This is a genomic window from Kitasatospora sp. NPDC058048, assembly GCF_042885555.1.
GTDB lineage: Bacteria > Actinomycetota > Actinomycetes > Streptomycetales > Streptomycetaceae > Kitasatospora > Kitasatospora lactacystinica.
Genome location: NZ_JBHVRT010000006.1, coordinates 224,299 through 279,634, shown reverse-complemented (window position 1 = coordinate 279,634; position 55,336 = coordinate 224,299). Strand labels below are relative to the sequence as shown.

General features: G+C 73.6%; 51 protein-coding genes and 1 tRNA gene (1 of these 52 cut by a window edge). 22 read left to right on the top strand and 30 right to left on the bottom strand.

The features are described 5' to 3' along the window. The first annotated feature begins 82 nt into the window (after window positions 1–82). The 4 genes from ACFVVA_RS09290 to ACFVVA_RS09275 all read left to right on the top strand — a co-directional run bounded on the left by ACFVVA_RS09290 (window position 83) and on the right by ACFVVA_RS09275 (window position 3,651). Complete coding sequence (locus tag ACFVVA_RS09290) at window positions 83–1,021, top strand: aldo/keto reductase (RefSeq protein WP_387687357.1); 939 nt, start codon at window positions 83–85, stop codon at window positions 1,019–1,021. A gap of 141 nt (window positions 1,022–1,162) precedes the next feature. Next, entirely contained in the window at window positions 1,163–1,792 is a 630-nt protein-coding gene (locus ACFVVA_RS09285) for a histidine phosphatase family protein (protein WP_387687355.1), read from the top strand. A gap of 131 nt (window positions 1,793–1,923) precedes the next feature. Further along, window positions 1,924–2,499 (top strand): TetR/AcrR family transcriptional regulator, encoded by a 576-nt coding sequence (locus ACFVVA_RS09280; protein ID WP_387687353.1) that lies wholly within the window; start codon window positions 1,924–1,926, stop codon window positions 2,497–2,499. Between the two features lie 96 nt (window positions 2,500–2,595). Further along, window positions 2,596–3,651, top strand: coding sequence for an SDR family oxidoreductase (locus ACFVVA_RS09275; protein ID WP_387687350.1), 1,056 nt, complete (start codon window positions 2,596–2,598; stop codon window positions 3,649–3,651). Between the two features lie 307 nt (window positions 3,652–3,958). Here ACFVVA_RS09275 and ACFVVA_RS09270 read toward each other — a convergent pair whose 3' ends face one another. The 5 genes from ACFVVA_RS09270 to ACFVVA_RS09250 all read right to left on the bottom strand — a co-directional run bounded on the left by ACFVVA_RS09270 (window position 3,959) and on the right by ACFVVA_RS09250 (window position 7,465). Next, a complete protein-coding gene (locus tag ACFVVA_RS09270) occupies window positions 3,959–4,600 on the bottom strand; it encodes an HAD family hydrolase (protein ID WP_387687348.1) in 642 nt (213 codons plus the stop codon). A 460-nt stretch (window positions 4,601–5,060) separates the two neighbouring features. Then, window positions 5,061–5,483: a hypothetical protein gene (locus ACFVVA_RS09265; RefSeq protein WP_387687346.1), complete on the bottom strand. Its 423-nt coding sequence runs from the start codon at window positions 5,481–5,483 to the stop codon at window positions 5,061–5,063. A 481-nt stretch (window positions 5,484–5,964) separates the two neighbouring features. Beyond that, window positions 5,965–6,570 (bottom strand): class I SAM-dependent methyltransferase, encoded by a 606-nt coding sequence (locus ACFVVA_RS09260; protein ID WP_387687344.1) that lies wholly within the window; start codon window positions 6,568–6,570, stop codon window positions 5,965–5,967. Further along, on the bottom strand, window positions 6,567–7,076 hold the full coding sequence (locus ACFVVA_RS09255; RefSeq protein WP_387687342.1) for a DUF1877 family protein: 510 nt from the start codon (window positions 7,074–7,076) through the stop codon (window positions 6,567–6,569). The genes ACFVVA_RS09260 and ACFVVA_RS09255 overlap by 4 nt, the downstream gene beginning before the upstream one ends. Before the next feature lie 158 nt (window positions 7,077–7,234). Next, entirely contained in the window at window positions 7,235–7,465 is a 231-nt protein-coding gene (locus ACFVVA_RS09250; protein ID WP_359911059.1) for a hypothetical protein, read from the bottom strand. A 271-nt stretch (window positions 7,466–7,736) separates the two neighbouring features. Between ACFVVA_RS09250 and ACFVVA_RS09245 the strand changes: the two genes are divergently transcribed. After that, entirely contained in the window at window positions 7,737–8,204 is a 468-nt protein-coding gene (locus ACFVVA_RS09245; RefSeq protein ID WP_387687340.1) for a hypothetical protein, read from the top strand. Between the two features lie 89 nt (window positions 8,205–8,293). On the opposite strand, the gene ACFVVA_RS09240 is transcribed toward ACFVVA_RS09245, so the two are convergent. The 3 genes from ACFVVA_RS09240 to ACFVVA_RS09230 form a co-directional block, all read right to left on the bottom strand. Beyond that, window positions 8,294–10,552: an acyltransferase family protein gene (locus ACFVVA_RS09240; RefSeq protein ID WP_387687338.1), complete on the bottom strand. Its 2,259-nt coding sequence runs from the start codon at window positions 10,550–10,552 to the stop codon at window positions 8,294–8,296. Window positions 10,553–10,682: 130 nt separating this feature from the next. Beyond that, window positions 10,683–12,422: a glycosyltransferase gene (locus ACFVVA_RS09235; protein ID WP_387687336.1), complete on the bottom strand. Its 1,740-nt coding sequence runs from the start codon at window positions 12,420–12,422 to the stop codon at window positions 10,683–10,685. A 267-nt stretch (window positions 12,423–12,689) separates the two neighbouring features. Further along, a complete protein-coding gene (locus tag ACFVVA_RS09230; RefSeq protein ID WP_387687333.1) occupies window positions 12,690–13,259 on the bottom strand; it encodes a GNAT family N-acetyltransferase in 570 nt (189 codons plus the stop codon). Window positions 13,260–13,605: 346 nt separating this feature from the next. On the opposite strand from ACFVVA_RS09230, the gene ACFVVA_RS09225 reads away from it, so the two are divergent. Then, on the top strand, window positions 13,606–14,493 hold the full coding sequence (locus ACFVVA_RS09225; RefSeq protein ID WP_387687331.1) for a lysozyme: 888 nt from the start codon (window positions 13,606–13,608) through the stop codon (window positions 14,491–14,493). A gap of 132 nt (window positions 14,494–14,625) precedes the next feature. Here ACFVVA_RS09225 and ACFVVA_RS09220 read toward each other — a convergent pair whose 3' ends face one another. From ACFVVA_RS09220 to ACFVVA_RS09210, 3 genes are all read right to left on the bottom strand, one after another. Next, a complete protein-coding gene (locus ACFVVA_RS09220) occupies window positions 14,626–16,308 on the bottom strand; it encodes a protease pro-enzyme activation domain-containing protein (RefSeq protein WP_387687329.1) in 1,683 nt (560 codons plus the stop codon). A 233-nt stretch (window positions 16,309–16,541) separates the two neighbouring features. Next, entirely contained in the window at window positions 16,542–18,377 is a 1,836-nt protein-coding gene (locus tag ACFVVA_RS09215; RefSeq protein WP_387687327.1) for a M1 family aminopeptidase, read from the bottom strand. 145 nt (window positions 18,378–18,522) lie between these two features. Continuing rightward, window positions 18,523–19,152, bottom strand: a complete 630-nt coding sequence (locus ACFVVA_RS09210; RefSeq protein ID WP_387687325.1) for a maleylpyruvate isomerase N-terminal domain-containing protein — start codon at window positions 19,150–19,152, stop codon at window positions 18,523–18,525. A gap of 200 nt (window positions 19,153–19,352) precedes the next feature. Here ACFVVA_RS09210 and ACFVVA_RS09205 point away from each other — a divergent pair, with 200 nt between their 5' ends. The 4 genes from ACFVVA_RS09205 (at window position 19,353) to ACFVVA_RS09190 (ending at window position 22,710) form a co-directional block, all read left to right on the top strand. Then, window positions 19,353–19,967, top strand: a complete 615-nt coding sequence (locus ACFVVA_RS09205; protein WP_387687323.1) for a LysE family transporter — start codon at window positions 19,353–19,355, stop codon at window positions 19,965–19,967. 501 nt (window positions 19,968–20,468) lie between these two features. After that, complete coding sequence (locus ACFVVA_RS09200; RefSeq protein WP_387687321.1) at window positions 20,469–21,191, top strand: TetR/AcrR family transcriptional regulator; 723 nt, start codon at window positions 20,469–20,471, stop codon at window positions 21,189–21,191. A 100-nt stretch (window positions 21,192–21,291) separates the two neighbouring features. Continuing rightward, the gene (locus tag ACFVVA_RS09195; RefSeq protein ID WP_359909239.1) at window positions 21,292–21,621 is read left to right on the top strand and encodes a hypothetical protein; all 330 of its coding nucleotides are present in this window, start codon (window positions 21,292–21,294) and stop codon (window positions 21,619–21,621) included. Window positions 21,622–21,636: 15 nt separating this feature from the next. Next, the gene (locus ACFVVA_RS09190) at window positions 21,637–22,710 is read left to right on the top strand and encodes a M14 family metallopeptidase (protein WP_387687319.1); all 1,074 of its coding nucleotides are present in this window, start codon (window positions 21,637–21,639) and stop codon (window positions 22,708–22,710) included. Between the two features lie 95 nt (window positions 22,711–22,805). On the opposite strand, the gene ACFVVA_RS09185 is transcribed toward ACFVVA_RS09190, so the two are convergent. The 4 genes from ACFVVA_RS09185 to ACFVVA_RS09170 form a co-directional block, all read right to left on the bottom strand. Next, window positions 22,806–24,206 (bottom strand): hypothetical protein, encoded by a 1,401-nt coding sequence (locus ACFVVA_RS09185; RefSeq protein WP_387687317.1) that lies wholly within the window; start codon window positions 24,204–24,206, stop codon window positions 22,806–22,808. A gap of 6 nt (window positions 24,207–24,212) precedes the next feature. Next, window positions 24,213–24,995: a hypothetical protein gene (locus ACFVVA_RS09180; RefSeq protein ID WP_387687315.1), complete on the bottom strand. Its 783-nt coding sequence runs from the start codon at window positions 24,993–24,995 to the stop codon at window positions 24,213–24,215. An 18-nt stretch (window positions 24,996–25,013) separates the two neighbouring features. After that, on the bottom strand, window positions 25,014–25,277 hold the full coding sequence (locus ACFVVA_RS09175; protein WP_387687313.1) for an ABC transporter permease: 264 nt from the start codon (window positions 25,275–25,277) through the stop codon (window positions 25,014–25,016). Window positions 25,278–25,614: 337 nt separating this feature from the next. Continuing rightward, entirely contained in the window at window positions 25,615–26,241 is a 627-nt protein-coding gene (locus tag ACFVVA_RS09170) for a TetR/AcrR family transcriptional regulator (RefSeq protein WP_387687311.1), read from the bottom strand. Window positions 26,242–26,430: 189 nt separating this feature from the next. Between ACFVVA_RS09170 and ACFVVA_RS09165 the strand changes: the two genes are divergently transcribed. From ACFVVA_RS09165 to ACFVVA_RS09155, 3 genes are all read left to right on the top strand, one after another. Then, window positions 26,431–27,189, top strand: a complete 759-nt coding sequence (locus ACFVVA_RS09165; protein WP_387687309.1) for an SDR family oxidoreductase — start codon at window positions 26,431–26,433, stop codon at window positions 27,187–27,189. Window positions 27,190–27,290: 101 nt separating this feature from the next. Further along, window positions 27,291–28,049: an SDR family oxidoreductase gene (locus tag ACFVVA_RS09160; protein WP_387687405.1), complete on the top strand. Its 759-nt coding sequence runs from the start codon at window positions 27,291–27,293 to the stop codon at window positions 28,047–28,049. After that, window positions 28,046–29,017, top strand: coding sequence for an NADPH:quinone oxidoreductase family protein (locus tag ACFVVA_RS09155; RefSeq protein ID WP_387687307.1), 972 nt, complete (start codon window positions 28,046–28,048; stop codon window positions 29,015–29,017). Before ACFVVA_RS09160 ends, ACFVVA_RS09155 begins: the two co-directional genes overlap by 4 nt. Before the next feature lie 84 nt (window positions 29,018–29,101). Here ACFVVA_RS09155 and ACFVVA_RS09150 read toward each other — a convergent pair whose 3' ends face one another. Beyond that, the gene (locus tag ACFVVA_RS09150; protein WP_387687305.1) at window positions 29,102–29,500 is read right to left on the bottom strand and encodes a chaplin; all 399 of its coding nucleotides are present in this window, start codon (window positions 29,498–29,500) and stop codon (window positions 29,102–29,104) included. Between ACFVVA_RS09150 and ACFVVA_RS09145 the strand changes: the two genes are divergently transcribed. Further along, window positions 29,396–29,830, top strand: coding sequence for an LPXTG cell wall anchor domain-containing protein (locus tag ACFVVA_RS09145; RefSeq protein WP_387687303.1), 435 nt, complete (start codon window positions 29,396–29,398; stop codon window positions 29,828–29,830). The genes ACFVVA_RS09150 and ACFVVA_RS09145 overlap by 105 nt on opposite strands. A gap of 88 nt (window positions 29,831–29,918) precedes the next feature. Here ACFVVA_RS09145 and ACFVVA_RS09140 read toward each other — a convergent pair whose 3' ends face one another. After that, entirely contained in the window at window positions 29,919–30,740 is an 822-nt protein-coding gene (locus tag ACFVVA_RS09140; RefSeq protein WP_387687301.1) for an NAD(P)H-binding protein, read from the bottom strand. Between the two features lie 81 nt (window positions 30,741–30,821). Between ACFVVA_RS09140 and ACFVVA_RS09135 the strand changes: the two genes are divergently transcribed. Then, a complete protein-coding gene (locus tag ACFVVA_RS09135; RefSeq protein ID WP_387687299.1) occupies window positions 30,822–31,235 on the top strand; it encodes a winged helix-turn-helix transcriptional regulator in 414 nt (137 codons plus the stop codon). Window positions 31,236–31,245: 10 nt separating this feature from the next. Here ACFVVA_RS09135 and ACFVVA_RS09130 read toward each other — a convergent pair whose 3' ends face one another. From ACFVVA_RS09130 to ACFVVA_RS09105, 6 genes are all read right to left on the bottom strand, one after another. Beyond that, window positions 31,246–31,743 carry a hypothetical protein gene (locus ACFVVA_RS09130; RefSeq protein ID WP_387687297.1) on the bottom strand — a complete coding sequence of 166 codons (498 nt, stop codon included), beginning with the start codon at window positions 31,741–31,743 and terminating at the stop codon, window positions 31,246–31,248. A 140-nt stretch (window positions 31,744–31,883) separates the two neighbouring features. After that, window positions 31,884–33,782, bottom strand: coding sequence for a putative Ig domain-containing protein (locus ACFVVA_RS09125; RefSeq protein ID WP_387687295.1), 1,899 nt, complete (start codon window positions 33,780–33,782; stop codon window positions 31,884–31,886). A 431-nt stretch (window positions 33,783–34,213) separates the two neighbouring features. After that, window positions 34,214–35,494: an alpha/beta hydrolase family protein gene (locus ACFVVA_RS09120; protein ID WP_387687293.1), complete on the bottom strand. Its 1,281-nt coding sequence runs from the start codon at window positions 35,492–35,494 to the stop codon at window positions 34,214–34,216. A 116-nt stretch (window positions 35,495–35,610) separates the two neighbouring features. After that, entirely contained in the window at window positions 35,611–36,891 is a 1,281-nt protein-coding gene (locus tag ACFVVA_RS09115) for an acyl-CoA dehydrogenase family protein (RefSeq protein WP_387687290.1), read from the bottom strand. Between the two features lie 7 nt (window positions 36,892–36,898). Further along, on the bottom strand, window positions 36,899–37,957 hold the full coding sequence (locus ACFVVA_RS09110) for a phosphotransferase family protein (protein WP_387687288.1): 1,059 nt from the start codon (window positions 37,955–37,957) through the stop codon (window positions 36,899–36,901). A gap of 217 nt (window positions 37,958–38,174) precedes the next feature. Next, the gene (locus ACFVVA_RS09105) at window positions 38,175–38,879 is read right to left on the bottom strand and encodes an NAD(P)-dependent oxidoreductase (RefSeq protein WP_387687285.1); all 705 of its coding nucleotides are present in this window, start codon (window positions 38,877–38,879) and stop codon (window positions 38,175–38,177) included. Window positions 38,880–38,971: 92 nt separating this feature from the next. On the opposite strand from ACFVVA_RS09105, the gene ACFVVA_RS09100 reads away from it, so the two are divergent. The 4 genes from ACFVVA_RS09100 to ACFVVA_RS09085 all read left to right on the top strand — a co-directional run bounded on the left by ACFVVA_RS09100 (window position 38,972) and on the right by ACFVVA_RS09085 (window position 43,241). Beyond that, window positions 38,972–39,655 (top strand): TetR/AcrR family transcriptional regulator, encoded by a 684-nt coding sequence (locus ACFVVA_RS09100; RefSeq protein ID WP_387687283.1) that lies wholly within the window; start codon window positions 38,972–38,974, stop codon window positions 39,653–39,655. 147 nt (window positions 39,656–39,802) lie between these two features. Next, window positions 39,803–40,612 carry a hypothetical protein gene (locus ACFVVA_RS09095; protein ID WP_387687281.1) on the top strand — a complete coding sequence of 270 codons (810 nt, stop codon included), beginning with the start codon at window positions 39,803–39,805 and terminating at the stop codon, window positions 40,610–40,612. A 196-nt stretch (window positions 40,613–40,808) separates the two neighbouring features. Then, window positions 40,809–42,074, top strand: coding sequence for a hypothetical protein (locus ACFVVA_RS09090; RefSeq protein ID WP_387687278.1), 1,266 nt, complete (start codon window positions 40,809–40,811; stop codon window positions 42,072–42,074). Window positions 42,075–42,167: 93 nt separating this feature from the next. After that, window positions 42,168–43,241, top strand: a complete 1,074-nt coding sequence (locus ACFVVA_RS09085; RefSeq protein ID WP_387687275.1) for a helix-turn-helix transcriptional regulator — start codon at window positions 42,168–42,170, stop codon at window positions 43,239–43,241. 112 nt (window positions 43,242–43,353) lie between these two features. Here ACFVVA_RS09085 and ACFVVA_RS09080 read toward each other — a convergent pair whose 3' ends face one another. The 5 genes from ACFVVA_RS09080 to ACFVVA_RS09060 form a co-directional block, all read right to left on the bottom strand. Next, entirely contained in the window at window positions 43,354–44,595 is a 1,242-nt protein-coding gene (locus ACFVVA_RS09080; protein WP_387687273.1) for a hypothetical protein, read from the bottom strand. Between the two features lie 33 nt (window positions 44,596–44,628). Beyond that, window positions 44,629–44,943 carry a hypothetical protein gene (locus ACFVVA_RS09075; protein ID WP_387687271.1) on the bottom strand — a complete coding sequence of 105 codons (315 nt, stop codon included), beginning with the start codon at window positions 44,941–44,943 and terminating at the stop codon, window positions 44,629–44,631. Between the two features lie 193 nt (window positions 44,944–45,136). Beyond that, on the bottom strand, window positions 45,137–48,178 hold the full coding sequence (locus tag ACFVVA_RS09070) for a hypothetical protein (protein ID WP_387687268.1): 3,042 nt from the start codon (window positions 48,176–48,178) through the stop codon (window positions 45,137–45,139). Between the two features lie 176 nt (window positions 48,179–48,354). Continuing rightward, a complete protein-coding gene (locus ACFVVA_RS09065; protein WP_387687266.1) occupies window positions 48,355–50,784 on the bottom strand; it encodes a hypothetical protein in 2,430 nt (809 codons plus the stop codon). Window positions 50,785–50,787: 3 nt separating this feature from the next. Continuing rightward, a tRNA-Ser gene (locus ACFVVA_RS09060) sits at window positions 50,788–50,859 on the bottom strand. Window positions 50,860–51,072: 213 nt separating this feature from the next. Between ACFVVA_RS09060 and ACFVVA_RS09055 the strand changes: the two genes are divergently transcribed. Both ACFVVA_RS09055 and ACFVVA_RS09050 read left to right on the top strand, forming a co-directional pair. Then, window positions 51,073–51,771: a hypothetical protein gene (locus ACFVVA_RS09055; protein WP_387687263.1), complete on the top strand. Its 699-nt coding sequence runs from the start codon at window positions 51,073–51,075 to the stop codon at window positions 51,769–51,771. A gap of 171 nt (window positions 51,772–51,942) precedes the next feature. Then, window positions 51,943–52,386: a hypothetical protein gene (locus tag ACFVVA_RS09050; RefSeq protein WP_359909300.1), complete on the top strand. Its 444-nt coding sequence runs from the start codon at window positions 51,943–51,945 to the stop codon at window positions 52,384–52,386. Between the two features lie 220 nt (window positions 52,387–52,606). Here ACFVVA_RS09050 and ACFVVA_RS09045 read toward each other — a convergent pair whose 3' ends face one another. Then, window positions 52,607–53,242, bottom strand: coding sequence for a TetR-like C-terminal domain-containing protein (locus ACFVVA_RS09045; protein WP_387687260.1), 636 nt, complete (start codon window positions 53,240–53,242; stop codon window positions 52,607–52,609). Window positions 53,243–53,349: 107 nt separating this feature from the next. Between ACFVVA_RS09045 and ACFVVA_RS09040 the strand changes: the two genes are divergently transcribed. Beyond that, entirely contained in the window at window positions 53,350–54,567 is a 1,218-nt protein-coding gene (locus ACFVVA_RS09040) for an alpha/beta fold hydrolase (protein ID WP_387687258.1), read from the top strand. A gap of 318 nt (window positions 54,568–54,885) precedes the next feature. Here the strand turns inward: ACFVVA_RS09040 and ACFVVA_RS09035 are convergent, their stop codons facing one another. Beyond that, window positions 54,886–55,336, bottom strand: the final stretch of a protein-coding gene (locus ACFVVA_RS09035; protein WP_387687256.1) for an ATP-binding protein. It continues 2,597 nt past the right edge of the window; the window shows 451 of its 3,048 coding nt (coding positions 2,598–3,048); its start codon lies beyond the right edge, outside the window; the stop codon is at window positions 54,886–54,888.

The window sequence follows — 55,336 nt, the reverse complement described above, 5'->3', positions numbered from 1 at the left end:
GGCCGCCGAGCCCCACCCCCGTGGATTCACGCATGGTCGAATCGTTGGCGCTCAGGCCGGTGCAGCAGTGATCATCATGGGCATGACTTCGAGCGCAGTTGCCAACACCCCCGTCACGCCCGTCACCCCCGTCACGGCCGCCGCCTCCGGCACCTGGAAGCTCGGCGACCGCACCGTCCACCGGATCGGCTTCGGCACGATGCGTCTGCCCCAGACCGGCCCGGCACTCGTCCCGCACGCCGTCCCCCGCGACCGCGAGCAGGCGCTGCGGGTGCTGCGCCGCGCGGTCGAGCTGGGCGTCAACCACATCGACACCGCCGCCTTCTACTTCTCGCCGCTGCGCTCCGCCAACGAGCTGATCAACCGGGCGCTCGCGCCGTACGCCGACGACCTGGTGATCGCCACCAAGGTCGGCCCCGGCCGCGGCCTCGACGGCGAGTGGGTCGAGCACGCCCGCACCCCCGAGCGGCTGCGCGCCCAGGTGGAGCAGAACCTGCGTCAGCTCGGCCGTGACCACCTCGACCTGGTGAACCTGCGCGTCCTCGGCACCGACTCGGTCGCCGAACGCTTCGGCGCGCTGGCCGAGTTGTGCCGGGCCGGGCCGATCCGCCGACTGGGCCTGTCCAACGTCCACCCGCACCAGCTCGCCGAGGCGCAGACCATCGCGCCGGTGGTCTGCGTACAGAACCCGTACGGCATCGGAGCCACGCCGGCGCAGGACCAGGTGCTGCGGATCTGCGGGGAGCAGGGCATCGCCTTCGTCCCCTTCTACGCGATCGCCGGGGCCGGACGGGAGGGCGGCGCCGGCGAGGCCGAGCCCGCCCAGGTCCGGGCGGTGGCCGAGGCGCGCGGGGTGAGCACCGCGCAGGTGCGGCTGGCCTGGACCCTGCACCGCGGCCCGCACGTGCTGGCCATCCCGGGCACCGGGGACGTGGCGCACCTGGAGGACAACATCGCCGCCGGGGCACTGCGGCTGTCGGCCGAGGAGCTGGCGCTGCTGGACGAGGCCCACGCGGGCTGAGGCAGAACCTGGCACCGTCCGAGCCGGAACCGCGCACGGCCCGGCCCGGAACGGGCACGACCTGATCCGGAACCGGGCACGGCCCGCGGCGCGTCACTCCGGGGCGAATCGATCTTCGTCCACCGTGAGGAGCCCCCGAGCATGACCGACCTCGCCACCCGCTATCTCTACCTGGCCCGCCACGGCGAGGCCGCCTCCGAAGGCGACGGCACCGGGCTGACCGCCGCCGGACGCCGGCAGGCCGCCCTGCTGGGTCGGCGGCTGGCCGGCCGTCCGGTCTCGGTGCTGCACCACGGCCCGCTGCCCCGGGCCGCCGAGACCGCGCGGCTGGTCGCGGAGCAGCTGACCGGCGTGCGGCCGCAGCAGTGCGAGGAGGCCGGGGACTTCGTGCCGTACGTGCCCGAGCGGGACGAACTTCCCGAGGACAGCGCCGAGTTCCTGCTGAACTTCCTCTCGTCCACCACGGCGCAGGAGCGGGAGCAGGGCGCCGCGCTGGCGCGGCGGGCCGTCGAGCGGTTCACCGGGCCGGTGCCGGGCCGCGAGGAGCGGCACGAGCTGGTCGTCACCCACGCCTTCCTGGTCGGCTGGCTGGTCCGGCACGCCCTGGACGCCCCGGCCTGGCGCTGGCTCGGCGTCAACGCGGCCAACGCGGCGCTGACCGTCCTGCGCTACACCCCCGGCCGGCCGCCCGCTGTGCTGCTGCTGAACGACCAGGGCCACCTGCCGCAGGAGCTGCACTGGACCGGCTACCCTCCCCAACTCCGCTTCTGACAAGGGCCCGAGCGCCTCTCCGAGGGACCCCCGAAGGATCGCCGGAAGGCCGCCGGAGGACCGTCGGAGGACCGTCGGAGCGACCCGACGGCCCGTCGACAAAAATATGCAGACCGGTCTACTATCGCCGCATGGGAGTCAAGGGCGAGGAGACCCGGGCCCGGCTGATCGCCGGCACCAGGGAACTGATCGAGGCGCAGGGCTACTTCGGGACCGGACTCAACCGGATCGTGGCCGCCACCGGCGCCCCGCGCGGCTCGCTCTACTTCCACTTCCCCGGCGGCAAGGACCAGCTGGTGGCCGCCGCACTCACCCAGGCCGGCCAGGAGGTCGAGGCGCTGCTCACGGCCCTGGCCGGCGAGGGCGCCGACACCGCCACCCTCGCCGAGCAGCTGATCGAGGCCTTCGCCGAGCGCCTGGAGCGCTCGGACTACACCAGCGGCTGCCCGATCGCCACCGTCGCCCTGGAGGTGGCCGGCACCAACGAGACCCTGCGGACGGTCTGCGCCGGGCTGTACGCGGGCTGGCAGCAGGTCCTGGCCGACCGCCTGGAGCGCGAGGGCTTCGGCCCGGAGCAGGCCGCGGCCGCCGCCGGGCAGGCGCTCGCCCTGCTGGAGGGGGCCGTCCTGCTCGCCTCCGTCCGGCGCAGCCGCGAGCCACTGGACCACGCCCGGCACGCCGTCCGGCACTTGCTCGGCAGCCGGTAGCCGGAGCGCGGGCGGCGGGCCGTTCCGCGCCGCCGCCCGCCCGCGCCCGAAAAATATGCAGACCGGTCTACTTATTCTGGATCCCTGGAGTTCACCGTGACCCCCGCCCCACCGCCCCGGACCCTCGTCCTCGGCGCCACCGGCTTCCTCGGCCGCTGGCTCGTCCTCGAACTCCTCGGCCGCGGCGAGCCGGTGGCCGCCGCCGTCCGCGACACCACCGGCGCGGACACCCTGCGCCGGTGGCTGCACGACCACGGCGCGGACGGCACCGCACCGACCACCGTCACCGCCGACCTCACCCGCCCCGGCCTCGGGCTCTCCCCCGAGGACGACGCCCGGCTCGGCGAGGTCCGCGACGTCCACAACCTCGCCGCCCGCTACGCCTTCGGCCTCACCCGCGCCCAGGCCGAACCCGCCAACGTCCACGGCGCGCTGCACGCCCTGCACTGGTCCGCCACCCGACCCGGGCTGCGCCGCCTGGTCCACCTCTCCGGCTATCGCGTCGGCCGCGACCCGCGGCCGCGATACCCCCTCGACCCCTCCGCCACCGCCACCCTCTACACCCGCCTCGGCGCGTACGAGGCCTCCAAGCACCTCGGCGACGCCGCCGTCCGGGTCACCGCACCCCGCCTCGGCGTCCCGCTCACCACCGTCAACCCCAGCAGCGTCATCGGCCACTCCCGGACCGGCGAGGCCGGCCAGTACCTGGGCCCGGCCCAGCTAGTCCGGCAACTCCACCGCGGGCGACTGCCCCTGCTGCCCGGCACCCGGCAGACCTTCCTCCCCGTCGTCACCGTCGACCACCTGGCCCGCTTCCTCGCCACCGTGCCCGAGCACGACCGCGACCCGCTCGCGGCCCACACCGTCCTCGACCCCACCACCCCCTGCCTCCCCGAGCTGATCACCCTCCTCGCCCGCCACCTCGGCGTCCGCCCGCCCCGCGCCCTGATCCCCGTCCCCCTCGTCCGCCGCCTCCCCCGCGTCCTCACCGGCGCCGACCCGGAGACCCTCACCTTCCTCTCCGAGGACCGCTACGACACCGGCTCCGCCGATCGCCTCGCCGCCGACGCCGGCCTCACCCACCCGCCCCTCGCCCCGGCCCTGACCCGCTGGGCCACCCGCCTGGTCGAGGAGGGATTCGGCGCACCGTGACGCCGGCGTGGGAAGTCGGCCCGGCCGACTTCCCGCGCGCCACGGCGCCACCCACAACTCCAACAGCCATCGATGCCGCGCCGATGCGCGACCGTCTCAATTAGGGGGAGGGGCAGGCGAGTTCACGGATTTCCTGGCGAATCTCGGCGCACGTCCCGTCCGGTTCCACGCGGGGGCCATGGGCGGTTTTCGGTGTGAGCTTTTCGTTTTGGCCTCGGCTTCGAGCCGGTAGGCACGCCGATCACTCGTCTGCCTACTGTCGGCCCTCACCCGGCGCACCAGCTGCGGGCTCTGCGCCAAAGCGGCGTCAGCTTTCCGGGAGAAGGATTTCCTTCAATTCGCTCAGGCTGTCGATCCGGTAAGTTGCCCGGGAAAAGTCGTCTGCCTTCGTGAACTCGTTGTGGACAACGGCACAGTCGATGCCGGCGGCCACCGCCGAGGCCAGTCCCCTGGCTGAATCCTCCACGACCAGGGTCTCCTGCGGGGAGGCGCCGAAGCGCTTCAGCCCGGCCAGGTACGGTTCCGGGTTCGGCTTGGCGAGTTCGTAGTCCTCGCGCACAAGGACGAAGTCCATGAACTGCCTGATCTGGCGCTTCTCGTGGATGATGTCGAAGTCGGCCCGCTTCGAGGTCGTCACGATGGCCATCCGGGCAAACCCCGACAGTTCGGCGAGAGTGTCGACGACGCGGTCGATCTCGATGGCCTCGGTCCGCAAGTACTCCTGGTAGTAGCCGTTACGGGCCTCGCGAACCCGAGTGAGGGTCAGGTCGTCGATGCCGGCTGCCCTGGCCTGGACCCAGGAGCCCGCCCCCAGGGCCATGTCCCGGAGGTACTGGTCCTTGTCCAGCGTGAAACCGGCCTCCGCCAGGGCGCGTTCCGCGGATCTGAAATACCAGAACTCGGTGTCGACCAGGACACCGTCATGATCGAAGAGTATGAATTTCTTCACGGAATCATTCCTTTCCGGCGGCCGCGGCGGACCGGCACATCCCCGCGGATCGTACCGTCACCAGTCGGCACCGATCAGCTTGAGCCGTTCGTGGAACAGGTGCGTTCCTGCTCCTGCCCGGATGTGCCGGGCCTTCACCCGTGCGTGACGATACGGCCGACTTCGCTGCACTGCCTGGACCGAAGCTGTCGGGCGCTGCCGAGCGTGATGCGGCCCGAGAAGTACCCGAAGTGGCAACGCAAGTGCGGCTACAGCGGCAGCGCGGCGGACGGCATCCCCGGCCAGGCTTCGTGGGACCGGCTAGGCGCACCTGCCGCTTGACCTGAGCCAGAGCTTGAGGGCCGGATGACAAGAACCCTTGTCATCCGGCGTGTTCAAGTGGCGGTTGCTGGTAGAAGTTCAGCACCTGCCACTGAGTGCCGTCGTCGGTGCCCGGGGCGGCGGTGCGTCCCGGGTCCGGTCAGGAAACCGCCAGGGTGACCTTCCAGTTGATGGCCCACGGCGGGCAGATCGTGCCGCGGTCCGGCACGCAGCGGCCGATCGCGGTGATGGCGGCCGTCCCGGCGGCCGTCACCGAGAAGGTGCCGTGGGAGTCGCCGTTGGGCTCGGCGCTGCCCGCCGTCTGGGAGAGCAGGGCGGGCGTCGGGGTGCCCAGGGCGTACCAGTACCAGGTCACCGTGTAGTCGCGCACGGCGAGGATCTCCACCTGGACGGTGTCCCCCACGTGCGCCTGGACAGTCGTTCCGTTGGCCGGACCGGAGATGGTGACGGTGGCGGGCGCGGGGTCGGGAGCCGCCGCTGGTGCGGCGGGTGCGGCGGTCGCGCCGCTCAGCGTCAGGGCGAGGGCTGCGGCGGGCACGGCGAGCAGTCTCAGGGCGTTCACGGCACTCCCGGTACTCGGAGGATCGGCGCTCGGAGGATCGGCGCTCGGAGCCTCCCGTCTACCGGTCGCCCGTGCCGCCTGACAACGGTCTCCGGCCACCGCCGGACGAAGCTGCGTCGATCGGACGCCCCCACCGACCGTCGATCGCCGTAGCGGCCCTCCTCCGCCGCCGGGGAACACGCCCCGGGCCGACCGGCGAACGGTCCGCCGGGCCGGTCGCCACGACGACGGAGAGAGGCTCGGCGAACGCCCGCGACGACCGGGAGCGGATCCAGGGCGTCCGGCCGCCCGACCCCTTGGCGGCAGAGGCGCGCGCGCTCGCGCGGACGGACGGCGCGGTCGCTGCGACGGCGCGGCTGAACCTCCGGCAGGCCAGGGCGTACCTGCCGGCCGTACGGGACGGGCCCGAGCCGCCCGAGGCGTTGGCGCACCTCGCCGTGGAGGGGTCGCCTGCCCGCCGCTACCGCCCCGGGCCGAGCGCCTACGCCTCCCGCTCGAAGAGCAGCAGCGTCCAGCGGACCTCGCCCCGGCCGTGCAGGTCCGCGCGGGTGGCGCGGTGGAGGAGGCGCAGCCCGCAGTCGGCGGCGAGGGTGACGGTGGCCTCGTCCGGGAGGTCAAACATGTGGCGGCCCGGCGGGACGGGGCCGTGGCGGACGGTGAGGGCGAGCCGTCCCGCGGGGGCGAGGAGGCGGGTGAGGGCGGCCATCGCGGGTGGGCGCTCGGCGGGGGCGAGGTGCATCCAGACGGCGGTGAGCAGGACGAGATCGTAGCTCGTGCCCTCGGCGACGAGCGCGGGCAGTTCGGGCAGCGCGTCGGCGACCCAGCGCACGTCCGAGCCGGCGTGCAACCGCTCTCCGACGGCCCGGAGTTCGGGGGTCGGCTCGACCGCGACCACCCGGTGGCCGAGGGCGGCGAGGGCGGCGGCGTCGCGGCCGGTGCCGGCGCCGACGTCCAGGACGGACGCGGGCGGGGCCGGGTACAGGTGGTGCAGCTCGCGGTGCACCTCGGTGAAGCTCACGCTCTCGTACTGGACGGCGAGTTGCTCGGCCGCCGCGCCGTACCCGGCGGTCCCCGCGGGCGTGATCACTGCGCCTCCCGGACGGCTACCGCGTCCCCGGCGGCGGCCGCGCGGGCGAAGAAGTCCCGCAGCTCGCGCAGGTCGTGGACGACGAGCGTCGCCCAGGCCTCGGACCACGGCGTCGGGTAGCCGAGGTGCACGGCCGTACGGGCGAGCACGCTGTTCTGCTGGCGGACGAGTTCGCCGAGTGCCGAGTCGCGCAGGAACGCGGAGGCCGCCGCGACCTGTTCGGGGCGCAGCACGGGCACGGCACCGTCCGGCAGTGCGCCGTCCGGCTGGTGCGGGCCGCCGCCGTAGACGGGCAGTCGGGCGGCCGGGTCGGGATGCAGGCCGTTCTCGGTGAGCGCGAGTTCCATCAGGACGGCGGTGCGCCGCACGCCGAGGGCGAGGCCGGCGGCGGCCAGCCGGTCGTACCGGACGTCGCGGTCGCGGGGCACGAGTTCGCCGAGTTGTTCCGGCGAGCAGGTGCCCACGGCCCGGCCCGGCAGGCGGTGCCAGAAGTGATCCACTCTCACCCGCTCAGCGTAACGAAGGAACGGGTCCGTCACTCCTGCACCGAGCGGTTCGGGTCGCATCGCACCGCGCCACATCCGTTCAGGCCGGGACATACCGGACCGCTCCGGGCCACCCGGACCCGCCCGGAGCGCCCGGCCCGTGCGTTCGGGCGGTGCGTTCAGGCTTCGCCCGGGTGCCAGGCGGGCCACTCCCAGGGGCGGTCGGCCCAGTGGACCCGTTGCGGGTCGCGCGGGTCGAGGTCCGGGAAGAGCTGGTGGACGCGCGGCTCGAACTCCTCCTGTGCGAGCGGTTCCCAGCCGTGGCCCTCGAAGTGGATGAGGCGATAGCGGCTGTCGGTCCGGAACTCGGCCACCTCGACCAGGGGTTTGGACGTGCTGTTGGTCTCCATGTCCCCCAGCATGTGGCGCGGTGGCAATCAACGCCCGTCCAGACCCCTCTTCCGGGTCATGTCCCGGCGTCGGCGCGCTCGTTGAGCACGGAAAGGTTCTGAGGGGGGCCGCTGGAAGGACGAGCACATGACTGGGCAGCCCACCGGAGGGCAGTGGCAGTGGCCGCAGAACGCTTGGCAGCCGCCGCCGGTCCCGACGAATCCGCTACCGCCGTGGTCCACCGCCACGCCGCCGCCGAGGCGTCTGTCACGCAGGGCCTGGACGGCCGCGATGGTCGGGACGGGCGCCGTGCTGGCCTCCGTCCTGGTGATGTGCGGGCCGGGGGCGGGTGACGAGCTGAGCGTGGCGGCGCTGCCGGACGCCTCGCCCTCCGCCTCGGACCCGGCGGCGCAGTTGCTGCCGGTCTCCCCCTCACCGGCCGTACCGGCACCGTCCCCGCTGCCGCCGCCCACCCCGGGCGCGGTGATCCCGGTGGGCGGGCCGGGTACGACGGCGGCCGCGCCCGGTGCCGGGGCCGGTGCGACGACCGACGCCGCGCACGCCTCGGCGAGCGCGCGCCCCAAGCCGGGGCACAGCCCGCACGCCCCGGCTCCGGCCCGCGGCCAGTCGGCCGCGCCCACCCCGGCGGGTGCCGGGGCGGGCGGAGGCCGGAACAGCATCTGCGACCAGGCCGAGCGGGCGGGCCACTGGCCGGCCGGGTCGGAGTCGGCCCGGCTCTGCCACAGCATCTACGGCTGAATCCACGGCTGAGCCGAGGGCGGCCCCGGAGCCATGGACGCGGCCGAACCGGTCGGGCCGGTCGGAATCACCGAACCGGTCAGGCCGGCCTACCCGGTGGGGCCGGTCGGCGCGGTCGATCCGGTCGGCGCGGCAGAACCGGCCGGTGCGCCCGGGGCTCCCGCCGTCCCCAGCAGTCCCTTGTCCAGCCGGGGCGCCAGTACCCGCGCCAGGGTGTCGGTGATGTGCCCGGTGTCCCGGTACAGCACCACGCCCTCCAGCACCGCCGGGCAGGAGGGCCCGGCACCGGGGCAGAGCAGCGGGCCGAGGTCGAGGGTCCGCACCCCATAGCGGGCGGCGAGCCCGCCGTCCAGCACCGGGTCGGGCTCGAAGGCGGTGTCGCGGGGGAAGAAGCAGGCGTCCGAGCGCCCGTCGGAGGCGGCCAGGCAGGTCGGGATGTCCTTGCCGGGCATCGGGGTGTCGCCGAGGTAGGCGAGCGGGGCGCCGAGCGCGGTGAGCCGGTCCAGGGTGCGGGTCCAGCCCTCGGCGCGCTCCTCCTGGCTGCCGTACCGGTTGAGCCCCGCCATCAGGACCAGGCGCGGCTTGGGGCCGGAGGTCAGCCGGGTGAGGGTGTTCTCGCGCCAGCGGTCGCACTCGTCGAAGGTGCGGCCGAGCACATTGTTGCGCACGGTGAGGGTGGCCAGCGGGCAGCCGGGCTTGACCAGGACCTCCAGGGCCCAGTGCCGCTGCTCGGCCAGGGCGAGGCCGGCGGAGATCCACTGCCCGGCGTGGGAGTCGCCGAGCAGCACGATCCGGTCGGGGCTGTCCTCGGCGCCGAAGAGGCAGCGCGGGCTGCTGTCGGCGTTGAGCGGGATCTCGCAGCCCTTGCCGGGCGGGAAGTCCTCCCGGGCCCGGGCCAGCGACGGCGTCAGGGTGAGCACCCGGGCGCCGGGGGCGAGCAGGCTCGGGCCGTCGGGGGCTCCGGCGGGGGCCGCCACGGGCCCGGCGGAGGGGTCGCCGAGAGCGCGCACGGTGCCGCCGCCGAGGGTGAGCGCGGCGATCAGCGGGATGACCAGGGCGCTGGCGCCGACCGCGAGCCCGCGCCGGGGGGCGGGGCTGCTGCCGTAGCGCAGCGGCTGTTCGACCAGCCGCAGGGTGAGCCAGGCGGGCAGCGCGGCGGCGGCGGTGAGCGCGAGCAGGGTGGTCCAGGGCAGCGGGCCGTAGCGGGCCTGGGCGATGGTCAGCACCGGCCAGTGCCAGAGGTACCAGGCGTACGAGAGCCGTCCGGCGGCGCGCAGCGGGCGGGTGGCGAGCAGCCGTCCGGCCTCGGCGGCGCCGGGGGTGCCGTGCCCGGCGAGCAGGACGGCGGCGGTGCCGAGGACGGGCAGCAGCGCGGCGGTGCCGGGGAAGGGGGTGTTGCGGTCGTACAGGAACACCGGCGTGAGCACGGCGGCGAGGCCGAGCCAACCGAGCACCCGCAGCGTCCGCAGCACCGGGCGCCGCTCGGCGCGGGCGGCCAGCGCCGGGCCGGCCAGCGCCGCGCAGGCGCCGGCCGCGAACTCCCAGAGCCGGCTGCCGGTGGAGAAGTAGGCGAGCGGCGCGGAGGTGGCCGTCCAGCGCAGGCAGAGCACGAGCGAGATCCCGCCGACGGCCACCGTGGCGAGGGTGATCGCCAGGGTGCGGCGGCGCCCGTGGAGGTAGCGGGCGAGGCCGAGCAGCAGCACGCCCCAGAGCAGGTAGAACTGGTTCTCCACGCCCAGCGACCAGAAGTGCTGCAGCGGGCTGGGGTCGCGTTCGGCGGCCAGGTAGTCGGTCTGCTCGCCGACGAAGCGCCAGTTGGCGAACTGGCCGGCGGAGGCGATCAGGTCGCGGGCGAGGTCGGTGCCGCGCAGCGGATCGAGCAGGGCGCCGCCTGCGACGGCGGTGGCGACCAGCACGGTGGCGGCGGCGGGCAGGATGCGCCGGGCGCGGCGGGCGGCGAAGTCCCACAGGCCGAGCGGGCGTCCGACGAGCAGGCCGGTGATCAGGAAGCCGGAGACGACGAAGAAGACGTCGACGCCGACGAAGCCGCCGGTCAGGCCCGGGACGGCGGAATGGAAGGCGAGGACGGAGAGCACGGCGACGCCGCGCAGCCCCTCGATGTCGGGGCGGAAGGCGGTGCGCCGGCGGGTCTGCCCGCTCTCGGCGACGGCGGCGCCCTGCGGGGCGGCGGGTTCCCGGCCCACCCGGACGACGCCGGGCAGCAGGTCGGCGGGTGTGTCGGTCGCGGCGGGCGCGGCCGGCGGCGACGAGGCCGAGGAGGACGACGGGGACGGGGCCGAGGCGGATGAGGAGGACGAGGCTGAGGACGATGGTACGGCCGTTGACACGGCGGTGCTCCTTGCAGGGCTGGCAGCGGTTTGTCGGGCCCGCCGGGCCGATGGGGCGGCCGGGCGGTGTCCGCGCCGGTGGGGCGACGCGCAAGGAAACTCGGTGGGACAGAGGTGGTGTGACGGTCCGTCAGACGATCAGCGGGTCGGCCCAGCCGGAGGCCAGCAGCCCGCACAGCAGCAGCACGGCGGTGACGGCGACGGCCTCGGCGCGTCCGAACCCGAGGTCGGAGCGGCCCGGTGCGGGCGCGGCGACCTCGCCGACGGCGGCTCCCTTGCCGCCGCCGGTGCCGTTGAGCAGCGGCCGCAGTTCCCGGATCAGCGGGATCATGGTGTAGGCGGTGAGTGCGAGCAGCCCGGCGAGCGCCCAGTACGGCCGCCAGCCGTGCAGCAGCGCGGCCCGGACCAGTCCGGCGGCGCCCGCGAGGACGACGAAGCCGAGCCAGCCGACCCCGATCCGGGCGACGGCACGGGCGAGCGAGCTGCCGCCGGACACGGCGCCGGTGGGCACCCAGTCGGCGGAGCGGCGGCGCAGCGCGTGCACGATGGCGACCACGTGGCAGAGCCCGCCGAGGAGTTGGACCCGGGTGACCTCGAAGCGCCAGCGGGTGCGGGACATCGCGGGCAGCAGCACCAGGGCGACCCAGATCGGCGGCAGGAACGGCAGCACCTGCCAGGGCTGGATCTCCTCGGGCCGGAAGAACAGCATGATCAGGGCGGGCAGCGGCACGGCGAAGACGTTCACCGCGCTGGTGACGTAGCCGAGGATGCCGTTCCAGAAGCAGAGCCGGGCGGACCGCGGGAGCGGCCCCTTGCGGAAGTCCGGGTCGCGGACCAGGGCCAGGGAGCCGAGGCACCAGCGGTACTGCTGGCTGATGAAGGCGGGCAGGCCGGTGGGCGACATGCCCTTGGCGACCAGCGCGGGGACGTAGCGGGTGGCCCATCCGGCGCGGGCGAGGGCGAGGCCGGTGTAGAGGTCCTCGCTGTGGTCGATCTCGGCGAAGCCGCCGATCCGCTTCAGCGCGGCGCGGCGGTAGAGGGCGTTGGTGCCGCAGCAGACGGTGCCGTCCTGCGCGTCCCGGGAGGGCTGGATCCAGCGGTAGAAGATCTCCTGGGTGGCTCCCGCGGCGCGTTCGAGCCAGGACATGTCGGCGTCCGTGTCGAAGCACTGCGGGCTCTGCACGATGCCGACCTCGGGGTTGTCGAGGTAGGGCACCAGGTGGTGCAGGAAGTCGGGGCGGGGGCAAAAGTCGGCGTCCAGGACGGCGACGATCTCGCCGGTGCCCTCGGCCAGGCCGTGGTTGAGGTTGCCGGCCTTCTTGAACCGGCCCCGGTCGGGCCGGGCGTGGTACCGGAAGCCGTAGGACTCGGCGAGTCGGCGCACCTCGGGGCGGCCGGCGTCGTCGAGGACCAGCACGGTCAGCTCGCCGGGCCACTGGACGGCCGCGGTGTGCCGGTAGGCGTTGTCGAGGACGGCCAGTGGTTCACCGGCGGTCGGCAGCAGCAGGTCGACGCTCGGGGCGCGGTCGGGGTTCCAGGCGCGCAGCAGCAGGTCGTGGGAGTCGCGGGTGAAGCGCCGGGCGCGCTGGCCGTCGGTGAGCGAGAGCAGCCAGGTGGCCGCGTTGAGCACGGTGAGCACCAGGAAGGGCCAGAGCAGCGGCTTGCTGAGGGCGAACAGGCCGAGCGTGGCGGTGGCTCCCGCGTAGGAGAGGGTGGCGCAGAGCAGCACCCAGCGGCGCTGCGGGCCGAAGTACCAGTAGAGCTCCTCGTCGTCGGGCGGGCTGGGCAGGCGGTGGTCGTCCGGGTCCGCGGGTGTCCGGCGCGGACCGGTGTCGAATGCGGGCATGGCGGTGCCATGGAGTACGGGCATGCGGAAATGGCCCCCCTGGGCAGCGGACGGAGCGTGGCCGTTCGCGCTCAGCTTCTCACATTGGCCTAGACCAATAATGAACGAGGTATGACATCTCCGCATCGCCCCAGCTCAGTGACTTGACCGTGCGTCACCTGCGGAGATCCGGTCCAGCGGAACTGAACCGGACCCCGAGCCAGAGCCGTTCCGGGGGTCGTCAACTCCCCGGCCGGTCATGGCTCCAGCACCTCCGCAGCCGTCAACTTCCGTACACGGACGTCCATTCCGTCAGGAATCCGCCTTCAAGTCCTTGACGAGGTGGGCGAACCGGAGGTCCGGCCGGAGCGGGATGCCGAAGCGCTCGTCGCCGTACGGGAACGGGCTGAACTCCCCGGTGCGCCGGTAGCCGCGCCGCTCGTACCAGGCGATCAGTTCGGCGCGCTGCTCGATCACCGTCATCTCCATCGCGCCGACGCCCCACCGCTCGACGGCCAGCCGCTCCGCCTCCGCCAGCACGGCCCGGCCGATCCCGCCGCCCTGGAGACCCGGGCGCACCGAGAACATCCCGAAGTACGCCCGCTCGCCGCGCTGTTCCAGCTGGCAGCAGGCGAGCAGCTCGCCGTCCCGCTCGGCCAGCAGCACCAGGCCCTCGGAGTGGCCCACGGCCTCCGTGACGGCCTCCGGGTTGGTGCGCCGGCCGTCCAGCAGGTCCGCCTCGGTGGTCCACCCGGCCCGGCTGGAGTCGCCCCGGTAGGCGGACTCGACCAGGGCGACCAGCGCCGGGACGTCGGCGGGCGTGGCGGGCCGGAACACGGGCTCCCCGTCGGGCCGGGCGGAATCGGTGGCGGTCTCGGTCATGGCTGGTCCTCTCCTCACGTGCGGGGCCGCCCGTGGTGGCCGGCCCGCGGGCATCGTGCCACAGCGCGCCGGGCGCACCCGGAGCCGCCCCGGAGCCCCTCCGGTGCCGACCGCGGCCCGTCCCCCTCCCCGGTTCCGGTTCCCGCCCCCGGTCGACCGGACCGGCAGAACCGGCAACGCCGGTTGCCGGTCGCGGTGTTCCGGCATATCCGACGTGCGTTCACTATGTGAAAAAAGATGCCTGGTGGCGGTGCCAGGTACATGGCTACTCTGCGGTACGGCCGGTCAGGCCCCGGCCGAACCGGGTCATTTCGACCCTCCCCCTGCTCGGACCAGAGGAGTGCCCATGCCCCGCTCTTCCCGCTCCGCCCGCACCACCGGCAGCGACAGACCGGCCCGCCGCCGTCTGCCCGCGCTCGCCGCCCTCGCCGCCGCGACCGCCCTGGTCGCCGGCGCGGCCGCCCCCGCCTACGCGGCCGACCCCGCCCCTGTCGCCCCCGTCGCCGAAGGCCGCCCCGGCTTCCACCCCGAGCAGGACTTCGCCGGCTCCACCGTCGCCGCCCGCGAGGGCCGCAGCGCGGCCGCCCCGCTCGCCTCCCTCGCCGCCACCCAGACCCCGGGGCTGGACGTCTCCAGCTACCAGGGCAACGTCAACTGGTCCTCGGTGGCCGCCAACGGCGCCAGGTTCGCCTACGTCAAGGCCACCGAGGGCACCGGCTACACCAACCCGTCCTTCGCCCAGCAGTACAACGGCTCCTACAACGCCGGGCTGATCCGCGGCGCCTACCACTTCGCGCTGCCGAACGCCTCCTCCGGCGCCACCCAGGCCAACTACTTCGTCAGCCACGGCGGCGGCTGGTCCGCCGACGGCAAGACCCTGCCGCCCGCGCTGGACATCGAGTACAACCCCTACGGCGCCACCTGCTACGGCCTCAGCCAGAGCGCCATGGTCAGCTGGATCCGGGACTTCAGCAACACCGTGCACTCCCGCACCGGCCGCTACCCCACCATCTACACCACCACCAACTGGTGGACCCAGTGCACCGGCAACAACGGCGGCTTCGGCACCACCAACCCGCTCTGGATAGCCCGCTACGCCTCCTCCGTCGGCACCCTGCCGAACGGCTGGGGCTACCAGACCTTCTGGCAGTTCGCCGACTCCGGCACCTTCCCCGGTGACCAGAACTACTTCAACGGCGCGGCCGACCGCCTCCGCGCCCTCGCCCTGGGCTGACGGCCGAGAGCCGACGGCTTGACGGCTTGACGGCTTGACGGCCGAGGGCCGAAGGCCGAGGGCCGACGCACCCGCGCCGGTGCGGGGCGCCGCAAGGCGTCCCGCACCGGCCGGTGTCGGACCGACGGGGGTTCACAGGGCCTTGAGGCCGTCCATCAGCTGCTGGCCGCCCGGGCTGCCGAGGCCGGTGCACGGGTCCCAGCCGGGCCCGGAGGGGTACGCCCCGTTGCTGCCGACGGTGATGTCCCGCAGGACGCCGGTCGCGAAGTGCGCGTACAGCAGCGGGTTGAGGAAGCCGACCCGGTGGCCGAGCCCCTGGTTGATCCGGGCCAGCAGGGCGGCCCACATCGGGGCCGACGCGCTGGTGCCGCCGACCAGGTCGACGTGCACGCCGTCCACGTTCGGGACGACCACGCCGGTGTTCCGGGAGGCGACCGCGGACACGTCGGGCACACCCCGGCCGTGCACGTGCGGCGGGTTCGCGGCGACCGGCATCGTGAGGCCGACCTGGTAGGGGGGCACCGGGAACATCCTGCTGATGCCGCCCCCGGTCCGCGCCCCCGGTCCGTCGTCCCAGACGATCTCCTGGTCGACCGCGCCGCCCTGGACCACCAGGTGGGTGCCGCCGACGCCGAGCACGTGCGGGCTGGACGCGGGGAAGTCGGCGTGGGCACGCTCGCCGATGTGGACGTCCCGGGAGCCGTCGTCGCCCGAGGCGCAGCAGATGCTGATGTCCTTGGTGCCGGCGTTGATGAAGACGCCGTCGACGTTGGCGACGCCCGCGGGGGTCCAACGCGGGCCCCCGTCCTCGGTGTTGCCGTAGCTGCTGGAGATCACCGCGGGCCGGTTGACGGTGTCGGTCGCGATCTGGTTGACCAGATCGGTCCAGCCCTGTTCGGTGAACTTGCTGAAGTAGACGACGATCTTCGCCCCGGGTGCGAGGGAGCCGACCACCGCGAGGTCGAGCATGATCTCGTCGGTGCTGTCGAACGGGTCCGCGGTGGCGTCGCCCGGGCCCGGGTCGTTGCCGGGGGATCCGACGTTCTGGATCACCACATTGGTGATGTCCGGCACGGGCAGCCCCAGTGCGGTGAAGTACGTGCGCAACGCGTCCGACGAGTAGCCGCCGGAAGGCACACCGGGCGACGTCTCGCCGTTGAAGGCGAGGACGGCGATGCACTGGCCGGTGCCGTCGAGACCGGCCGGGTAGGTGTACGGCTTCGCGAGCTGGTGCGGGAAGAAGACTCCCGTCGGCAGGGCCGGTACGGCCTTCGCCGTGATCGGGAGGCTGACGTCCGTCCGGTGGATCAGCAGGTTGGCGCCGATCGGCCGGTCGTCCAGGCCGAACACGCCGGTGATGACGCCGCTCAGCTCCTCGGGGACGTGGACGGCGCCCTCGCGGCCGCGGTAGACGCGGGGGTTGTCGCGGGCGTCGTGGTAGCGGTAGCGGGCCAGGGTGACCCGGAAGGCGTCCGCGACGTCCCCGGTGGTGCCGGTCAGCTGGACGCTGCGGGCCAGCGGGTTCTCGTTGGAGACGGCGAGGCGGTGCTCGGCGGCGAAGGTCTCGACGGCCTTCAGGTCGGTGTCGCGCCAGCGGTGGACGGCGGCGTACTCGTCGTCGGTGGGGACGGTCCGGCGGGTCGGCGGCTGGAGCGCCAGCTCGTACAGGTCCGGCCGCGGGGGCGCGTCGGGGTCGCGCCGCAGGTAGACGGTGACGGTCAGGGGTGCCCGTGGGTCGGCCGGTCCGATGACCCGCGCTCCGTCGAGCGGAACGCGGGAGCTGTCCGGCAGCGCCACGTAGTGGTTGGTCGACATGATCGCTCCAGCGGTCGGGTCAGCGCCGGGAGCCTCGCGACTCTTGGTCGTGTGCTTTCGACTGTCCGTGTACGGCACACGCTTATGTCGTACACGTACAGCGTCCTCCCGGCCTCCGGCGCCGTCAAGGGGCCGCCGGGGGAAGCGAAGTGGACGCGAACAGGAACGCGGCGGGACGCCGACGGGCGCCGCCCCCGGCCGGAGCCGGGGGCGGCGCCACGGGCTGCCCGGGCTCAGCCGTCGATGCGGTGCTGGCTCCAGAAGGAGGTCAGGTCCACGGTGGTGGCGGCCTGGGCCGCGGCCTTGAACTCCGCGGTGGTGGAGACGCCGTTCCAGTGCGCCTGCGCGTAGTTCCGCAGCAGCGTGGTCATCGCGGTGTCGCCGATCGTCCGGCGCAGGTCGTGCAGGGCGCACTTGCCGTAGCCGTAGACGACCGTGGAGTAGCGCGAGGAGTTGGCGTCCCAGTACGCCATCGAGTTGGTGATCTTCTCCGCCGAGGAGGCCCAGGAGACGCTGTTCCAGCAGCCGTTGCCGGTCTTGCCGAGGGCGAGGTCGGTGGCGTAGTCGGTGAAGGACTCGTCCAGCCAGGGGCTGTTGTACTCGTCGTCGCCCACGATGCCGTACCACCACTGGTGGCCGATCTCGTGGGTGAGCGCCGTGGTGCTGACCAGGTCGAGGACGAAGCCCGGGTACTCCATGCCGCCGAACCAGAAGTTGTTGTCGATCACCGCGTCCAGTTCGCCGTACGGGTAGGCACCGAAGCGCTGGGCGTGGGCGTCGACCGCCGAGGTCGCGGTGGAGAGCATCGACTTGGAGTCGGCCGCGCTGATGCCCGCCACCGAGTAGACGTTGACCTTCACCCCGGCCGCCGAGGTGCCGGAGATCCTGGTGAACGGTCCGGCGCCCCAGGCGAAGTCGCGCACCTTGCTCGCGGTCGCCTTGGTGACGGTCCGGCCGGTCGTGCCGGGGGTGTCCACCGAGGTGCCGGTCGCGGGCACCAGCAGGCCGGTCGGGTGGTCCAGGGTGACGGTGAAGTCGGAGGCCACCGAGTAGAAGGACTCGCCGTTGTTGGTGTACGGGTCGAGGTGCCAGCCGGCCGCGTCCCGTATCGCCAGGACGGGCAGGGCGTTGCCGAGGAAGTTGTACGCGCCGTCGTGGCCGAAGCGGTCCGCGCCGCTCGGCACGGTGATGCCGAGGTCGAAGCCGACGGTGCCGCTCTGGCCCTGGGCGAGCGGGGCCGGCAGGGTGATCTTGAGCGCGGTGCAGTTCACCGTGAGCGGGGAGGGCGTGCCGCCGGTCACGTTGGTGACCGTGATCGGGGTGCTGGGGCAGCTGCCGTGGGCGTTGTCCCACAGCCGCAGGTACACCTCGTTCAGCGCGGTGGGCGAGGCGTTGCTGAAGGTCACGCTCTCGTGCCCGGTCCAACTGCCGCCGGAGGCATCGCTGCTGAGGTCGACGGTGTACGCCGGCGCGGCCGGGGTGCGGGTCGGGTCGCCGGGCTGGGGGGTGGTCCCGCCGCCGGAGACGTCCAGGGTGACGTCGTCCAGCACGAAGCTGGTCTGCAGGCTGGCGTCCTCGACGCCGGTGAAGGCGAGCGTCGCGGTCTGGCCGGCGAAGGCGGAGACGTCGACGGTCTTGTGCACGTACCCGCTCCCGGCGTCCAGGTTGGAGTAGGTGGCCACCGTGGTGGAGCCGAGTTTGACGGTCAGCTTGTCGTAGGCCGTACTGGCGGTCGTCTCGGCGGTGTCGACGTGCAGCCAGAAGCCGAGCGTCGCGGTGCCGCACCCGGCGGGGAGGGTGACGGACTGCGAGAGGGTGTCGGTGTGGCTGGAGCCGTAGCCGTCGAGCCAGGCGTAGGAGCTGCCGGAGTGCGCGCTCTGGCCGCTGTCGGCGGTGATCGCGCCGCTCGGCGCCGTCCAGGGCGAACTGCCGGACTCGAAGCCGTCGTTGGCCACGACCTGGGCGGGTGTGCAGTCCGCGGCGCTCGCCCCGGGGGGGGTGGCGAGCGCCGCGAGGCCGGTCGCCGCGAACAGCGCGGCGCCGGTCAGGGCAGGCAGGAGTCTTTTCATCGGAGCCTCTCGTGGGGATCGGGCCGGGAGCAGCAGAGTGACAGCAAACCCGCGCCTTTGAAAGGCTCATGACATGAGACGCATACGCCTCACCCGGCGGCCGGCCCCTCGGGGGAGCACCCCGGCGAACGGCCGGCCCGGCGCCCTACCGGACCACCGGCAGCACCACCGCCGCGCCGCGGCCGGTCGCCGCCTCGATGAAGTCCACCGGGTCGGCGACCCGCGCCAGCAGCGCACGGGTGAAGTCCAGCGCCCCCTCGGCGGGCGGCGGGCCGCCGACGGCCGCGATCAGGTCGAGCAGGTGGACGGTCGCCTCCATCAGCGCCACCTCGCCGAGCGCGCCGACCGTCACGCTGCCGAGCAGCGGGTGCGCCACCGCGGTGTCCGGCGGAAGGTCCGCGAGGCCGTCCAGCGCGGGCGGCCCCTCGACGCCGAACCGGGCGATCAGCACAGCGGGTTCGGCCACCTCGGCGACCTGCTTCGCCGCCTCGGCGACCTGGTCGGCGGCGGTGTGGGCGATGCCGCCGGGCCGGTTGTAGACACGCAGGATTCCGGCCCCGTCCACCACCTCGGGCCGCCCGTCCAGGACGGCCGCGCGCAGCCCGGTGAACATCTCCGGCACCGGCGCCACGTGCGCGTACAACTCCCGTACGGTCCACCCGGGCAGCCGGGTGGGCCGCTCCCAGTCCTCGGCGGTCAGGGCCGCGCCCCGCTCCGCCCAGGACACCCAGGCCTCCGCCAACAGCGCGCGCACCGGGTCGTTCTGACTGCTCATCGGCTCTCCTCGGAATGGTGATCACGGGGTCTCCCCACGCTATCCCGGGCTCCCGGAAAACCGTTTGCCGCCCCCTCCCCGGGCCGTCACCATCGGCGCATGACCGACTCCGCCGCCCGCCCGCTGCCTACGCCCGCCGCCCACCCGGCCCCGGGCCGACAGCAGCCCGGCCGTCCCCGGAGGCCCGACGCCGCCCGCCCATGAGGGCCGCGCTGGCCGCCGGGCTGCTCGCCGGGCTCGGCGTGGCCGTCCCGGTGGGGGCCGTCGGGGCCTACCTGGTGTCGCTCACCGCGCACACCTCGCTGCGCACCGGCGCCTGCGCCGCGCTCGGGGTGGCCACCGCGGACGGGCTCTACGCGCTGCTCGCCGCGGCCGGCGGCACCGGCCTCGCACCGCTGGTCGAACCGGTCGCCCGGCCGCTGCGGATCGTCTCCGCCCTGGTGCTGCTGGCCCTGGCCGCCCGGACGGCCGTCACCGCGGTGCGCGGCCGTCCCGGCACCGCCGCCGGACCGCGGGCCGCGCCGCCCACCCCCGCCCGGGCCTTCCTCGCCCTGCTGGGCATCACCCTGCTGAACCCGCTCACCATGCTCTACTTCGCCGCCCTGGTGCTCGGCGGCGGCAGCCAGGAGGGCGCGCCGGCCCGGGCCGCCTTCACCGTCGGCGCCTTCACGGCCTCGGCCTGCTGGCAACTGCTGCTGGCCTCCGGCGGCGCGCTGCTCGGCCGGGCGCTGACCGGCCCGCGCGGCCGGCTGCTCACCGCGCTGGGCTCGGCCGCCCTCGTCGCCGCCCTGGCCGTCCGGCTGCTGCTCGACTGAGTCCCGGGGCTGAATCGAATCCGCGCCGAATCCGGGGCTCGGGTCCCGGGTTGGCGGCCCGGGACCCGCGCCGTCGGCCACCCCCGCCGACCACGCACCGCAACCGGACCGACCGCCCCGGTCACCGGCCCGCCGCCCGGAAACCCGCCCCACGCCTGCTCACCACGGCCCACCGAACTCCGCGGCGCCGGTCCGCCACCGCCGCGTCGGCCACCCTCCGCAACCGACCCCGCCGCCCCGGTCGCCGTGCCGGTCGCCCCCGCCGCTCCACCGCCGGTCGGCTGACCAGCGGGATCGGCGAACCGACCCGGTAAATCCTGTTGACCCGTTTACGTCCGATTCCTACCTTGTATCCTGGTTCTGTATCCGCTGAGTGACATCCGCCGAAAACGCCGAACCCCAGCCCAGGCAGCGGGCCCCGCGCCACGGCCGGTCCACCGGACCGTCCGAACGGCCCGGGCGCGACCGGGAACGCTGCCACCGACCCGGAGGAGTGCGGAGATGGCCGAGCAGGACGCCCCCGAGAAGCGGGGCCGGCTGAGCCGCCCGCTGGTGCTGGGCGCCGCCGTGGCCCTGGTCGACCGCGAGGGCCTGGGCGCGCTGACCATGCGCAGGCTCGCGGCCGAGCTCGGCGTGGAGTCGATGGCCCTGTACCGCTACACCCCGGGCAAGGAGGCCCTGATCGACGGCCTGGTCGAGGCCTACTTCGACGAGATCAACGCCCGGCTGCGGGCCGGTTCCACCGGCGGTTCCCACCCGGACGGCTGGCGCGCCGAACTGCGCCGGATCGCCCGGGCGTTCGCCGCCACCGCGCACGCCCACCCCGAGATCCTGCCGCTGGTCGCGACCCGCCCGCTGGCCGTCCCGGTGGCCCGCCGCCCGGCCTCGGTGCTGGACCTCACCGAGCACATCCTGGCCGTGCTCGGCCGGGCCGGCTTCGACGACGCCGGCTCGCTGACCGTCTACCGCACCTTCGTCGCCTGGAACCTCGGCTGCCTGCTGGTGGACAAGCGCCAGGTGGTCGACAACCCGAGCGAGCCGGACCCGGCGCTGCGGCTCGGCCTGCACCGGCTGCCCGCCGCCGACTACCCCAGGCTGCGCGCCCTGGTGCCCCGGTTCGCCGACTTCGACCACGAGGCCGAGATGCTGAGCGGCCTGGACAGCCTGCTCGACGGGATGCCCGAGCCGCCCCTTGACGACTTCTACCGTGACGGCGGATCCTGAGGATACGAGGTACACGTCGGACATATCCGCTCCTATCGGCGCCGCCGCGCCGCCCGGCACCACCGCGGCAGCCCGCTGACGGCGCCCGGAAGAGGTCCCCATGTCCTCCGCACCCGACACGTCACCCCCCGATGACATCCTGCGCCTCCGCGTCACCGCCAAGGACCCGGAGACCCTGCGCGCCCTGCTGCGCGACACCCGCCCCGACGTCGGCGGACGGCCGCACGTCGAGGAGGACGGCCGCATCGGCATCGACGTCTACGTCCCGGCCGACCGGATCCCGGCCCTCGAACGCGAGGGCGTCACGGTCACCATGACCGGAAACGCCAGCGAGGCCGGGCGCGCCGCCCAGGCCGAGGTCGGCAGCGGCGACCGCTTCGCCCCCGCCGACGCCGTCCCGCGCGGCCTGGCCGCCAAGCTCTCCGGCTGACCCGGGAGGCCCGCCATGCCGTACCTGAACGTCACCGAGGTCGAGTCCGCCGTGACCAGCCTGGCCACCGCCTTCCCCGACCTGACCCAACTCGTCACCCTGCCCGAGCCCTCGTTCGAGGGCCGCACCGCCCACGCCCTGGTGATCAGCGAACCCGCGCCGGCCCCCAAGCCGTGCGTCATGATGATCGGGGGTGTCCACGCCCGTGAGTGGGGCAGTTGCGAGATCCTCGTCCACCTCGCCGCCGACCTGCTGGAGGCCCACCGGGACGGCACCGGCCTCGGCTACGGCGGCACCGCCTTCACCGCCGGTCAGGTCAGCGGCCTGCTCCAGCGGCTCGACCTGGTGCTCTACCCGCTGGTCAACCCCGACGGCCGGCACTACAGCCAGACCGTCAGGCCCATGTGGCGCAAGAACCGCAACCCGGCGAACGCCGGCGGCAACCCGGCCCCGGACTGCGTCGGCGTCGACCTCAACCGCAACTACGACTTCCTCTTCGACTTCGTCACCGCCTTCGCCCCGGGCGCCAACCCCCAGGTGTCGAACGACCCGTGCGACCAGCAGGTCTACGCCGGCCCGAGCCCGTTCTCCGAGCCGGAGACCCGCAACGTCCAGTGGCTGCTGGACCAGCTCCCGCTGACCCGGTGGTTCGTCGACGTGCACAGCTACTCGCAGGACATGCTCTACAACTGGGGCGACGACGAGAACCAGTCGGTCGACCCCGACATGAATTTCCGCAACTCCGACTACGACGGCAAGCGCGGCCTGCCCGGCGACCTCACGTACGCCGAGTACATCCCCAAGGACGACGAGGACACCGCCGTGCTGCTCGCCGAGGCGTTCTGCAAGGGCGTCAACGGCGTACGCGGCCTGTCGTACAAGCCGATGAGCGGCTTCCATCTGTACCCGACCAGCGGGACCAGCGACGACTACGTCTACTCCCGCACCTTCGCCGACCCCGACCAGGGCAAGGTGCTCGGCTTCACCGTCGAGTGGGGCACCGAGTTCCACCCGCGGTGGGCGGAGATGGAACAGATCATCCGCGACGTGGACGCCGGGCTGGTGCAGCTCTGCCTGGCCACCGCCTGAACACCCCCGAACCACAGTGCCCGACAGCGGGGCGCCCGCCACGAAGGATCGTGGCGGGCGCTCCGGGCGCGCGCTCGGCCGGCCCGGTGGAACGCTCAGGCGGCCCGATGGAAGAAGAACGGGTCGATGGACGGCGGCACCCGGGTCACGCCGTCGGTGCTGAGCAGTTGGTGGACGGTGAAGTTGGCGTTGCGCTGGTACGTCACGCCCACCGGGAAGTTGGCCCGGTCCGGTGTGTTGTTGCCGGCGAAGACGCCGTAGAAGTCCTTCCCGACCGCGAGCATCCGGATGTAGTCACCGAGGAAGGGCAGTCCCGCGGCCCGGGGTACGTTCGCGGGCGCCTGGTGCAGGACGTCGGACTCCGGCGCGGTGCTCCAGTTGTCGGCGGTGACCTCGAGGATCGTCGTCCACTGGTTGCTGGCGAACTGCTGGTAGACCAGGCCCACCAGACCGTCCTCGTTGACGGCCAGCGACGGGTTCTTGACGTCGGTGATGTCGTCGCGCACCTGCTGCCAGGTCTGGCCGCGGTCCTGCGAGTGCCGGACGTGCAGGGTGTTGTCGACACCGCCCGGGCCGCCCACGCGGTCGCACCAGGCGATCCAGACGCGGTCGGCGCCGGTCGGGTCCACCGCGATCGTCAGGTCGCCGCCGAGCCGCTCCTGCCCCATCGTCGAGTTGAACGCGACGAAGCGGTCGGTCGCGACCCGCTGCCCGGGGACGCTGTCGGTGGCGTCCTTGAGGTCCTGGAACGGATGGGCGCCGACGCCTCCGTCGTCGTCCCGGCTCACCACAACGTCGAAGGTGACGTTGGTGATCGGGTCGCCCTGGTCATTGGTCCGCCAGCTCTCGAACGCCGCGTAGACGGTGCCGTCGGGGTGCACGGCGAGGCGCACCGGCGGCCCGTCCTGATTCGCCGGGTCACGGTTCTCGATCACCGTGGGCACGAATCCGGCCGGTGCGGGCGCCGTCCGCGCGTCGCCCGAGACGTCCACGACGGCGGTCCGCGGGCCCGGACCGTTGTTGCCGACGTAGACCCGGTCGCGGTCGGCGCCGCCGGCCGTCACGGTGTCGGCGATGACCCACGGCTGGTCCTCCTGGTCCCGGCTCACCAGGATCTCCATGGGCGCGGTCGAGGCGATGCTCGGCGCTCGAAGGATCTGCATCCTGGTGATCGGCGTGGGCCGGTGCAGTGCGGCCAGGCCGTTCAGTATGCCCGCGTACAGGGCACCGCCCTGGGCCGCGAAGGCCACCGTGATGTCGGCGGTACCGAGCCCCGGCGCGGCGCCGGGGACGATGGTGTGCAGCACCCAGCTGTCGCCGCCGTCCGTGGACACGTAGACCGGGGCGAGCGGACCGCCCATCGGGTCGGGGGTGAAGGCGGTCGCGACCATCTCCGTGGGCGTCTCGGGGTTGACCGCGAGAAACGGCTCGGAGTCCTGGGTCGCGGTGCCGCTCAGCGCCTTCGGGGTGATGTTGACGACCTTGAGGGTGGGCATGTCGGCTCACCTCCGTTCGCGCAGCACGGCGAGCTTGTGCACCGGCTGGTAGTCCTCGGGGTGGATCAGTTCGTACGGGGCGAGCTCGCGCTGGTCGTCCTGGGTGGCGTGCAGGAGCCACAGCCCCTCCTGGCCGGCCCTGGGCTTGGGCACCCGGTAGTAGTGGGCGTCGCGGCTGTTGGGGTACAGCACGGCGAGGGTCGCGTCGTTCACCCGGCCGCTCTCGACCTGGGTGACGGCGATCGACGCCCGCCACCAGTCCGGCGAGTGCTCGGACCGGCGGTCGGCGCGGTCGGCGCCGCCGGCCCGTTCCAGGCCGACCACCGTGCCGACGACCACGGCGTCCGCCTCCGCGGCGTGCGCGGCCAGATCCTGGTGGCGGATCTCCCGCTGCACCGAGGTGAACGGCTGTTCGTCGGCCGTGGTGGCGGCGAGCGACACATGGTGCTGGACGGCCCCGGCGGGCAGCCGGCCCACCTCGGTGACGCCCAGGCCCTCCCCGTACACCATGCCCTGGGTGAAGAACGCGGCCCGGTCGCCGACGCCCATCAGACCCGCGTCGGGCGACAGTTGGACGGTGACCTCACTGCCCGCGAGCTGCCGGAACGCTTCCGGCGCGTGCAGCACCTGGTCGACCCTGACCACGGCCGTCCGGTCGTTCCTGGCCTCGGCCGGAACGGCCGCGAGCGAGGTGCCGCCGACCCGGGTGACCGTGCCCACGAAGCTCAGCTGCGTGCGCCGGACGAGGTCGGTGAGCTCCTCGTGCTTGACGGGTGACATGTCGGTCATGACGGTCCTCCTCTCCGCTCACCGCAGCGCGCGGGCCGAGGAAGGGTGCGCCCGGCGCCACTCGATCCGCGCGCCGAGCAGGCAGGCGGCGGTGACGGCGGCCGCCAGTGCGACCACGAGCCACTCCGCCGCACCGCTGCCGGCGTCCGGGTCGACGCCGAGGAGCGTCTCGATCCACTGCGGCCACACCAGGGTGAGCAGGAACAGCAGTCCGGACAGTCCGCCGAGAGCCGTCTCCAGCCAGAAGCGGGGACGGACCGGATTCGTTTGCCGGAAGGGCATCACTGCGCCTCCCCTTCTCCAACCGCCCGGGCCGCGCCGCGACGCAGCGCGCGCCGTTCCCGTGCCGCCGCGCGCGGCGGCGGCACGGCCCGGCCGGGCCGGCCCGGGTCGGGGGTCTGCTCCCTTCGGCGCCGCCGGTCGGGGGCGTGATCGCCGCGGGAGGTGATCTGCTTCGATCCGCAGCGTCGGAGCTGCGGTGGGAGTGCGGCCGGGAGGGGATCGCGGGTCGTCCGCGTCCCGTCCCGTGCGCTGTACGCCTACGAGGCACACGTACTTCGTATACGAGTCTGCTCGCACTCCGTGAGCAGGTCAAGGGCGGACCGGGCCGCCTCCCGCGTCAGACCCGGGCGCCGAGCATTCGCAGCACCAACTCGCCGTAGCGGCGCCCGAGTTCCTCCGGCGCCTCGGTCGAGTTGTCGGTGTACCAGCGGGAGACGTCGATGCCCAGCGAGGTGACCGCGCGGGCCGCCGTACGCACCTCCGCCACCTGGAAGTCCCCCGCGGCCACGCCGGCCCCGATCAGCGCGCTGACCTCGCGCTCGATGTCCAGGCGCAGCGCCGCGACCACGGCGTAGGCGTCCTCGGGCAGCGCGTGCAGCTCGTAGTTGACCACCCGGCCGACCGTCCGGGCCCGGGCGTGCCAGGCGGTGAACTGCTCGACCAGCCGCCGCATCCGCTCGGCCGGGCCGCCCTCGCCGGCCGCCGCGTTCCGGACCAGGGTCAGCGTGGCGGCGTGTCCGGCCCGGCTGATCTCGGCGAGCAGCGCGGCCTTCGACTGGTAGTGGATGTACAGCGCCGCCGGGCTCATCCCCGCCGCGGTGGCGATGTCCCGGGTCGTGGTGGCGTGGAAGCCGCGCTCGGCGAACGACTCGACGGCGGCCTGGAGCAGCCGGTACGCCGCTTCGGGGCGGGCGTCGGCGCCGGGCAGGGTCGGCCAGAGGTCGGCGAGCGGGGTGCTGGTCATGGCGTCATCCTCCCAGAGAACTCGTACAGGCTTTCCCTCCGACCGGCCGCCCGGCCCGAGCGCCGGCCACCGTTCGGGCCGGGGACGGACGGTCGGCGGAGTGTTGACAGGCTCCCGCACCGACAGCATGCTGAGCAAGCGCTTAGTCAGCTGCTGGCAGAGATCCTCGCACGAAAGGCAGGACGCTCCGTGGTGCACTCCTTCAAGGGCCGGGTGGCCGTCGTCACCGGGTCGAGCCGGGGCATCGGCCTCGGCATCGCCCGCGAGCTGGTCGACCGCGGGGCCAAGGTCTGCCTCACCGCCCGCAACCCGGAACCGCTCGCCGACGCCGTCCGCGAGCTGGGCGGCCCGGACAACGCGATCGCCGTCGCGGGCAAGGCCGACGACCCGGCGCACCAGGAAGAGGCCGTCACCCGCACCCTGGAGGCCTTCGGGCGGCTCGACCACCTGGTCAACAACACCGGCATCAACCCGGTGTACGGGCCGGTCCTGGACACCGACGAGGCCGCCGCCGCCAAGATCCTCGCCGTCAACGTGCTCGCCCCGCTGGCCTGGACCCGCCGCGCGCACGCCGCCTGGATGGGCGAGCACGGCGGCTCCGTCGTCAACGTCGCCTCCATCGCCGGCATCCGCTCCTCGCTCGGGATCGGCATGTACGGCGTCAGCAAGGCCGCGCTGATCCGGCTCACCACCGAACTCGCCGCCGAGCTGGGCCCGCAGGGCATCCGGGTCAACGCCGTCGCCCCCGCCGTGGTCAAGACCAAGTTCGCCGAGGCCCTGTACGAGGGCCGCGAGGAGAAGGTCGCCAGGGCCTACCCGCTCGGCCGCCTCGGCGTCCCCGAGGACATCGCCGGCGCCGTCGCCTTCCTGCTCTCCCCGGACGCCGGCTGGATCACCGGCCAGACCCTGGTCGTGGACGGCGGGGTCACCCTCGGCGGTGGGATGTGACCCCCGGGGACGTCGACGACCCGACGGCCGACAGCGGGACGTCCGACGGCGGGACGTCCAACCGCCGGGCGTCCGACAACCGGGCGTTCGACGGCCGGGGCGTGGTGGTGACCGGCGGCGGCCGGGGCATCGGCGCCGCGCTGGCCCGGGCCTTCGCCGCGGCCGGCGCCCGGGTGGCGGTCAACGACCTGGACGCCGGGGCCGCCCACGCCGTCGCGAAGGAGTGCGCGGGCACCGCACTGCCCGGGGACGCCGCCTCCGCCGAGGGGATCGCCGACCTGGTCGGCCGGGCCCGCGCCGAACTCGGCGAGATCGACGTGTGGTGCGCCAACGCCGGCGTCGCCCCGGTGGGCGGCGCGGACGCGCCCGCCGCGGCCTGGACGAGCGCCTGGGAGGTCAACGTCATGGCCCACGTCCGGGCCGCCGAACTGCTGCTCCCCCGCTGGCTGGAGCGCGGCGAGGGCCGCTTCCTGGCCACCGTCTCCGCCGCCGGGCTGCTCACCATGCTGGGCTCGGCCCCGTACTCGGTGACCAAGCACGGCGCGCTGGCCTTCGCCGAGTGGCTCTCCGCGACCTACCGCCACCGGGGCCTGCGGGTGCACGCGCTCTGCCCGCAGGGCGTGCGCACCGACCTGCTCGCCTCCACCGGTGCGGTCGGCGAGGCACTGCTGGCCCCGACCGCGCTCGACCCGGCGGACGTCGCCGAGGCGGCCCTGGACGGGATGCGCGCGGAGCGCTTCCTGCTCCTGCCCCACCCCGAGGTCGCCGACTACTGCCGCGCCCGGGCCACCGGCCCGGACCGCTGGCTCACCGGGATGAACCGGCTCCAGCAGGGGCTGGAGAGGAGTGAACTGCTGTGAGGGCCTGGCAGGTTGACGAGCTCGGTGAGCCCGGTGAGGTGATGCGGCTGGTCGAGGACCTCGCACGGCCGGTACCCGGCCCGGGGCAGCTGCTGGTGCGGGTACGGGCGGCGGCCGTCAACTTCCCGGACGCGCTGATGGTGCGCGGGCAGTACCAGGTCCGCCCGCCGCTGCCGTTCACGCCCGGCGTGGAGCTGTGCGGCGAGGTGGTGGACGGCGCCCGGCGGGGCGAGCGGCTGATCGGCAACCCGGTGCTGCCGCACGGCGCCTTCGCCGAGTACGCGCTGCTGGACGCCGCCGCCGCGTTCCCGGCGCCCGAGGTGCTGGACGACGCCGAGGCCGCCGCCCTGCACATCGGCTACCAGACCGCCTGGTTCGCGCTGCACCGCCGGGCCCGGCTGCGGGCCGGCGAGACCCTGCTGGTGCACGCGGCCGCCGGCGGCGTCGGCAGCGCGGCGGTCCAGCTCGGCCGGGCCGCCGGGGCACGGGTGATCGCCGTGGTCGGCGGGCCGTCGAAGGCGGAGGCGGCGCGGGCGCTCGGCGCCGACCTGGTGGTGGACCGCCGGGAGCGGGACTTCGTCGCCGCCGTCAAGGAGGCCACCGGCGGACGCGGCGCGGACGTGGTCTTCGACCCGGTCGGCGGCGAGGCCTACACCGGCTCCACCCGGTGCATCGCCTTCGAGGGCCGGATCGTGGTCGTCGGCTTCGCCGCCGGGCAGATCCCCGCCCCGGCGCTCAACCACGCCCTGGTGAAGAACTACTCGATCCTGGGCCTGCACTGGGGCCTCTACAACACCCACGACCCGCGCGCCGTCCGCACCGCCCACGACGAGCTCGGCAGGCTCGCCGAGCAGGGCGCCGTCCGCCCCCTGGTGAGCGCCCGGGTGCCGCTGGCCGCCGCCCCGGACGCCGTCCGGCTCGTCGCCTCCGGGCACAGCACCGGCCGGATCGCCGTCCTCGGCGACTGACCCGCCGCGCGGCCCGGACCGCGACACGCGGCGAGGCCGCAGCCCGTTGGCTGTGGCCTCGCCCCGGTCGACGCCGTCGCGCTCCTAGTTGTTGCCCCCGCTGCTGTTGCCGCCCCCGCCGTTGTTGCCGCTCCCACCGCCGTTGTTCCCGCCGCCGTTGTTGCCGCCGCCCCCGTTACCGCCGCCCCCGCCGCCCGCCGGGTTGAGCAGGCCGACGATGTCGATGGAGTTGCCGCAGACGTTGGCCTCGAGGTTGACGGGGATCTGGATCAGGTTGCCGGACAGCACGCCCGGCGATCCCGCGGCGATGCCGTCGGCGTCGGCGTCACCGTGCCCGTTGAAGCACAAGCCCGAGGGCAGGGTGTATCCGGACTCGCCGTGTCCGGCCCCCTCGTCGTGGCCCGCGGCCGCGGGGCCCGTGGAGAGGACGGCCAGCGCGACCGTGAGGCCGCCGGCGAGCAGGTACTTGCTGGTGTTGGTCATGGCGGAAGGGGTAGCCGGTCGGCCCGGGCGTCATGGGGCAGCCCCGCCCGCGCGGTCACCCGGTTGCAGGCCCGATCTACCACCGATGCAGGAGTCCCGCCCCCGATCGGACCGGAACCGGACGGTCCCCGCTGTCCGTCGCCCCACCCCTCCGGCCGGCCCCACCCGCCGCACGGCCAACTGCCCGAGACGGGTGCCGAAAACCTCACCCTCGTCGGCACGGCGGGTGCGCTCCTGCTCGCCGCGGGCGTCCCCGTGCTCCTCACCGCCAACCGCAGGCGCCACCCGCAATCCGGCAGCGCGGACCGGGGCACCCGGCCCATGGAGTGACGTAGCACCCTCCGAATGACGGCACCGGCCCGCGCGGGCCGGTGCCGTGCGCCAGGGCTCGCACAACCGGCGGTCACCCGCGCCGTGGTCACCGCCCCTCGGTGATGACCTCCAGGGCCGGGCGGGGCTCGCGGCCGAGCAGTGCCGCGAGATCGCCCGGCCCGCCCGGGCCCGCGAGGAAGCCGTGGGCGATCGCCGAGTAGGTGCCGACCACCATCGGCACCTGGAAGTCCCGCGCGTCCGAGGCCGCCACCGCCGCCCGGGCCTCGGTCAGCCGTCCCGGGCGGTACTCGGCGCCGAGCGCCTCGGCCACCTCCGTGCCGCCCACCGCCCGCTCCCCCACCAGCTCGTAGGTGCGGCCCGCGTGCCCGGCCGGCGCCAGGGCGACGTTCACCGCCACCTCCGCGAGGTCCGCCCGGGCCACCGCCGCGAGCTTCCCGTCCCCGAGCGGAGCGCCGATCACCCCGTCCGGGCCGGGCGCGGTGATCGCCCCCAGGAACTCGGCGTACAGGCCGTTGCGCAGCACCGTCCAGCGCAGCGTGGCGGACGCGCGCAGCCGCCGCTCCGTCCAGCGGTGGGCGAGGGCGTAGGGCAGGTGGTCGCCGTCGCCGGAGAGGCTGGTGTAGACGAGGTGCTCGACGCCCGCCCGCTCCGCCGCCTCGATCGCGGCGCCGTGCCGGGCGGTCACCACGTCGTCCTCGGCGGCGCCGGCCGAGATCAGCAGCAGGGTCCGCACCCCGGCGAAGGCCTCCGCCAGGGTGTCCGGCCGGTCGAAGTCCACCAGCCGGGCCGGGACGCCGTGCGGCACCTCCCCGGGCGTGCGGGAGCCGGCGACGACGCCCTCCCGGCCGGCGAGCCGCGCCAGGACGAGCGCGCCCAGGCCTCCGTTGACTCCGGTGACGAGCAGCATGGGGTTCCTCCAGGGGTGATCGGTCGTCGGCTGCACGACCATCCTCGATAGCCTGGGCGTCCGGCGTAAGGAGGCACATTCATGTCAGCAGGGCACACCGCGGTAACCACGTCCCGCCCGGTGGTCTGGTGCGAGGACGGCGTGGACTGCGGGATCCGCGACCTGCTGGACCGCCTGGGCGACAAGTGGTCGGTCCTCACCGTCGTCGAACTCGCCCAGGGCGTACGGCGGTTCCGCGAACTGCAGCGCGCCCTGCCGGGCATCTCGCAGCGGATGCTCACCCTGACCGTGCGCCGCCTGGAGCGCGACGGCCTGGTCTCGCGGACCGTCCACCCGACCGTCCCGCCGCAGGTGGAGTACGAGCTGACGCGGCTCGGGCACAGCCTGACCCACCTGGTGCGGGCGATGGCGGACTGGTCGTACGGCCACCACGACGCGATCGTCGACTCCCGGCGGCAGTGGGACGAGGCCAACCCCGGCTCGGAGATCCGTTAGGAGCCCGGTCTCATCCGGTGACCTCGACGGTGACCTCGTAGCGGCGCTGCTCGGGCGGGCAGTTGAGGGCCTCGCCGCAGCTGGTGCGGGTCGCGGTGAGGCGGGCGGTGCCGGGGGCGCGGGCGGTGAAGGAGGCGGTGACGGTGCCGCAGCCGCCGCCGGGACGGCAGGACGGGGACGGGGCGGTGGTCGGGGAGCCTTCCGGGGCGAGGACCTCGGGGGCGGAACTGGTCGCGGCGGACCAGTAGGTACTGTGGAGGGCGAGCGTGACGGTCGTGCCGACGGCGGCCTTCAGGGTGGTGCGGTCGGCGTGCTCGTCCACCGTGACCGTCGCCGGGCTCGACGCGGTCGCCGGGCTCGACGCGGTCGCCGGGCTCGACGCGGTCGCCGGGCTCGACGCGGTCGACGCGGCGGCGGGCGACGACGGGCCCGTTCCGGTGGAGGCGCAGCCGGCCAGGGCGAGCAGGGCGGCGGCGAGTACCGGGGCGGCGGATCTTCTCGGGTTCACGGCGGTTCCTCCTGCTGTTGTTCCGGGGTACCGGTTCGACGCCCCGGCGGCCGGTTCGGATCCCGCCGGACGGCAGTCGGACCGGAAACGGCACCGGGGCGGGCGCTGGGCCCACCCCGGTGCGTTCGACGCGGCGATGGTCAGGAGACGGTCACGTCGTCGTAGTAGGTGTAGGTCGGGTCACCCGGGTAGTTGTCGTCGTGGTTGCTCAGGGTGAGGGTGTAGGAGTGGCCCGGGGTGACGGTCGCCGCCTTGTTGGTCCAGGTGCCGGTGGTGGTGCAGGTCTTGGCCAGGACCGTGGTGGTCGTGCCGGTGGTGTTGTCCTTCAGGGTGGCGGTGGCCCAGTCGTAGGTGACGGTGTCGTCACAGGTGTTGCTGTACCAGAAGGACAGCTTGCTGGAGCCGGTCGGCGCGGTGAAGGTCTGGGCGATCGAGGAGTCCCCGGTCGGGCCGGTGGAGCCGACCATGGCGCCGTAGCCGCCGCTGTGGGCCGCGGAGGCGGTGGCGGAAGTGCTGCCGGCGGTGGTCCAGCCGGTCAGGCTGCCGGTCTCGAAGGTGCCGTTGGTGACGGCGGTGCCGCCGCCCCCGCCGGTGGACTCGGTCCAGGTGAAAGTGGTGCTGCCGGCGGCGCCGGTGGTGTCGGTGGCGGTGACCGTGACGCTGGAGGTGCCGGCGGCGGTCGGGGTGCCGGAGATCAGGCCGGTCGAGGAGTTGATCGACAGGCCGGCCGGCAGGCCGGTGGCCGAGTAGCCCAGCGTCTGGCCGGTGGCCGAGTCGGTGGCGCCGATCTGCAGGCTCGCCGCGGTGCCGACGGTGCCGCTCTGGTTGCCCGGGTTGGTGACGGTGACCGTGTTGCCGTGGGTCAGGATGGCGTGCGAGATCGCGCAGGAGTTGGTGTCGTTGGACCAGCTGGCCTGCTCGGCGTAGCTGCCGAATGCCCCGAAGGAGATGTTGGCGGCGCCGCCGGTGCTGCCGGGCTGGATCCAGGCGCACTCGTCGGAGTTCTCCTGGCCGTTGTAGCTGCTGCCGGAGACGTGGTTGGTCCAGCCTCCGGCCGGGTTCTGGTCGGACATCATCTCGTGCCACTCGTGGCCGAGGGTCATCGTCCAGCCGTCCAGCGTGCCGGGCGAGTTGACGAAGCCGACGCCGCAGTTGGAGCCCGCGTCGATGTTGTACGGCTGGTTGGAGAAGGCGATGTCGCCGTAGGGCGAGCTCGCCGCACCGCCGGTGAGGGTGGTGTCACCGTTCCAGTCGTGCCAGGCGCAGTACCCGGTGGTCGGGTTCTGGTAGTCGTCCGGGTTGGTGCCGTGCGGCGACAGGACGATGTAGTACGCGTCCCGGTTGGCGGCGGCGGTGGTGTTGCCGAAGTGTCCGGCGGCCTTGACGGCCTCCTGGGCGAGCTGGTTGCCGCTGGCCTGGCTCGGCGAGGCGGCCGCGTTGTCGTACCAGACGCCGGACAGGACGCCGCCGCTCTGGTACGGGATGAAGTTGGCGCCGGACGGGCAGCTCACGGCACCGGTGGCGACGGTGGGGCCGTCGCACCACTGGGTGAGGTCGGCCGACCAGGTCTCGCCGTTGGTGCCGATGCCCTTGAACATCTGCTGGGTGGCACCGGCGGCACCGGCCGAGTCGTTGGAGAACTTCGCGTTGCCGCCGGCGTCGGTGGTCTGGGTGCCCCACTGGTTGCCGTAGAAGACCAGGTAGACCTTGGAGTGCCCGCTCTGCACGCCGATCCCGTCGACGCCGCCGCCGTACGACAGCGTCTGCTGGCCGGTCGCCGCGGCCTGGTTGTGGGCGGCGAGCCACTTCTTGTAGTTCTCGTGCTGGGACATGCCGGGAACCGCGCCGTGCCGGTAGGGGTGGCCGTTCTGCGGGCTCCAGGGGTTGAACTCGTTGGTGGTGCTGCCCTGCGAGCCGGAGATGTCCTGCGCGGAGGCCGGACCGGCCGCGCCGGCCAAGCCGGCGAAGGCGAGCGCGAGCGACGCTATTCCGGTGAGCGCCGCGTACCTCGCGCGTCCGGTCCTGGGGGAGTGACCCATGGGTGAGGGTGCCTCTCTTCTGCCGATCGTCCGCGGCCGCGGGGGCCGGGGACGATCCCTTTGTGGGGGAAGAGCCGGCGGCGGATTCCGTCGGGTCGGGTTCCGGTCGAATTCATTCGCACACCCGGAATTGACTGTCCGTCGGCTTTTGCCGCCTGCGTGGCAAGAAGGAAAGCAGAGCTGATGAACACCGGTCAACGGCGTTGGGTAAGGAACGATTAAGAAGCGCGTCCAAGCAGGTCAAGCAACATTGATGAAAGGGGATCAACGCGCGTAGCCATTCACTGAATACGACGGGAAATGCCGCTTCGAAATCCGCGAGCGGCCGTGCGGCGAGGCTCCCTGACGGCAATTCGGCGCCGCGTGGGCCTTTCCCCTCGGCCCGTCCGGAAGGGGGGCGGCGCGGGAACTCCGCCCGCTCCCCCGGCCCGCTACCGCTCGTACGCCACCTCGGGGAAGCGGGCCGAGGGCCCGTCCAGCAGGTGGTCGTCCTGGCCGCGCAGCCAGCGGTCGAAGAAGGACGCCACGTAGGAGCGGGTGGCGAGTTCGGCACGGCCGGGGCGGATGTCGCCGACGTCCTTGCGCAGCTGCTCGGCGCTGAGCACGCCCTGGCGGGCGAGCTGCGGCAGCAGCGGCTGGGCGTCGGTGTACGAGCCGTGGCGGGAGCCGGTGAGGGTGACGTCGGCGTGCCAGCCGGTGCTGTGCTGCCACAGGGCGTTCCAGCCGGGCTGGTCGCGGTAGCCGCCGGAGTCCTCGCCGCCGGTGCCCATCAGCAGGAACGGCCGGTTCAGACCGTCCTCGGCGACGCTGGGCAGGAGGACGCCGGTGTGGCCGTCGGGGCCGGGGAAGTGCATCTGCCCGTCCATGTTGATCCCGGCCGCGATCCGCGGGTCGTCGTGCATGGCCTGGAGCGCGGTGAAGCCGCCCGCCGACTGGCCGACCATGCCGATCCGGTCGAGATCGAGGGCCCCGGCCACCCCGGCGGGCAGGCCCGGCCGCCCGCCCAGGCCGGCGAGCCGGTCCAGGACGAAGCGGGTGTCGGCGACCCGGGTGTCCATCGCCTTGCGCAGCACCGCGCCGATGTCCAGGCCCGGCCGACCGAGCATGCCGGGGAGCACCGAGGTGGCCAGGTCGCCGCCGGGGAAGGCGACTTCGGAGGCCTCGTAGGTGTGGTCGACGGTGACCACCACGTAGCCGCGCGAGGCGAGGTCCTCGACCAGCGCCGTCCCCCAGGTGCGCGGGTCGCCGAGGCCGGGCGAGTACAGCACGACCGGGCGCGGGCCGCCGGGCAGTGCCGGGGCGTCCTTGCGCGCGTGGGTGCGGATGGCCGACCAGTCGGTGCGGCCGGGCTCGGTGCCGTAGTTGAGCAGGCCGACGCCGTCCGGGCCGTCGAAGTGCCGGCCGGCGGCGGGCTCCATGTACGGGGCCCGCTCGTCGCCGGAGGCCGGGTGGGAGGTCGGGTACCAGAGGCTGATCATCAGCTCGCGCCGCTGCCCGGGGTGCCAGGGGTCCTCCCGTCCGGTGTCGGTGAGGTGCAGCGCGGTGGTCCCGATCGGGTACGGCCCGCTGGGCTCGGGCAGCCAGGCCCGGGCCTGCCGCCCGGGGCTCGCGTCCCCCGGCGCGACCGCTCCCACGGCCGTACCGATCGTGCCCACCGCCGTTGCCGCCGCCAGCACCACCGCCGCCACGGCCCGTCCCGGAATGCCCATCATGTCCTCCGCGCTCCGATCGATCGAACACGCAGGACACTACGGTCGGGAACGGGCCGCGGCCGTCATACCAGAGGGCCAACACGTCCCTGAATACCCGGGTATGACACCCCTACGGGTCAGCGCCGGTACTTGCGCAGTTCCCTCCGGGCCAGCGAGCGCTTGTGCACCTCGTCGGGGCCGTCGGCCAGCCGCAGGGTGCGGTTGCCGGCCCAGAGCTGGGCGAGCGGGGTGTCCTGGCTGACGCCGGCGGCGCCGTGGGCCTGGACGGCCTTGTCGAGGATCCACTCGACGGTGCGCGGGGTGGCGATCTTGATCGCCTGGATCTCGGTGTGCGCACCGCGGTTGCCGACGGTGTCCATCAGCCAGGCGGTCTTCAGCACCAGCAGCCGCAACTGCTCGATCCGCACCCGGGACTCGGCGATCCAGTCCTGCACCACGCCCTGCTCGGCCAGCGGCTTCCCGAACGCCACCCGCTCCTCGGCCCGGCGGCACATCAGTTCCAGCGCCCGCTCGGCGATGCCGATGGCGCGCATGCAGTGATGGATGCGGCCGGGGCCGAGCCGGGCCTGGGCGATGGCGAAGCCCGTACCCTCCTCGCCGATCAGGTTCTCCACCGGGACGCGGACGTCCTCGAAGAGCACCTCGGCGTGGCCGCCGTGATCGGCGTCGTCGTACCCGAAGACCGTCATGCCGCGCCGCACGGTCACGCCCGGGGTGTCGCGCGGGACGAGCACCATGCTCTGCTGCCGGTGGGGTTCGGCGGCCGGGTCGGTCTTGCCCATCACGATGAGGATCCGGCAGTCGGGGTTCATCGCCCCGGTGATGTACCACTTGCGGCCGTTGACGACGTACTCCTCGCCGTCCCGCTCGATCCGGGTGGCGATGTTGGTGGCGTCCGAGGAGGCCACCTCGGGCTCGGTCATCGCGAAGGCCGAGCGGATCTCGCCGTCCAGCAGCGGGCGCAGCCAGCGCTCGCGCTGCTCGGCGCTGCCGAACTGGGCGAGCAGTTCCATGTTGCCGGTGTCGGGCGCCGCGCAGTTGAGCGCGGGCGGGGCCAACTGGATGCTGCGGCCGGTGATTTCGGCGAGCGGGGCGTACTGGAGGTTGGTCAGGCCGGCGCCGAGCCCGCCGGGGAGGCTGTGCTTGTCCACAAAGAAGAGATTCCAGAGCCCCTGCTTGCGGGCCTCGGCCTGGAGGTCGGCGACGACCGGGGGGACGGCCCACCGGTCGCGGGCCGGGTCGGCGAGTCGGGCCGGGTCGGCGAGCTGGGCCGGATCGGCGAGTCGGGCGGCGAGCTGGGCGGCGAGGACGGGCTCGGCGGGGTACACGTGCTCGTCCATGAAGGCGAGCAGCTGCTCGCGGAGCTCGTTCGTCCGGGCGTCGTAGGCGAAGTCCATCGGGTTCTCAGCTCTCCTTGAGGGTGCTCAGGCCGTACCGGGCGAGGATCGGGGCCATCTCGCCGGCGCGCTCGAAGCCGGCGCCCAGGGTGCGGCCCTGCCGGAAGCGGAAGTGGATGCCCTCGGCGACGGCGGCGAGCTTGAACGAGGCGAAGGCGACGTACCAGTCGAGGTCCTCCGCCCGGCGGCCGGTCGCGTCGGCGTAGGAGGAGACGATCTCGTCGGGCTTCGGGAAGCCGGGGGCGGTCATGGCGGAGGGGATGATGCCGCCGCCGACGCCGGCGAGTTCGGTGTACATCACCAGCAGGCCGACGTCGGTGAGCGGGTCGCCGAGGGTGGACATCTCCCAGTCCAGGACGGCGGCGATGGTGTCGTCCGCGTCGACCAGGACGTTGTCGAGCCGGTAGTCGCCGTGCACCAGCGCGGGCGCGGGCGAGACCGGCAGCCGCTCGGCGAGCCCGGCGCGCAGGCGGTCGAGGTCGGGCAGGTCGCGGCTGCGGGAGGCTTCCAACTGCTTCGACCAGCGGCGCAGCTGGCGCTCCAGGTAGCCCTCCGGGCGGCCGAGGTCGGCGAGGCCGACGGCGGCGGGGTCGATCCCGTGCAGGGTGGCGAGGGTGTCGACCAGCCTGCGCCCGAGCGCGTGCACCCGCTGTGCGCCGAGGGCGGCGAGCGGGGCGGCGTCCCGGTGGGCGGTGCCGGGGACGTACTCCATCAGGTACCAGGGGGCGCCGAGGGTGTCGGTGTCCGGGTCGAGCAGCAGGGTGCGGGGGACGGGGACCCCGGTTCCGTGCAGTGCGGTCATCACCCGGTACTCGCGGCCCATGTCGTGCGCGGTGGCGAGGACGTGCCCGAGCGGCGGGCGCCGGAGGACCGCGCGGGAGGAGCCGTCGCTCAGCACGTACGTGAGGTTCGAGCGGCCCCCTTCGATGAGGTCGGCCCGCAGCGGCCCCCGGTCCTGGCCCTCGCCCCGGCCCTGGCCCTGGAGGACGCCGGGCAGCTCGCGGTCCAGGTGGGCCCGGAGGCGGGCCAGGTCCAGGCCTGGCGGGTCGACGGGGGTCTCGGCCATCGGGCGGCTCCTCGGGGAAGCGGATCATTGACTAAGCGCTTGCTTAGCATTCAACCGCAGGAGGCCCGTGTCAATGCCCCCCGACGCCACGAACCCCCGCGCCGCACGGCTCGGGGGTTCGTTCGGGGTACGGGGACCGACCGGCGGCCGATGTGCCGCACCGTCACCGGCTTCGGCGCTCCGCGGCGATCGGCTCGTCCGGGCCGCGGAGCGCCGGTCACCTGCCGCCGGCGTGGGCGAGCGCACTGGGGGCCAGGCGGCCGACGATCGCCGGGGCCTCCCGGACGAGAGCGTCCGTGGTCAGCGCCTCCACCATGAACAGCGCGAAGTCCACCCGGCGCGTCAGATTGCTCGCCAGCACCGGATCGCCCACGTGCCGGCCCCATACCGGCAGGCCCTGGCTCGGCCCCTCCTCCAGGTCGCTGCCGCGCACCACCGTCCACCGGGTGTCACTGGCGAACACCCGTCGGCACGCCTCCACCTGGTCGTCGATCTCGACCGCGCGGACGAGCCTGCCCAGCACGGTGGCGATCCGCAGGCCCAGGGTGAACATCCGCGAGTACCGGTCCTTGCCGTCGCGGGTGATGTGCCAGCCGCAGGAGAACACCAGGCGCGCGCCCGGCCGGGCGTGGTCGAGGACCGCCTGCGCCGTACCCGACGCGTACTGCCGCACGCCCCAGGGCACCAGCACCGTCAGCACCCCGTCGCACCCGGCGACCGCCCGGCGGATCACCTCCGGGTCGTTCGTCGCCCCGGGGACGACGGTGATCCGCCCTTCGAACGCGGCCAGCTTCGGCACGCTGCGCTCCCGGCAGACGCCGACCACCTCGTAGCCGCGTTCCAGCGCGTGTCCGACCATGTACTGCCCCAGCTTCCCCGAAGCCCCGATGATGCAGACCTTCTCCACGTGATCCTTGCCCATGGCGCAGCCCCTTCGCGGACAGGCGACCTTACGTTGTAAGGTACGTTAGCCTTACACCGTAAGGCAGTCAATGGAGCTGGAGGAGGGGCCGCATGCCCGAGGGAGGCAAGGGTCGGCGCGGGACACCGGCCCGCGCGCCGCTGAGTCGTGAGCGCGTGATCCGGGCGGCGGTGGAGGTGGCGGACGAGAAGGGGTCCGCCGCGCTCACCATGCGGGCCGTCGCCGGGCCGCTGGGGGTCGAGGCGATGTCGCTCTACCACCATGTGGCAGGCCGGGAGGACATCCTCGACGGCATGGTGGACGCGGTGTTCGGCGAGATCGAGCTCCCACCGCACGACACCGACTGGAAGAGCGCCATGCGTCGGCGCGCGATCTCCGCGCGTGCCGCCCTCCTGCGCCACCCGTGGGCGATCGGCCTCATGGACTCCCGCACCAGGCCCGGCCCGGCGACGCTGCGCCACCACGACGCCGTCATCGGCGCGCTGCGCACCGGCGGATTCTCCGTGCCGATGACCGCACACGCGGTCTCGCTGATCGACAGCTACCTGTACGGCTTCGTGCTCCAGGAGGTCGGCCTGCCGTTCAAGGGCGGGGCGGAGCCGGCCGAGGTCGCGGGGGCCATCCTGAGCGGGATGCCCTCCGGCGCCTACCCCCACCTGGCCGAGCTGGCCACCGAACACGTCCTCAAACCCGGCTACGACTACGCCGACGAGTTCGCCTTCGGCCTCGCCCTCGTCCTCGACGCCCTCCACCCGGACGAGACCCCGGGCGCGTAGCCGACCCGCGGCCCGCATCCCGGTTCCCGCGTCCGCACTGCGGGGAGCCCGGCTCCCCGCACCGGCCCGGCGGCCCGGACGCCCGCCGAGGGGCGGCGGGGCCGAAACTCACGAGCAGCCCCCCTCACCTCGCCCTAGCCTTCCGGGATGACCGGAATGAGGATCACCGTGTGTCTGCCCGGCACGGACGCGACCAGGGTGGACGAGGCGGTCGCGGAGGCGATGAAGCCGTTCGCGTCGGACGGCGTGGGCGCCCCGGAGAAGGACGTGTGGGACAGCTGTCGGATCACCGCCGGCGCGGGCCTGCCCGTCCTGGCCGGTCACGAGGACGATCCGCGCCTGATCGCCGGTCGCCCCTTCCACGACGGGACCCCGGACGATGCCGCACCCGGCCTGTGCGCGGGCGGACCGCGCGAGCTGATCGACTTCCGCGAACGGCTGCGCGTGGAGGCCGCGGAGCACGCCGGCCTGGTCTGGGACCGCTGGCAGGAGGTGGCCGCCGGCCACCCGGCCGCGCACGACGAGTCCGTGTTCCACCGGCGCCACCTCGTCGTCGGCGGGACCCGCGTGGGGTACGAGGGTTCACCGGAGGCCGCCGCCTTCCAGCGGCAGCCGGCCGTCCGGGCCTGGATCGACGAGGTCGCCCCGGGCCTCGAACGGCTCGACCTCGGCGACCACTTCGCCTTCGCCCGGGACCCGCACTCCATCGGCGAGCGCAGCCGTGAGGAGTTCGGCGATGCCTACGCGTTCAGCCTGCTGTTCCCGCGCAACGTGCTCACCCTCGGCGGGTGGTGGTGGGACGACGACGAGAACGAGGAGCCCCTGCACGGCGCCTGCCACGGCCGCGCCACGTGCACCCATGAGCCGGACGTCGTCGGCACGCGCCACGGCGTCCTCACCTACCTCACCGACCTACCCGGGGACACCCTGCTGGTCAACGTGCGCTGCCACGTCTGAGCCGAGCGCCCTTCGTCGGGAACGCCGGATCAACGTCATCCGCCCTGTGACACAAGGAAGTTGATCGACCACCTCTCCTCCGCCACCGTTACACCGGCTCCGCCTCGACAGAGGTCGATCAAAAGTGTTCTGATGATCACTTCCATCGATCGTCTTCTGAACACCGCCTGATCGAAGATCAGAGAAATGGGGTCCGGTGCGGACTGCTCGCGGCTCGGCCATCCTGCTGGCGATGGGGGTCCTCGGGGCCTCCGCCCTGGCGACGGGATGCTCCGACACGCAGGGCAGACCCACGGCCGCCACCGGCACCACGCCGTCCACCCCGGCCCCGAGTGCCACGACCGACACCCCCGCCCCGCCACCGCCCGCCCCCACGCCCACCCCCACCTGGGACGGCCAGGTCAAGGTGCTCGGCGACGGCTCCACCTCCTACACCGGCCCGCAGCCCAAGCAGCCCACGCCCGAGAAGCTCAAGCCCGGCGAGAAGCCGCCGCAGTTCGTCGTCTTCTCCTGGGACGGCGCGCTGGAGGGCGACGATCGCATGTTCTCCCGCTTCCGCAAACTCGGCGTCGAGAACAACGCCCGGATGACCTTCTTCCTGAGCGGCCTCTACACCCTCCCCAAGTCCAAGAGCACGCTCTACAAGCCACCGCAGCACAAGCCCGGCGACGCCTCCATCGACTACGCCACCGACCCCCACATCAAGGACACCCTGGAACAGCTGCGCCTCGCCTGGCAGGACGGCAACGAGATCGGCACCCACTTCAACGGGCACTTCTGCAACGCCAAGGGCGGCGGCGAGTGGAGCACCGAGGAGTGGAAGAGCGAGCTCGACCAGGCCGTCTCCTTCGTCACCAACTGGAAGACCAACACCGGCTTCAAGGACGTCCCGCCGCTCCCCTTCGACTACACCAAGGAACTGGTCGGCGGCCGCGCCCCCTGCCTGGAGGGCCAGAAGAACCTGCTGCCGGCCGAGAAGGCCGCGGGCTTCCGCTACGACGCCAGCTCCCCGGGCGAGTTCCAGGTCTGGCCGGTGAAGAAGGAGGGCATCTGGAACTTCCCGCTGCAGATGCTCCCCTACCCCGGCAGGTCGACCCAGAGCCTCTCGATGGACTTCAACTTCCTGGCCAACCAGTCCGGGAACACCACCAACGGCGACCCCAAGAAGTACGACACCTGGGAGAAGGAGACCCGCGAGAGCTACCTGGCCGGCTTCGAACGCGTCTACAACGGCAGCCGCGCCCCGCTCTTCATCGGCAACCACTTCGAGTCCTGGAACGGCGGCATCTACATGCAGGCCATCGAGGACGTGATGAAGAACGTCTGCAAGCGCGAGGGCGTCCGCTGCGTCTCCTTCCGCCAGGTCGCCGACTGGCTCGACGCCCAGGACCCGAAGGTCCTCGACCAGCTCCGCCAGCTCGACCCCGCCCAACCGGCCGACTGGTCCCGCCTGGTCAAGTGACCGGACGGGACCGCCGGGCCGCCGCTAGGAGGAGACGCACCCCCGCCGTTCGGGGCGTGGGGGCGGGGGCCGGGTGCGTGTTAGCTTCGCCGGATGGGGCGGCGTGGGGTGGCGGGTCGGGCGGCGGTCGAGGGGATACGAGAACTCGCGGGGGCGGGGCTGACGGCGCCGGAAGTCTTCCGGCGGGCGGATGAACTGCTGCGCCCGGCGCTGGAGTTCGACGCGGTGTGCTGGCACACCGCGGACCCCGCCACCGGGCTGGTGAACTCGGTGCAGAGCGAGGACCTCACCCTCGACGAGTTCGAGCACGCCGTACGCCTCGAGGTGTGGGCGGACGACGTCGCGACCTTTCCCAAGATCCGGCGCAGCGGGGTGCAGGCCGAGACGCTGAGCCGGGCGACGCACGGACTCCTGCGGGAGAGCGTGCGGTTCCGGGAGCAGGTGGCGCCCGCCGGGTTCGGGGACGAGCTGCGGGCGGTGTTCGACGCGGCGGGCGGCATGTGGGGGTGCGCGGCGTTCCTGCGGGCCCCGGACCGCGGCCCGTACCTGGAGGGCCAGCGGAAGCTCGCCGATGCGGCCGCCCGCCATCTGGGCCAAGCGCTGAGGCAGTGTCACGTGCCGGCCGGGGCGCCGGTGGAGGCGGATCCCGGGCCGGCCGTACTGGTGCTCGACCGGCACAACCGGCTGCAGGCCCTGTCCGGGCCGGCCGAGGAACTGCTCGCCCGGCTGGCCGACCCGACGCCGTCCTCGCTCGCCGTCCCGACCAGCGTGGCGATGGCCGCCGAGCAGGCCCGCCGGGTGGCGCACGGGCTGCCCGCACCGCAGATGCCCGTACGGGTGCGGACCCGGGACGACCGTTGGTACCTGCTGCACGGTTCCGCCCTGCGCGGGAGCGACGGGGCGGCGAACGCGGTGACGGTGGTGGCCTCGCCCGCCTCACCGGCCGAGGTGATGCCGCTCCACCTGGCCGCGTTCGGGCTGACCGCCCGTGAGCAGGAGGTGGCACTGCTGCTGGTGCGCGGCGGCGACACCCGGGACGTGTCCCGGCTGCTCGCGATGACGCCGTACACGGTGCAGGACCACCTGAAGTCGGTGTTCACCAAGACCGGCGTGGGCAGCCGCCGGGAGCTGATCGCGCGGATCATGCTCGGCGAGGGGCACGGCTGACCGGCGCCCCGCGGTTCACCGCCTCCCCGGTATTCCGGACACCGGCCCGGCTCCCGATCCTCGGAACCGGCCGGCGTCGAGGCGCAGAACGCAGCTGAGGCGAACAGCTCGGTCAGTGGTCGTGCCGGTGCGGTACGCGCCGTGCCCTGGTGGACTTCCGCCGTCCGGTGCCGGCGGCGAGCTCGCTGAGGCGCTCGCCGATCACGGAGACGCCGGGGCGGGGCTCTTGTGCGTAGTACCAAGGCTTGCGCCGGCGCAGCAGGGCCTCTCCGTGCTCGCTCCAGGTGAAGCCGGGCTTGCGCAGCAGCTTCCGGAACACCGCGTCGACCGTCTCCGGGTGAGCGGCGGCCAAGCGACGGATCGGCAGTGGCGCGATCGACTCCTCGCGCAGGTAAGCGCGTAGCACCTCCTGATACCGCCTGCGGCCCGCGAGAGCCGGGTCGGCGAAGAGGTCGCGCAGCATCCCGTAGTCGGCGTAGAAGTTGAGCCCGTCGACCTCGTCGTGGATGACGCCGATGGTGTCCGAGTCCGCGAGTTCCCGGGGCAGTTCGAAGGCCGGCAGATCGAGGCCCGGCAGCCGCCCGCCTCGGGCCCGGCCCGGGTGTTCGGCGACGGCGGCCTCCTGCCGGTTCCGGTAGTAGGCGTTGACCCGGCGTTCGGCCTCGGCAGGGGTGAGGACCAGTTCGTCGCCGCCGCAGAACTCGATGAAGGCGGCTCGGTCCTCCCGCAGCCGGTGCCATCCCTGTTCGATCTTCTCGGGGTTACGGAAGACCAGTTCGGGGTGGTTGGCGGCCAACTGGACTGCGGCTTGGGCGATCTCGGTGGCACTGGACTTCGGGTAGTACGACATCGCACCGGAGATCAGCCACGCCCCGTCGGCCGGGTGGACGGGCACCAGGCAGACGAGGAGGAATCCTCCCTTGGACACTCCGCGGAAAGCCGCCCGCCCGACGTTCGAGTACGTGCGGTACTCCAGGTCGTCAATCAGGTTCAGCAGGACGACGGCATCCCCGTCCTTGCGCCGGACCTCGAAGACGCCCTCGACCGGGTCACGCCAGCCGAGCAGCATCGCCCGGTCGGCGTCGGTCAAGTCCCTTCGCCCCTCGACGAATCGATCCACCACGGTCGAACCGTCCGGCAGGCGGTACCGGAGGATGAAGTTGTCGATGATCCGGATCGCCGCACCCTCGTCCAGCCGCCGCCCAGGGCCTGCTGCCTCCAGGAGGAGAGGTGTCAACCACCGGTCGAAGCGCGATCCCTGGGCGAAGGCGACGAGTTCGCCCTTCAGTTCGGAACTTCGCTCGATCAGGCCGCTCAACGACTCCTCGTCCACGCTCGGTACAACGACAGTCATGCGGGCCCTCTCGGTCTTGAAGGTTCCGGACACTCACTGCGCCCAGTAGTAGCGATAGGCCGCGACCCACTCCGCGCCGCCCGGCGCAGGGTCCGGCAGGGGAAGGTCCAGGAGCCCGATCGTCTGCCGGAACCCTCCGCGGGTGCACAGGGCGACGATCCTTCCGTCCCGCGCGAGGTCGACCTTGCGAACGGTCACCTCGACGCCCAGCACCAGGGTGCTGAACGGCAACGACAGGTTCTCCTCGATGGCGGCGAACAGACCCGACACCTGCTCGTGCTCGTCATACGTGTCGACCGTCGCCTCATCGACCAGCGCGGCGAGTTCTCGCCTGCTCAGCGCGCCCATGGCGCCACGCTATCCGATTCTCCCTGACCGCTGCGCGAGCAGCCCGACGGTCCACCGAAATGCGCGCGTGTCATCGTTCGTCGGCGAGGGGCACTGCTGACCCGCGCCCCGCGGACGGCGCGAGGGCGCCCTCCCGGTCGCCGTGGGGCGGTCGGGAGGGCGCCCTGTCGGACGCGCGGGCGGGGCGGGGGCGTCAGCCCCAGTTGCCCACCAGCGGGACGTCGCCCGGGTTGCCGAACTTCTTGCTGTAGATCACCAGGTCAGAGTTCTCGGCGGCCCCGTAGAAGCTCTGGTCGCCGGGCCGGTAGACGCCGATGGTCTCCTTGCCGGTGCCGTCCCAGTCGCCCTTGATCGGGATGTCGCCGGGGTTGCCGAACCTTACGCCCGGGCGCGGGTGCTCCGTCCGGTTGGAGTCGTTCAGGTAGAAGGTCTGGGTCTGCGGGTCGTAGACGGCGACGGTGGTGGTGCCGTTGCCGTCCCAGTCGCCGACCAGCGGCTTCCAGCCCTCGTTGCCCAGCTTGATCCGGTAGGTGATGGTGGAGTTGTCGTCGGACAGGTAGAAGTACTGGTCGCTGGGCCGGTAGACGCCGACCGTGGTCCGTCCCTGTCCGCTCCAGTCGCCGACCAGCGGGATGTCACCGGGGACCCCGAACGGGAAGGTGGCGGCCACGGTGGCGTTGTCGTTCGACAGCTGGAAGGTCGAGGTGCCGGGGTGGTAGACGCCGATGGTGTCGGTGCCGGGACCGTTCCAGTGGCCGGTCAGCGGGACGGCGTCGCCACCGCCGCCGAACCCGGTCCGGCCGGTGTACCAGCCGTTGTGGGCGGCCTCGGCGAAGCCGGCGTCCGACGGCCGGTACACGCCCACCGAGGCGGGTGCCGGCGTGGGCGTGGCGTTGACCACGGCGCTGCCGATCCGCTGCTGGGCCGCGACGGTCAGCGGCACCTTGGTCGGCTGGTCCGGGCCGAGCCAGCGGAAGTTCTGCAGGTAGACGACCCGGGGGTCCTGCGCGGCGATCGCGCGGTACTCGGCGTTGTACGCCGCGATGTCCGCGTCGGTCTTGCCGGAGTAGCAGCCGTCGGCGACGCGGTACTCGTTGGTGGACTCCGGGAAGAGCATCAGGTGCTGGTCGGGCGAGGAGAGGAAGGTCTTCAGGTTCGCCAGCCGCCACTGGATCTCGCCGCGGCCCACGCAGTAGTAGTCGAAGCCGACGATGTCGACCTCGGGCGGGATCGGCGCGGTCTGCTCGGCGTTCCACCGGTCGAGGCTCATGATCAGCGTCTTGCCCGGGAACGCGGCCCTGATCTGCTGGGCCTGCGTCTTGACCTGGTCCTCGTTCAGGCCGTGGGAGTAGGGCTCGTCGCTCACGTCGATGGCGGCGATCTTGTCGATGTTCGGTCCGATGCGCCGCACCAGATCGAGCAGGTTCTGCGCGGCGTTCGGGTTCGGGGTGACCTGCCAGTCACCCGGCGCGCGCGGGATCACCGTCTCCTGGTTGAGGTCGATCACGCAGGAGGCCGGCCGGCACTGGTCCAGGAACTCCAGGCGGGGGTCCTGGTCGCGCAGGTAGTTGTTGAAGTTGGTCCACTGCGCCACCTCCGGCGCGTGGTTGGCGCCGTAGTTCGGCTCGTTCGGGTCCCGGATGTCGAAGTACCCGTAGTAGCCGAGCCCGCCCAGCGTGGAGACCCGCAGGTCGTCCACCGTGGTGACCCGGCCGGCCGCCGAGTGGTGGGCGCCGAGCGAGACGTAGCCGTCGCGGGGCAGTTGGGCGGCGGTGCGGCCGGAGAAGACCGTGGCGCCGTTGACCCGCACGGTCGCCTGCTGCTTGTCGCCGGTCGCCAGCGCGACCGACACCTCGTAGGCGCCCGCCGCCGGGACGGCGGTCAGGGCGGTCGGCGTGCCGCCCTGGAAGAGCGTCAGCCCGCCGTCGGCCTGGACGCGCAGGCCGAGCGCGACGTCCTCGGCGTCCACGGCGCCCGTGCCGCCCGAGGCGTTGCTGACGGCGAGGGAGGCCCAGTCCTGGCCGGTGGTGGCGCCGACGACCGGGGTCAGGACGGCGTGCACCGTGTAGGCGCCGCTCCGGACGTCCGAGGTGGCCGGCTTGTTCAGGCGCACCGCCGAGGTGCCCTTGGGGAACGACAGCACGTTCGGCTGGGCCGGGCTGTTGACCTGCACCGAGCCCGCCGGCGGGTCGAGCGCCAGGCCCTTGACCCCGGAGACGGCGGTGTAGTCGGCGGAGATCAGGCTCGGCTGGCGGGCGCCGAGGTCCTGGTTGAGCCCGAAGTCGGCGGTGGCGTTGGGCGCGCCGTCGAAGGTGTCGACGAGCGGCTTGGCGCTGCGGGTGGCGCTGGTGTCGATCCGGCTGACGTTCAGGCCGCGGCCGGCGCCGTCGCCGAAGGTGGTGACGCGGTTCGGGTCGGAGAGGTAGGCGCCGAGGTAGAGGAACTCGCTGCCCGGCCAGCGGGTCACCCCGGCCGGCGCGGAGACGGTGAACGGGGTGCCGTTCACCGTCAGGGTGACGGCGCGGTCGGCGCCGGTGGAGACGGTGAGCGAGACGGCGTACTGCGCCGTGGGTGCCACCGAACCGGTCCAGAAGGGCGTCTCGCCGCCCCCGCCGTGGAAGAGGGCGAGGTCGCCGCGCGAGTCGACGGTCAGGCCGAGGTCGACGTCGCCGCCGGTGACGTAGCCGTTGCCGCGGTGGCTGCGGCTCAGCACGATCGAGCCCCAGTCCTTGCCAGTGGTGTCGCCGACGACCGGGTCGATCACCGTCGAGACGGTGTAGTGGCCGGTGCCGTCCGCGACGGCCGGCGCGCCCAGCATGACCGCGGAGACGCCCTTGGCGAACAGCAGCTTGTTCGGGTGGTCCGGGTGGCTGGTCTGGACGAACCACTGGTCGGGCGCGACCGAGGTGTCCCAGCGGCCGGAGACCCGGGTGTAGGAGATCCCGTGCTGCCCGGCCGGCGGCGACTGCCGGGCGTCGATCCCGACGTTCAGCCCGTACATCGGGTCGGTGTCCTGGGACGGGTCCAGCCGGAAGGTGTCCGCGAAGGCGCGCGTGGTGTCGAGGTCCACCGGCGTCGGCCCGGACCCGTCACCGGCCGTGGCGGCGACGGCCGGTGCGGCGCCTGCCGTGGTGGCGCCGGCCGTGGCGGGGGCGAGGCCCCCGGGCAGCAGCGCCAGCGCGAGCGCCGAGGCGCCGGCCAGCAGCCCGCGGCGCGGGCGTTGAGTGAGTATCACCGAGTCTTCGTCTCCCGGTCGTCGAATCGGCGGCGCGGGCGTGCGTCGCCGAAGGGAGCGGACACGGCTGTGTCGTACCAGCTCGGCGCACTTCCCCCCGGGCCGGGATCATAGGGGGCGGATACGAACGGCCGTGCCACAACCCCGCTCCGACGGGCGGTCGTCCGCCCCCGACCTCATGGGAGGACGGCGGCGGACGGCGGCAGGTGGCCGACGGGCGGGCGGGGGGCGGGCAGGCGGGGGTCGGGCAGGCGGGGGTCGGCGCGCAGCCAGTGCGGGCCCGTCGTCCAGCCGAGGAGCACCCGGCCCGCCCCCTCGTCCGGCGAGCCCCCGGCGGCGGCCAGGCGCAGGCCGGTCAGGGCCGGGGCGAGGCGGGCGGCGACGTGCGCGGGGTGGCGGGCGGCCTCCGCGTCCAGGCCGGCGATGGTCCGGGCCCGCTCCTCCGGTGCGCACAGCGAGAGGTGGAAGACCATCTGCCGCCACGCGTACGCCGCGTCCTTGATGGCGGCGAGCGCGCGCGGGTTGCCGTGGACGCGGGCCGTCCGGCGGCAGACGGTCGTGAAGGCGCGGCGGGCGAGGTCGTCCCAGCCGGGGCTCGGACGGATGCCGACGCGGGCCACCAGGACGGCGAGGTTGTGGGTGGTGAGGATCTGGGCCTGCTCGACAACCTTGCCGTTGGCGGCGACCGACCGGCCCGGGCCCCGCCCGGCGCGCCCCGTGCACAGCTCGGCGAACCGCGCCGTCCCCGCGTCCGTCCCCGCGTCCGCCGTCGCGTCCGCCGTCGCGAGCCCGCGCAGCGCCGCGTAGTCGATGCCGTAGTAGCGCTCGTACAGCGTGCCGCCGAGCAGTTCCGCGGCGACGCCCGCCGCCGCGAGGAACTTCGGGGTGAACCTGCCGACGAAGATGTCCGCCGCCAACTCCTCCACCAGCGGCGCGTCGAGCCCCGACTGGCGGGCGAGCACCGCGAGTTCGCGGACGAGCGCGTTGGGCAGCAGCGTGCCGGGGAACGCCTGGACGGCCAGTTCGCCGAGCCGGCGCAGGGCGGCGAGCGCGGGCCCGCGGCCGTCCTCGTCGGAGCGGTGCGCCGCCACCGCCCGTACCCAGGGCAGTTCGTCGACCCGCACCTGTGCGGCGAGGTTCAACAGGAGCAGCGAGCGGCGGTTGCGGAACGCCCGGTAGTTCGCGGCGGCGAGGGTGCGCAGCGCCGCGTCCGGACAGGCCTCGACGCCGGTGGCGGCGACGAGTTGCGGGACGAGTTCGGCCAGGACTTCGGCCGAGGGCACGACGCCGCGCTCCACCAGGGTGCCGATCGGGGCGCTCAGGGTGGCTTCCACGAGGTGGCGGACCGGCGCGGGGACCGGGGTGCCCGCGGGCAGTCCGGTCTCCGCCGCCTCGGCGGCGGTGACGTCGGCGACCAGCGGTCCGACCTCGGCGGCGCCCGTCTCCTGGGGCTGTACGGCGAGCCGGCGCAGCACGAGCTGGGCGAGGTCGTGGTACGAGGGCCGCGCCGCCTGGACGGCCTGGCGGGCGCGCAGTTCGGTGTGCGCGGCCGATCCCGGCCGGCCGCGGCGGCGCACCATGGAGTCCACCGCGTGCCGCAGCAGTCCCAGCCGGCGGGCGTCCAGCGGCCGGCCGGCGACGGCCTCCTCCAGGGCGGCGCGCAGGATGCCGAGGTTCGCCTTCGGGTCGCGGTGCTTGGTGCAGCGGGTGTGGGCCGCGGCGAGTTCCCCGTACTGGCGCAGCAGCAGCGCGCCGCGCTCCCGCCAGGGGCCGTCGGGTACGCCCGCCGGTATCCGTCCGGTGTCGCCAGTGGTCTTCGGCTCGACGGCCTCCGGGTCGACGGCCCCCGGGTCGACGGTCTCCACGCCGGTGGCCTCCGGGTCCGCGGCCTCCAGCCAGTGGGCGAGCAGCCGGTCGCCGAAGGGCTGCCAGACGGCGAGGGCCTCGCGCTGCGCCTCCACGGCGGCGTTCGGCCGGCGGCCGACGAGGGAGTCGACGGCGTCGCCGACGGTGTGCCGGTGCACCGCCTCGGGGTCCGGTGCGGGCAGCGCGGAGGGCCGGGGTGTGAAGCGCAGCCGGGCGGCGAACGGTTCGAGGGTGTCGACGAGTTCGAGCGCGGCGGCCGTGTCCCCGGCCCGGACCAGCCAGGCGACCGTCAGCAGCGCCGCCTCCTCGGGCACCGCGACCTCGTAGCGGCCGCTGTCGAGCAGCTCGTACAGCCGCGCCAGGCCGGGCTCGGTGAGGCAGTGGGCGAAGACGGCCCGGCGGTCGGCCGACACCCCGGCGAGGGCCGCGGCCTCGCGCTCGTACGGCTGGAGCGGCCCCTCCGCGCTCGCGGCGGAGGTGGCGAAGCCGCCGCGGACGACCTCGGGCGTCACCCAGGCGGGCAGCCCGGGGAGCGGGGTGCGCGAGCCGATTGCCGACGTTCCGGCGGCGGCACCGGCGAGCACGGCGCGCCAGCGGTCGGCGCGGGCCGCGGCACGGCGGCGGGTCTCTCCGTCGGAGTGGGTCAGCGCGGTGAGCAGCGCCCAGGCCAACTGGTGCTGCGGGTACTGCACGGACAGCCCGGCCCCGGTGGAGTGCTGCTGATCAGCGTCGTCGTCCATAAGCCGACGTGGCAGGTTCCGCCCCTGCGCCCTCCGGGTCTCAAGCCCGGTGCTCTCCTGCTGAGCTACACGCCGTCGGGCGTGACACTAGACGTTCGGCCCGCGCGGACACAACGCGCTTTCCGTCACCGCCGGCACATCCACCGCCGGCACGTCCACCGCCTCCGACGCCAGTGCTTCGTGGACATGATTGTTCACGGCTGCATCACGACTTGACCACGGGACCGGTATCCCCCGGAACCGATCGCTACGGTTCCCCTGCCACAACTGTCACGTCATGGGGGGACCATGCGTCGTACCGTCACCGCCCTGCTGGCCATCACGGCCGCTCTCGGCCTCTCCGCCTGCGACCCGAAGGACTCCACCGGGAGCGGCTCCGGCGCCACGTCGGGCCCGTCGGCAGCCGGCGCCCCCTCGCAGGCCGCACCCGCAGCTGCGCCCACAGCCGATGCAGCCCCCTCAGCCCCCGCACCCGCAACGGGCGCGCCTGCGGCCGCCGCCGGAACGGCCGTGCTCCCGAACTTCGTCGGCATGGGGCTGCAGTCCGCCCAGGACACCGCGCAGGGCGCCGGGTTCTTCCTCCTGACCAGTCACGACGCGCTCGGTCGCGACCGCAACCAGATCCTGGACCGCAACTGGAAGGTCTGCACGCAGAACCCGGCCCCGGGCAGCCACCCCACCGGTACGAGGATCGACATGGGGGCGGTGAAGCTGGAGGAGAACTGCCCCACCCAGGACCAGGGCGCCAACGGGCCCGCCAAGGCCGGATCCACCATGCCCGACTTCAAGGGCAAGGCCGTCTCGGTGGTGCGGGATTCGCTGCCGGGCAACACGTCCCTCAGCGCCAAGGACGCCGGCCCGAAGAACCGCGCCGTCCTGGTGCAGTCGAACTGGCAGGTGTGCGGCCAGGATCCGGCTCCGGGCGCTGCCCTCGCCGGTCAGCCGGTCAGTGTGACGGCTGTGAAGTTCGGCGAGACCTGCCCGTAGCGGCCGGGCCCACCGGAATGCGATCGATCGTTTTCGGTCAGGTACAAAAATCCACCGATGAGGATCTATCAGCGGCCTGATCACCGCCACTAGGGTGCGGCGCATCCCCGTTGTTACGCCCTCCCGCGCCGTGCCCACGGTGGGGAGACGACCGATCGGAACGGTGTCGCCGTGACCAGGATCCTCCGCAAGCTGATGACCCGTACGGGACGGGCCGCCGCCACGGTCGCCGTCCTCGCGGCCGCGCTCACCGGCACGACGGCCGCCGGCACGGCCTCCGCGGCCGGCGGCTGGAGCTGCTCCGGGGCGCCCGTCCCGGCCGGCTACGTCATCACCATGTACAACGCCGGCGGCTGCAACAACCACGGCTCGTGGTACCAGCAGCCCGCCCAGAACCGGCTGTGGACCTGCTCCGGCTCGCCCATCGTCTCCGGCTACGTGCTGACGAACTACGACGTCAAGGGCTGCAGCGGCGTCGGCGCCTGGTTCCACGAGCAGGTCCGCAACGGCATCTGGACCTGCCCGTACTCGCCGATCCCGGCGGGCTACCGCAGCACCACCTACGACGCCCGCGGCTGCAGCGGCCTCGGCGCCTGGCTCACCGTCAAGATCTGAGCGCACCCGTACGGCGCCGCCCCCTCCACCGCGAGGGGGCGCCGCCGTACGCCGCCATACGCCGCCGTACGAACCCGTCGGCGACCGAGGAGTCCGCCGGCTCCGGCCCGCACCAGCGGGTGCGGGCCGGAGCACGCCGAACACGCCTTCAGGTCCCGGGGCGACGCAGTCTCGGCCGGCGACGCAGTCTCGGCCGGCGACGCCGCGCCGGCCTCGACCGTCAGGCGGCGAAGGCGGCGAGGAGCTTGTCGGTGAGGCGGTCGAGGTAGTCCGGGGCGGTCGCCGTACGGACGACCGCGAGGCGCCAGTACAGCGGGCCGGCGAGGAAGTCGAGTGCGAGCTCGCGGTCCACATCGGCGGGGAGTTCGCCGCGGTCGACCGCCCGTTCCAGCAGGCCGGTGGCCTTGCCGCGGCGGGTGTCGCGGACGGCGGTCATCAGCACCTGCGCCAGCTCGGGGTTGCGACCGCTTTCGGCGAGCAGATCGGGGATGATCTTCGACGGGAGCCGGTGGCGCAGCGCCCCGTCGATCTCGGTGAGGAAGGCCAGGACGTCGCCGCGCAGGGTGCCGGTGTCCTCGATCTCGGAGGCGTCCACGGCCACGGCCCGGATCAGGGCGACGGTCATGTCGAGCTTCGACGGCCAGCGGCGGTAGATGGCGGCCTTGCCCGCCCCGGCCCGCTTGGCGACCGCCTCCAGGGAGAGCCGGGCGTAGCCGACGTCTGCCAGTTCCTCGAAGAAGGCGGCGGCGATCGCCTCGGTCACGGAGTCCTGGAGCACCGGCCCGCCGGGCGTCCGGCGCGCGGGCTGCTCGGAGGGGCCGGGGGTCGCGGGCCGGGGCGCGGGCGTGTTGGACATTCCCCGAACCTACACCAGGCGGAACGCTTGCGTCTCGACTGGGCAGGGGCTAGCGTTTAGACGAGACGGAACCGTTCCGTCTCAACAGTGCCGGGACTGGAGTACCCATGCGATTCCTCTTCGAGGACGAGTCGTTCTCCTTCGAAACACTCCGGGCGGCCGGATTCGCCAACTACGGCGGCGCCGACCTGGGCGAGGTCGTGGCCACCGCCCGGAACATCGGCGAAGGCGACGAGGCGGCCTGGCTGCGCGAGTGGAAGGCCACCGCCGAGCGCGTCCACGGCATCGGCAACCGCGCCCTGACGGCCGGGCACCGGGTCAGCGCCCGCGAAGCCCTGCTGCGCGCGTCGAACTACTACCGCACCGCCGAGTTCTACCGCCGCGACGACCCCGCGAACGACCCCGAGGCCAAGCGCCTCTCCACGCTCTCCCGGGAGACCTTCGCCGCCGCGGCGGCCCTGCTGGACACCCCCGTCGAGGCCGTGACCATCCCCTACCAGGACACCGGCCTGCCCGGCTACCTGTTCCTCGTCGACGACTCCGGCGCCCGGCGCCCCACCGTCCTGTTCACCAGCGGCTTCGACTCCACGCTGGAGGAGGCGTACTTCGCCGTCGCCGCGGCCGCGCTGCGCCGCGGCTACAACGTCCTCGCCTACGACGGTCCGGGCCAGGGCGCGGCGCTGCGCGAGCAGCGGCTCGCCTTCCGCCCGGACTGGGAGGCCGTGGTGACCCCGGTGGTCGACTACGCGCTGACCCGCCCCGAGATCGCCGCCGACGGACTGGTCCTGTTCGGCTACAGCCTCGGCGGCTACCTGGCCGCCCGCGCCGCCGCCCACGAACACCGCCCGGCCGCCCTGGTGCTGGACGACGGCCTGTACAGCTTCGGGGAGGCCCACGACCGGTTCATGCCGCCGTTCCTGCGCGAGTGGATCGAGGCCGGCCGGGACGACCTCGTGGAGCCGGTCATGGCTCTGCTCATGCAGGCGAGCACCCAGTTGCGGTGGGCCCTGCGCAACGGGGTGTGGACGTTCGGCGCCGCATCGGTGGCGGACTACATCCGCCGTACCGCCGACTACACCCTCGACGGCGTCGCCCGGCTCATCGACTGCCCCACCCTCGTCCTGGACGCCGAGAACGACCAGTTCTTCCGCGGCCAGCCCCAGCGGGTGCAGGCCGCGCTGACCTGCCCCCACACGCTCGTCACCCTGACCGAGGCCGAGGGCGCGGGCGAACACTGCCACATGGGCGCCATGTTCCGCTTCCACCAGACGGTCTTCGACTGGCTGGACACCACCCTGGCGCGGGCAGCCGCGCCCGCGAGCTGACGGGCGCGCCCGCCGGCCGACCGCCCTGCGCCGCCCCGCCCTGTGCCGACCGACCGACCCGACCACGCCCGCGGGACACCCCCGCGGATGCACCTCCGGCCGGGTCCGTCCCCTGCGCGAACCCGACCGGCTGCCCATGCGGCGCGTACGGGACGGGCGCGTCGACCAGGCCTGCGGCCGGATACGGGTGCGTCTGTCCTGTACGTGGAGATCGATCGTAGGCAGCCGGGCCTTACCGATCGCTTACCGATCCCTGACCGCTCGCCATCGCCACCACGCGCCGGCCGCACCGCGCCGCCCCACGCCGCACCGCGCCGCCTACCGGATGTCGCTCAGCTCCCGCGCCTCCTCCAGCACCCGCGCGGCCGACTCCGGCAGCCCGGCCGCCCGGTACGCCCGGCCGAGCGCGCGCAGCGCCTCCGCCAGGAAGGAGCGCCAGCCGCGGGCCCGCCACACCAGCACCGACTCCTCCAGGTACGCGACCGCCGAGGCGTGGTCGCCCGCCGCCAGGTCCAGCTCCCCCAGGATGCCGAGGGCCTGGGCGAGGTGGTGCCCCAGGTCGAATCGGCGGGCGATCGCCAGTGCGGCCTCCGCCGTCTCCCGGGCGCGGCCGTCGCCGGTGCCCGCGTACAGCACGGCCAGGTAGAGCAGCGAGAACGCCTCCACGTAGCGGTCCTTGAGGCAGCGGGCCATGGCGAGCGAGTGAAGGAGCAGCTCGCCGGCCCGCTCCACCTGGCCGGCCCGGCCATGGGCAGCTCCCAGGAACTGG

Bases quoted from the DNA above. Each gene is read 5' to 3' on its own strand.
- ACFVVA_RS09245 (WP_387687340.1), top strand. From the start codon at position 7,737: ATGGTCGGGACGGGCGCCGTGCTGGCCTCCGTCCTGGTGATGTGCGGG.
- ACFVVA_RS09235 (WP_387687336.1), bottom strand. From the start codon at position 12,422: ATGCCCGTACTCCATGGCACCGCCATGCCCGCATTCGACACCGGTCCG.
- ACFVVA_RS09105 (WP_387687285.1), bottom strand. From the start codon at position 38,879: ATGGGCAAGGATCACGTGGAGAAGGTCTGCATCATCGGGGCTTCGGGG.
- ACFVVA_RS09150 (WP_387687305.1), bottom strand. From the start codon at position 29,500: ATGACCAACACCAGCAAGTACCTGCTCGCCGGCGGCCTCACGGTCGCG.
- ACFVVA_RS09250 (WP_359911059.1), bottom strand. From the start codon at position 7,465: ATGGAGACCAACAGCACGTCCAAACCCCTGGTCGAGGTGGCCGAGTTC.
- ACFVVA_RS09205 (WP_387687323.1), top strand. From the start codon at position 19,353: ATGAGGGCCGCGCTGGCCGCCGGGCTGCTCGCCGGGCTCGGCGTGGCC.
- ACFVVA_RS09220 (WP_387687329.1), bottom strand. From the start codon at position 16,308: ATGTCGACCAACCACTACGTGGCGCTGCCGGACAGCTCCCGCGTTCCG.
- ACFVVA_RS09210 (WP_387687325.1), bottom strand. From the start codon at position 19,152: ATGAGCAGTCAGAACGACCCGGTGCGCGCGCTGTTGGCGGAGGCCTGG.
- ACFVVA_RS09290 (WP_387687357.1), top strand. From the start codon at position 83: ATGACTTCGAGCGCAGTTGCCAACACCCCCGTCACGCCCGTCACCCCC.
- ACFVVA_RS09055 (WP_387687263.1), top strand. From the start codon at position 51,073: ATGCGTCGTACCGTCACCGCCCTGCTGGCCATCACGGCCGCTCTCGGC.
- ACFVVA_RS09135 (WP_387687299.1), top strand. From the start codon at position 30,822: ATGTCAGCAGGGCACACCGCGGTAACCACGTCCCGCCCGGTGGTCTGG.
- ACFVVA_RS09075 (WP_387687271.1), bottom strand. From the start codon at position 44,943: ATGGGCGCGCTGAGCAGGCGAGAACTCGCCGCGCTGGTCGATGAGGCG.
- ACFVVA_RS09125 (WP_387687295.1), bottom strand. From the start codon at position 33,782: ATGGGTCACTCCCCCAGGACCGGACGCGCGAGGTACGCGGCGCTCACC.
- ACFVVA_RS09175 (WP_387687313.1), bottom strand. From the start codon at position 25,277: ATGCCCTTCCGGCAAACGAATCCGGTCCGTCCCCGCTTCTGGCTGGAG.
- ACFVVA_RS09280 (WP_387687353.1), top strand. From the start codon at position 1,924: ATGGGAGTCAAGGGCGAGGAGACCCGGGCCCGGCTGATCGCCGGCACC.
- ACFVVA_RS09095 (WP_387687281.1), top strand. From the start codon at position 39,803: ATGACCGGAATGAGGATCACCGTGTGTCTGCCCGGCACGGACGCGACC.
- ACFVVA_RS09100 (WP_387687283.1), top strand. From the start codon at position 38,972: ATGCCCGAGGGAGGCAAGGGTCGGCGCGGGACACCGGCCCGCGCGCCG.
- ACFVVA_RS09140 (WP_387687301.1), bottom strand. From the start codon at position 30,740: ATGCTGCTCGTCACCGGAGTCAACGGAGGCCTGGGCGCGCTCGTCCTG.
- ACFVVA_RS09215 (WP_387687327.1), bottom strand. From the start codon at position 18,377: ATGAAAAGACTCCTGCCTGCCCTGACCGGCGCCGCGCTGTTCGCGGCG.
- ACFVVA_RS09285 (WP_387687355.1), top strand. From the start codon at position 1,163: ATGACCGACCTCGCCACCCGCTATCTCTACCTGGCCCGCCACGGCGAG.
- ACFVVA_RS09110 (WP_387687288.1), bottom strand. From the start codon at position 37,957: ATGGCCGAGACCCCCGTCGACCCGCCAGGCCTGGACCTGGCCCGCCTC.
- ACFVVA_RS09180 (WP_387687315.1), bottom strand. From the start codon at position 24,995: ATGACCGACATGTCACCCGTCAAGCACGAGGAGCTCACCGACCTCGTC.
- ACFVVA_RS09065 (WP_387687266.1), bottom strand. From the start codon at position 50,784: ATGGACGACGACGCTGATCAGCAGCACTCCACCGGGGCCGGGCTGTCC.
- ACFVVA_RS09115 (WP_387687290.1), bottom strand. From the start codon at position 36,891: ATGGACTTCGCCTACGACGCCCGGACGAACGAGCTCCGCGAGCAGCTG.
- ACFVVA_RS09085 (WP_387687275.1), top strand. From the start codon at position 42,168: ATGGGGCGGCGTGGGGTGGCGGGTCGGGCGGCGGTCGAGGGGATACGA.
- ACFVVA_RS09045 (WP_387687260.1), bottom strand. From the start codon at position 53,242: ATGTCCAACACGCCCGCGCCCCGGCCCGCGACCCCCGGCCCCTCCGAG.
- ACFVVA_RS09040 (WP_387687258.1), top strand. From the start codon at position 53,350: ATGCGATTCCTCTTCGAGGACGAGTCGTTCTCCTTCGAAACACTCCGG.
- ACFVVA_RS09080 (WP_387687273.1), bottom strand. From the start codon at position 44,595: ATGACTGTCGTTGTACCGAGCGTGGACGAGGAGTCGTTGAGCGGCCTG.
- ACFVVA_RS09170 (WP_387687311.1), bottom strand. From the start codon at position 26,241: ATGACCAGCACCCCGCTCGCCGACCTCTGGCCGACCCTGCCCGGCGCC.
- ACFVVA_RS09190 (WP_387687319.1), top strand. From the start codon at position 21,637: ATGCCGTACCTGAACGTCACCGAGGTCGAGTCCGCCGTGACCAGCCTG.
- ACFVVA_RS09225 (WP_387687331.1), top strand. From the start codon at position 13,606: ATGCCCCGCTCTTCCCGCTCCGCCCGCACCACCGGCAGCGACAGACCG.
- ACFVVA_RS09195 (WP_359909239.1), top strand. From the start codon at position 21,292: ATGTCCTCCGCACCCGACACGTCACCCCCCGATGACATCCTGCGCCTC.
- ACFVVA_RS09230 (WP_387687333.1), bottom strand. From the start codon at position 13,259: ATGACCGAGACCGCCACCGATTCCGCCCGGCCCGACGGGGAGCCCGTG.
- ACFVVA_RS09200 (WP_387687321.1), top strand. From the start codon at position 20,469: ATGGCCGAGCAGGACGCCCCCGAGAAGCGGGGCCGGCTGAGCCGCCCG.
- ACFVVA_RS09185 (WP_387687317.1), bottom strand. From the start codon at position 24,206: ATGCCCACCCTCAAGGTCGTCAACATCACCCCGAAGGCGCTGAGCGGC.
- ACFVVA_RS09120 (WP_387687293.1), bottom strand. From the start codon at position 35,494: ATGATGGGCATTCCGGGACGGGCCGTGGCGGCGGTGGTGCTGGCGGCG.